Annotated in this window: 51 protein-coding genes and 1 tRNA gene (2 of these 52 cut by a window edge); 22 read left to right on the forward strand and 30 right to left on the reverse strand. The window is 65.7% G+C overall.

Annotation, left to right across the window (positions count from 1 at the left end):
* Together BR78_RS0119585 and infA are read right to left on the reverse strand one after the other, a co-directional pair.
* Window positions 1-127: the beginning of a Maf family protein gene (locus BR78_RS0119585; protein ID WP_029937461.1), read on the reverse strand. It extends 443 nt beyond the left edge of the window; only the first 127 of its 570 coding nucleotides appear in the window; its start codon is at window positions 125-127; its stop codon lies off the left edge, out of view.
* 11 nt (window positions 128-138) lie between these two features.
* Complete coding sequence (gene infA, locus BR78_RS0119590; RefSeq protein ID WP_003049127.1) at window positions 139-357, reverse strand: translation initiation factor IF-1; 219 nt, start codon at window positions 355-357, stop codon at window positions 139-141.
* A 214-nt stretch (window positions 358-571) separates the two neighbouring features.
* Here infA and BR78_RS0119595 point away from each other — a divergent pair, with 214 nt between their 5' ends.
* The 4 genes from BR78_RS0119595 to BR78_RS0119610 all read left to right on the forward strand — a co-directional run bounded on the left by BR78_RS0119595 (window position 572) and on the right by BR78_RS0119610 (window position 5,064).
* Entirely contained in the window at window positions 572-1,723 is a 1,152-nt protein-coding gene (locus BR78_RS0119595; protein ID WP_029937462.1) for an acetyl-CoA C-acetyltransferase, read from the forward strand.
* A gap of 154 nt (window positions 1,724-1,877) precedes the next feature.
* A complete protein-coding gene (locus BR78_RS0119600) occupies window positions 1,878-2,972 on the forward strand; it encodes a CaiB/BaiF CoA transferase family protein (RefSeq protein ID WP_029937463.1) in 1,095 nt (364 codons plus the stop codon).
* A gap of 10 nt (window positions 2,973-2,982) precedes the next feature.
* Window positions 2,983-3,762 carry an SDR family NAD(P)-dependent oxidoreductase gene (locus BR78_RS0119605; protein WP_029937464.1) on the forward strand — a complete coding sequence of 260 codons (780 nt, stop codon included), beginning with the start codon at window positions 2,983-2,985 and terminating at the stop codon, window positions 3,760-3,762.
* Between the two features lie 156 nt (window positions 3,763-3,918).
* Window positions 3,919-5,064, forward strand: a complete 1,146-nt coding sequence (locus tag BR78_RS0119610) for an acyl-CoA dehydrogenase family protein (protein WP_029937465.1) — start codon at window positions 3,919-3,921, stop codon at window positions 5,062-5,064.
* Window positions 5,065-5,073: 9 nt separating this feature from the next.
* On the opposite strand, the gene BR78_RS0119615 is transcribed toward BR78_RS0119610, so the two are convergent.
* The 6 genes from BR78_RS0119615 to hisG all read right to left on the reverse strand — a co-directional run bounded on the left by BR78_RS0119615 (window position 5,074) and on the right by hisG (window position 12,507).
* Window positions 5,074-6,429 carry a hypothetical protein gene (locus BR78_RS0119615; RefSeq protein ID WP_029937466.1) on the reverse strand — a complete coding sequence of 452 codons (1,356 nt, stop codon included), beginning with the start codon at window positions 6,427-6,429 and terminating at the stop codon, window positions 5,074-5,076.
* Between the two features lie 280 nt (window positions 6,430-6,709).
* Window positions 6,710-8,917 (reverse strand): sodium-translocating pyrophosphatase, encoded by a 2,208-nt coding sequence (locus BR78_RS0119620; protein WP_029937467.1) that lies wholly within the window; start codon window positions 8,915-8,917, stop codon window positions 6,710-6,712.
* Between the two features lie 103 nt (window positions 8,918-9,020).
* Window positions 9,021-9,869 carry a thiamine-phosphate kinase gene (gene thiL / locus BR78_RS0119625; RefSeq protein ID WP_029937468.1) on the reverse strand — a complete coding sequence of 283 codons (849 nt, stop codon included), beginning with the start codon at window positions 9,867-9,869 and terminating at the stop codon, window positions 9,021-9,023.
* A gap of 34 nt (window positions 9,870-9,903) precedes the next feature.
* A complete protein-coding gene (gene nusB, locus BR78_RS0119630; RefSeq protein ID WP_029937469.1) occupies window positions 9,904-10,365 on the reverse strand; it encodes a transcription antitermination factor NusB in 462 nt (153 codons plus the stop codon).
* A 56-nt stretch (window positions 10,366-10,421) separates the two neighbouring features.
* Entirely contained in the window at window positions 10,422-11,711 is a 1,290-nt protein-coding gene (hisD, locus tag BR78_RS0119635; protein ID WP_029937470.1) for a histidinol dehydrogenase, read from the reverse strand.
* A 145-nt stretch (window positions 11,712-11,856) separates the two neighbouring features.
* Window positions 11,857-12,507 carry an ATP phosphoribosyltransferase gene (hisG, locus tag BR78_RS0119640; RefSeq protein ID WP_029937471.1) on the reverse strand — a complete coding sequence of 217 codons (651 nt, stop codon included), beginning with the start codon at window positions 12,505-12,507 and terminating at the stop codon, window positions 11,857-11,859.
* 153 nt (window positions 12,508-12,660) lie between these two features.
* Between hisG and BR78_RS0119645 the strand changes: the two genes are divergently transcribed.
* Entirely contained in the window at window positions 12,661-13,758 is a 1,098-nt protein-coding gene (locus BR78_RS0119645; protein WP_443027690.1) for a DUF2332 domain-containing protein, read from the forward strand.
* A 1-nt stretch (window position 13,759) separates the two neighbouring features.
* Window positions 13,760-14,137, forward strand: a complete 378-nt coding sequence (locus tag BR78_RS0119650; protein WP_029937473.1) for a DUF6157 family protein — start codon at window positions 13,760-13,762, stop codon at window positions 14,135-14,137.
* 194 nt (window positions 14,138-14,331) lie between these two features.
* Here the strand turns inward: BR78_RS0119650 and BR78_RS0119655 are convergent, their stop codons facing one another.
* The 4 genes from BR78_RS0119655 to BR78_RS0119675 all read right to left on the reverse strand — a co-directional run bounded on the left by BR78_RS0119655 (window position 14,332) and on the right by BR78_RS0119675 (window position 17,535).
* Window positions 14,332-15,282, reverse strand: coding sequence for an alpha/beta fold hydrolase (locus tag BR78_RS0119655; protein ID WP_029937474.1), 951 nt, complete (start codon window positions 15,280-15,282; stop codon window positions 14,332-14,334).
* Window positions 15,283-15,567: 285 nt separating this feature from the next.
* Window positions 15,568-16,467 carry a pirin family protein gene (locus BR78_RS0119665; RefSeq protein WP_029937475.1) on the reverse strand — a complete coding sequence of 300 codons (900 nt, stop codon included), beginning with the start codon at window positions 16,465-16,467 and terminating at the stop codon, window positions 15,568-15,570.
* A gap of 79 nt (window positions 16,468-16,546) precedes the next feature.
* Window positions 16,547-17,254, reverse strand: a complete 708-nt coding sequence (locus tag BR78_RS0119670) for a glutathione S-transferase (RefSeq protein WP_081855870.1) — start codon at window positions 17,252-17,254, stop codon at window positions 16,547-16,549.
* Window positions 17,251-17,535: a BolA family protein gene (locus tag BR78_RS0119675; RefSeq protein ID WP_029937477.1), complete on the reverse strand. Its 285-nt coding sequence runs from the start codon at window positions 17,533-17,535 to the stop codon at window positions 17,251-17,253. The genes BR78_RS0119670 and BR78_RS0119675 overlap by 4 nt, the downstream gene beginning before the upstream one ends.
* Window positions 17,536-17,571: 36 nt before the next feature.
* Here BR78_RS0119675 and BR78_RS0119680 point away from each other — a divergent pair, with 36 nt between their 5' ends.
* Window positions 17,572-18,189 (forward strand): J domain-containing protein, encoded by a 618-nt coding sequence (locus BR78_RS0119680; RefSeq protein ID WP_037567237.1) that lies wholly within the window; start codon window positions 17,572-17,574, stop codon window positions 18,187-18,189.
* On the opposite strand, the gene BR78_RS0119685 is transcribed toward BR78_RS0119680, so the two are convergent.
* Genes BR78_RS0119685 through BR78_RS0119725 form a run of 9 tightly spaced genes read right to left on the reverse strand, consistent with a single transcriptional unit; the run spans window position 18,186 to window position 23,513 of the window.
* Window positions 18,186-18,845, reverse strand: a complete 660-nt coding sequence (locus BR78_RS0119685) for a dihydrofolate reductase family protein (protein WP_029937479.1) — start codon at window positions 18,843-18,845, stop codon at window positions 18,186-18,188. The two genes, BR78_RS0119680 and BR78_RS0119685, sit on opposite strands and share 4 nt — an antisense overlap.
* Window positions 18,838-19,314, reverse strand: coding sequence for an SRPBCC family protein (locus tag BR78_RS0119690; RefSeq protein ID WP_029937480.1), 477 nt, complete (start codon window positions 19,312-19,314; stop codon window positions 18,838-18,840). Before BR78_RS0119690 ends, BR78_RS0119685 begins: the two co-directional genes overlap by 8 nt.
* A gap of 10 nt (window positions 19,315-19,324) precedes the next feature.
* The gene (locus tag BR78_RS0119695) at window positions 19,325-19,972 is read right to left on the reverse strand and encodes a glutathione S-transferase family protein (RefSeq protein ID WP_029937481.1); all 648 of its coding nucleotides are present in this window, start codon (window positions 19,970-19,972) and stop codon (window positions 19,325-19,327) included.
* Window positions 19,972-20,745, reverse strand: coding sequence for a VOC family protein (locus BR78_RS0119700; protein ID WP_029937482.1), 774 nt, complete (start codon window positions 20,743-20,745; stop codon window positions 19,972-19,974). Before BR78_RS0119700 ends, BR78_RS0119695 begins: the two co-directional genes overlap by 1 nt.
* Window positions 20,746-20,774: 29 nt before the next feature.
* Window positions 20,775-21,137: a DUF1428 domain-containing protein gene (locus BR78_RS0119705; RefSeq protein WP_029937483.1), complete on the reverse strand. Its 363-nt coding sequence runs from the start codon at window positions 21,135-21,137 to the stop codon at window positions 20,775-20,777.
* 28 nt (window positions 21,138-21,165) lie between these two features.
* Window positions 21,166-21,828, reverse strand: a complete 663-nt coding sequence (locus tag BR78_RS0119710) for a glutathione S-transferase family protein (RefSeq protein WP_029937484.1) — start codon at window positions 21,826-21,828, stop codon at window positions 21,166-21,168.
* A gap of 10 nt (window positions 21,829-21,838) precedes the next feature.
* A complete protein-coding gene (locus BR78_RS0119715; protein WP_029937485.1) occupies window positions 21,839-22,321 on the reverse strand; it encodes a VOC family protein in 483 nt (160 codons plus the stop codon).
* Window positions 22,322-22,344: 23 nt separating this feature from the next.
* Window positions 22,345-22,785: a VOC family protein gene (locus BR78_RS0119720; RefSeq protein WP_029937486.1), complete on the reverse strand. Its 441-nt coding sequence runs from the start codon at window positions 22,783-22,785 to the stop codon at window positions 22,345-22,347.
* A gap of 14 nt (window positions 22,786-22,799) precedes the next feature.
* Window positions 22,800-23,513 carry a DUF899 family protein gene (locus BR78_RS0119725; RefSeq protein ID WP_029937487.1) on the reverse strand — a complete coding sequence of 238 codons (714 nt, stop codon included), beginning with the start codon at window positions 23,511-23,513 and terminating at the stop codon, window positions 22,800-22,802.
* Window positions 23,514-23,587: 74 nt separating this feature from the next.
* Between BR78_RS0119725 and BR78_RS0119730 the strand changes: the two genes are divergently transcribed.
* The gene (locus BR78_RS0119730) at window positions 23,588-24,283 is read left to right on the forward strand and encodes a winged helix-turn-helix transcriptional regulator (protein WP_029937488.1); all 696 of its coding nucleotides are present in this window, start codon (window positions 23,588-23,590) and stop codon (window positions 24,281-24,283) included.
* An 82-nt stretch (window positions 24,284-24,365) separates the two neighbouring features.
* Window positions 24,366-25,373 (forward strand): cobaltochelatase subunit CobS, encoded by a 1,008-nt coding sequence (gene cobS / locus BR78_RS0119735; protein WP_029937489.1) that lies wholly within the window; start codon window positions 24,366-24,368, stop codon window positions 25,371-25,373.
* On the opposite strand, the gene BR78_RS21115 is transcribed toward cobS, so the two are convergent.
* Window positions 25,370-26,152, reverse strand: coding sequence for a hypothetical protein (locus BR78_RS21115; protein ID WP_025587523.1), 783 nt, complete (start codon window positions 26,150-26,152; stop codon window positions 25,370-25,372). The genes cobS and BR78_RS21115 overlap by 4 nt on opposite strands.
* A 128-nt stretch (window positions 26,153-26,280) precedes the next feature.
* Here BR78_RS21115 and cobT point away from each other — a divergent pair, with 128 nt between their 5' ends.
* The 5 genes from cobT to BR78_RS0119765 all read left to right on the forward strand — a co-directional run bounded on the left by cobT (window position 26,281) and on the right by BR78_RS0119765 (window position 32,322).
* Window positions 26,281-28,104: a cobaltochelatase subunit CobT gene (gene cobT / locus BR78_RS0119745; protein ID WP_025587521.1), complete on the forward strand. Its 1,824-nt coding sequence runs from the start codon at window positions 26,281-26,283 to the stop codon at window positions 28,102-28,104.
* A gap of 2 nt (window positions 28,105-28,106) precedes the next feature.
* Window positions 28,107-28,367, forward strand: a complete 261-nt coding sequence (locus BR78_RS0119750; RefSeq protein WP_443027691.1) for a ribbon-helix-helix domain-containing protein — start codon at window positions 28,107-28,109, stop codon at window positions 28,365-28,367.
* A gap of 78 nt (window positions 28,368-28,445) precedes the next feature.
* Window positions 28,446-30,941, forward strand: coding sequence for a TonB-dependent receptor (locus BR78_RS0119755; protein ID WP_025587517.1), 2,496 nt, complete (start codon window positions 28,446-28,448; stop codon window positions 30,939-30,941).
* Between the two features lie 2 nt (window positions 30,942-30,943).
* Window positions 30,944-31,642, forward strand: coding sequence for a tetratricopeptide repeat protein (locus BR78_RS0119760; protein WP_029727483.1), 699 nt, complete (start codon window positions 30,944-30,946; stop codon window positions 31,640-31,642).
* Entirely contained in the window at window positions 31,639-32,322 is a 684-nt protein-coding gene (locus tag BR78_RS0119765; protein WP_029937492.1) for a Fe2+-dependent dioxygenase, read from the forward strand. The genes BR78_RS0119760 and BR78_RS0119765 overlap by 4 nt, the downstream gene beginning before the upstream one ends.
* A 141-nt stretch (window positions 32,323-32,463) precedes the next feature.
* Here BR78_RS0119765 and BR78_RS0119770 read toward each other — a convergent pair whose 3' ends face one another.
* The 6 genes from BR78_RS0119770 to BR78_RS0119795 form a co-directional block, all read right to left on the reverse strand.
* Window positions 32,464-33,339 (reverse strand): FAD:protein FMN transferase, encoded by an 876-nt coding sequence (locus BR78_RS0119770; RefSeq protein ID WP_029937493.1) that lies wholly within the window; start codon window positions 33,337-33,339, stop codon window positions 32,464-32,466.
* Window positions 33,340-33,434: 95 nt separating this feature from the next.
* Window positions 33,435-34,319, reverse strand: a complete 885-nt coding sequence (locus tag BR78_RS0119775) for a DUF4198 domain-containing protein (protein WP_029937494.1) — start codon at window positions 34,317-34,319, stop codon at window positions 33,435-33,437.
* A gap of 12 nt (window positions 34,320-34,331) precedes the next feature.
* Window positions 34,332-34,856 carry a DUF2271 domain-containing protein gene (locus tag BR78_RS0119780; RefSeq protein WP_025587507.1) on the reverse strand — a complete coding sequence of 175 codons (525 nt, stop codon included), beginning with the start codon at window positions 34,854-34,856 and terminating at the stop codon, window positions 34,332-34,334.
* Window positions 34,857-34,872: 16 nt separating this feature from the next.
* Window positions 34,873-35,517 (reverse strand): PepSY-associated TM helix domain-containing protein, encoded by a 645-nt coding sequence (locus BR78_RS0119785; protein WP_025587506.1) that lies wholly within the window; start codon window positions 35,515-35,517, stop codon window positions 34,873-34,875.
* A gap of 466 nt (window positions 35,518-35,983) precedes the next feature.
* Window positions 35,984-40,597 carry an NAD-glutamate dehydrogenase gene (locus tag BR78_RS0119790; RefSeq protein WP_443027692.1) on the reverse strand — a complete coding sequence of 1,538 codons (4,614 nt, stop codon included), beginning with the start codon at window positions 40,595-40,597 and terminating at the stop codon, window positions 35,984-35,986.
* Window positions 40,598-40,691: 94 nt separating this feature from the next.
* Complete coding sequence (locus BR78_RS0119795) at window positions 40,692-41,945, reverse strand: PAS domain-containing protein (protein WP_025587503.1); 1,254 nt, start codon at window positions 41,943-41,945, stop codon at window positions 40,692-40,694.
* A gap of 203 nt (window positions 41,946-42,148) precedes the next feature.
* Here BR78_RS0119795 and BR78_RS0119800 point away from each other — a divergent pair.
* Both BR78_RS0119800 and BR78_RS0119805 read left to right on the forward strand, forming a co-directional pair.
* Window positions 42,149-42,224: transfer RNA gene (locus BR78_RS0119800), tRNA-Thr, on the forward strand.
* 104 nt (window positions 42,225-42,328) lie between these two features.
* Complete coding sequence (locus BR78_RS0119805) at window positions 42,329-43,507, forward strand: winged helix-turn-helix domain-containing protein (RefSeq protein ID WP_037567243.1); 1,179 nt, start codon at window positions 42,329-42,331, stop codon at window positions 43,505-43,507.
* 81 nt (window positions 43,508-43,588) lie between these two features.
* On the opposite strand, the gene BR78_RS0119810 is transcribed toward BR78_RS0119805, so the two are convergent.
* Both BR78_RS0119810 and BR78_RS0119815 read right to left on the reverse strand, forming a co-directional pair.
* Entirely contained in the window at window positions 43,589-44,353 is a 765-nt protein-coding gene (locus tag BR78_RS0119810; RefSeq protein ID WP_231478350.1) for a LytR/AlgR family response regulator transcription factor, read from the reverse strand.
* Window positions 44,354-44,390: 37 nt separating this feature from the next.
* On the reverse strand, window positions 44,391-45,545 hold the full coding sequence (locus tag BR78_RS0119815; RefSeq protein WP_197021414.1) for a sensor histidine kinase: 1,155 nt from the start codon (window positions 45,543-45,545) through the stop codon (window positions 44,391-44,393).
* 625 nt (window positions 45,546-46,170) lie between these two features.
* Here BR78_RS0119815 and BR78_RS0119820 point away from each other — a divergent pair.
* The 6 genes in view from BR78_RS0119820 to BR78_RS0119845 are tightly spaced (at most 54 nt apart) and all read left to right on the forward strand, a layout consistent with a single transcriptional unit that may run on beyond the window.
* On the forward strand, window positions 46,171-49,077 hold the full coding sequence (locus tag BR78_RS0119820; RefSeq protein WP_025587501.1) for a TonB-dependent receptor: 2,907 nt from the start codon (window positions 46,171-46,173) through the stop codon (window positions 49,075-49,077).
* A 54-nt stretch (window positions 49,078-49,131) separates the two neighbouring features.
* A complete protein-coding gene (locus BR78_RS0119825; RefSeq protein WP_025587499.1) occupies window positions 49,132-50,694 on the forward strand; it encodes a tryptophan halogenase family protein in 1,563 nt (520 codons plus the stop codon).
* Window positions 50,691-52,229 carry a tryptophan halogenase family protein gene (locus BR78_RS0119830; RefSeq protein ID WP_025587497.1) on the forward strand — a complete coding sequence of 513 codons (1,539 nt, stop codon included), beginning with the start codon at window positions 50,691-50,693 and terminating at the stop codon, window positions 52,227-52,229. The genes BR78_RS0119825 and BR78_RS0119830 overlap by 4 nt, the downstream gene beginning before the upstream one ends.
* Window positions 52,226-53,821: a GH39 family glycosyl hydrolase gene (locus BR78_RS0119835; RefSeq protein WP_025587496.1), complete on the forward strand. Its 1,596-nt coding sequence runs from the start codon at window positions 52,226-52,228 to the stop codon at window positions 53,819-53,821. The genes BR78_RS0119830 and BR78_RS0119835 overlap by 4 nt, the downstream gene beginning before the upstream one ends.
* Window positions 53,818-55,449 (forward strand): family 43 glycosylhydrolase, encoded by a 1,632-nt coding sequence (locus BR78_RS0119840; RefSeq protein WP_025587494.1) that lies wholly within the window; start codon window positions 53,818-53,820, stop codon window positions 55,447-55,449. Before BR78_RS0119835 ends, BR78_RS0119840 begins: the two co-directional genes overlap by 4 nt.
* A 43-nt stretch (window positions 55,450-55,492) precedes the next feature.
* On the forward strand, window positions 55,493-57,671 hold the 5' portion of the coding sequence (locus BR78_RS0119845) for a glycoside hydrolase family 31 protein (protein ID WP_029937498.1). 146 nt of this gene lie beyond the right edge of the window; only the first 2,179 of its 2,325 coding nucleotides appear in the window; the start codon lies at window positions 55,493-55,495; its stop codon lies off the right edge, out of view.

Genomic DNA, 57,671 nt, shown 5'->3' on the forward strand with positions numbered 1-57,671 from the left:
CGCGCGGAAGCTCGCCGGGCCGGACATCCTCGTCGACGTCGGGCGCAGCGATACGCGAAGGCTCGGCGCCGATCCGCTTGAGCAGATCCAGCCGGCGGGGCGATGTGGAAGCGAGGACGAGCCGCACCGGCCCGACGCTCACTTGAAGCGGTAGGTGATACGGCCCTTGGTCAGGTCGTAGGGCGTGAGCTCGACGAGAACTTCGTCGCCGACCAGCACGCGGATGCGATTCTTGCGCATCTTGCCGGCGGTATGGCCGAGAATCTCGTGATCATTCTCGAGCCGGACGCGGAACATGGCGTTGGGCAGAAGCTCAACGACCTGACCACGCATTTCAAGGAGTTCTTCTTTGGCCAAAAACATGCCTCTCGGGTGAATGCGAGCAAAAGTGGCGGTGCCTTTACTCTGCCACGCATGAAAAGGGAAGGTGGACGGCAGATCGCCGCGTCCACCATGCGAAGATGGGGTGCCCGGACCACGAAGTCCAGCGCCGAACAAGCGCTTGCCTTGGCCGTCGCGCGCCACTTACATTGATGTAAGTGACGGCCGGCAGTGCCGCGAGGAGAGATGGATGGCGGAGGCATATATCGTCGCGGCGGCGCGGACCGCCGGCGGGCGGCGCAATGGGCGGTTGATGGGCTGGCACCCGGTCGATCTCGCCGGCGCGGTGCTGGCCGAAGTCGCGGCGCGGAGCGGTATCGACCCGGCCGCGATCGACGACGTCGTCATGGGCTGTGTCGGCCAGGCGGGCGAGCAGGCGCTCCATGTCGGCCGCAACGCAGTGCTCGCCTCGGGACTTCCGGCGAGCATCCCCGCCGTGACGATCGACCGCCAATGCGGCAGCTCGCAACAGGCGATCCAGTTCGCGGCGCAGGCGGTGATGTCGGGCACGCAGGACGTCGTGATCGCCGCCGGCGTCGAGCATATGAGCCGCGTGCCGATGGGGACCTCGGTCGCGGGCGCCAAGCCCTATAGCGATCGCGAGCTGGAACGCTTCGGCGTGCGCGGCTTCAGCCAATTCACCGGCGCCGAGATGATCGCCAGGAAATACGGCCACAGCCGGGAGATGCTCGACGCCTATTCTCTGGAGAGCCACCGCCGCGCGGCCGCCGCGGTCGAGCGCGGCGACTTCGCCGACGAGATCCTCGCGCTCGACATCGAGACCGCCGACGGCCCCGCCCGCCACGCACAGGACGAGGGCATTCGCTTCGATGCGAGCCTGGAAGGGTTGGGCAGCCTCAAGACGCTGGCCGAGGGCGGCGTGATCACCGCGGGCAATGCCAGCCAGATCTGCGACGGCGCGTCGGGCGTGATGGTGGTGAGCGAGGCCGCGCTCAAGGCGCATGGGCTGACGCCTCTGGCGCGCATCCACAACCTCACCGTCACTGCGGGCGATCCGGTGATCATGCTGGAAGAGCCGCTGTTCGCGACCGACCGGGCGCTCCGGCGCGCGGGGATGAAGATCGGCGATATCGACCTGTACGAAGTCAACGAAGCGTTCGCGCCGGTGCCGCTGGCATGGCTCGACCATGTCGGCGCCGATCCGGCCAGGCTCAACGTCAACGGCGGCGCGATCGCGCTGGGGCATCCGCTGGGCGCTTCGGGCACCAAGCTGATGACGACGCTCGTCCACGCGCTGCGCAAGCGCGGCCTGCGCTACGGGCTGCAGACGATGTGCGAGGGCGGCGGCATCGCCAATGTGACGATCGTCGAGGCGTTGTGAAAACCAGGATGGCGGCATCTCTGTATCCTCCCCCGCCAGGGGGAGGTGGCGCGCGCAGCGCGTCGGAGGGGGAGGAAGCACGCCGCCACGTTGTGGAATCCGCCTCCTCCGTCAGCCTTCGGCTGCCACCTCCCCCTGGCGGGGGAGGATATTAATGGGTGCCCTCTCCGGCATCCGCATCGTCGAGTTCGGCGGCATCGGCCCCGGCCCGTTCGCGGCGATGATGCTCGCCGATCACGGCGCCGAGGTGATCCGGATCGAGCGCCCCGGCGCCACTTTCGGACCCCATGCGCTGCCCCGAAACCGCAAGGCCATCGGCGTCGAGCTCAAGACGCCCGAGGGAGTCGAAATCGCCCGCGCGCTGTGCCGCGACGCCGACGGGATCATCGAGGGATTCCGCCCCGGCGTGATGGAGCGGCTGGGGCTGGGTCCGGAATTGCTGCTCGGCGACAATCCGAACCTCGTCTATGGCCGCATGACGGGCTGGGGCCAGGACGGACCGCTCGCGCACGCGCCCGGGCACGACATCAACTATATTGCCGTCGCCGGCCTGCTCGACGGCATCGGCACCCCCGGCCACCCGCCGGTCGCCCCGGTCAATTATATCGGCGATTTCGGCGGCGGCGGGATGCTGCTCGCTTTCGGGATGGTGAGCGCATTGCTCGGCGTGAAGCTGGGCGCGTCCGGACAAGTGGTCGATGCTGCGATGACCGAGGGTGCCGCTTTGCTCGCCAGCATGAGCTGGGGATTCAAGGCCGCCGGCCTGTGGCGCGACGGACCGGGCGCGAACCTGCTGAGCGGCGCCGCGCCTTTCTACCGGACCTATGCCTGCGCCGACGGCAAATATGTCGCAGTCGGCGCGATCGAGCCGCAATTCTATGCCGCATTGGTAGCGGGATTGGGCGAGGATGGCGCGAGCCAGATGGATGCCGCGGCATGGCCGGTGCGCTCCGAACGTTTCGCGGCGATTTTCGCGAGTCGCACACGCGACGCATGGATCGCGCATTTCGCGCCCGAGGCCTGCGTGTCGCCGGTCCTGACCTTCGACGAGGCAGCGGCGCATCCCCACAACGCCGCACGCGGCACCTTCGCGGGGGGCGCCCCTGCCCCCGCTCCACGCTTCGCCGCCACACCCGCCTCCCCGCCCCGGCCCTCGCAGCCCGGCGAGTGGACCGATCGTGTGTTGGCGGGTCTCGGATATGACGGAACCCGAATCGCGGCGCTCAGGGCCGCGGGCACGATTGGCTGAGGAGATTGCAATGAAGTTCGAGAACACGGCGGCGGTAGTGACGGGCGGCGCCTCCGGTCTCGGCGCGGCCACCGCGCGGGCGCTCGCGGCGGCGGGCGCGAAGCTCGCCTTGTTCGACCTGAACGCAGAGAAGGGCGAGGCGCTCGCCGCCGAGATCGGTGGCGTGTTCTGCAAGGTCGATGTCCGATCGGACGACGAAGTCGATGCCGGTTTCGCCAGAGCCCGCGAAGCGCACGGGCAGGAACGCATCCTCGTCAATTGCGCCGGCGTGGGCAACGCGTTCAAGACCGTCGGGCGCGACAAGGCGACCGGCGAGATCCGCCAGTTCCCCGCCGCGGCATTCGACTGGGTGATCCAGGTCAACCTCGTCGGCAGCTTCCGCTGCATCGTGAAATCGGCCGCCGGCATGCTCACGCTCGATCCCGACGAGGGCGGCGAGCGCGGCGCGATCGTCAATACCGCCAGCGTCGCCGCCGAGGACGGACAGGTCGGCCAGGCGGCCTATTCGGCGTCGAAGGGCGGGATCGTCGGCATGACGCTGCCGATCGCGCGCGACCTTTCGGGCGAGGGCATCCGGGTCAACACGATCCTCCCCGGCATCTTCGATACGCCCCTGATGAACGCCGCGCCGCCGCAAGTGAAGGAAGCGCTCGCCGCATCAGTGCCGTTCCCGAAGCGGCTGGGGCGGCCGGAGGATTATGCCAGCCTCGCGCTCGAGATGCTCCGCAACCCCTATTTCAACGGCGAGGACGTGCGGCTGGACGGCGCGATCCGGATGGCGCCGCGGTGACCGGCGGCGCTTGCCGACAAGCCATAACCGTCACCCCGGCCAAAGTGCCGGGGTCCACCGTGCGGCACCGGAAGGGTTAGAGGCTCGAGCTTCTCCGGGTGCCGCGCAGTGGACCCCGGAACAAGTCCGGGATGACGAAGTGTAAGGAGGCGAGCCATGACCAACAACTGGCGCGAAGACCCCGAACTGGTCGCCCTCGCCGACGGCGCCGCGCGCTTCTTCGAGCGGGAAGCTCCTCCCGAGCGCATCGCGAAGTGGCGCGACGCCGGGCAGGTCGAACGCGCTTTCTGGCGGCAGGCAGGCGAAGCCGGGCTGCTCGGCGTGTCAGTCCCCGCCGAATATGGCGGCGCCGGCGGCGACTTCCGTCATGACGTCGTCCTCGTCGAGCAGGTCGGCCGTCACGGCGTGGAAGGTTTCGCGCTGTCGCTGCACAACGTCATCATCCTGCCCTATGTCCTCGCCCACGGCACCGAGAAGCAGAAACGACGCTGGCTGCCGAAGCTCTGCTCGGGCGAGATGGTCGCGGCAATTGCGATGACCGAGCCCGGGGCAGGCTCCGATCTCCAGTCGATCCGCACCACCGCGATCCGCGACGGCAACGGCTATCGCATCAGCGGCGCCAAGACCTTCATTTCGAACGGCCAGATCGCAGATTTCATCATCATCGTCGCAAAGACCGATCCCGCAGCGGGCGGCAAGGGCGTCTCGCTGCTCGTCGTCGAAACCAACGAGGCCGAGGGCTTCCGCCGCGGCAACGCGCTAGACAAAATCGGGCTCGATGCGCAGGACACCTCCGAACTCTTCTTCGACGATGTCTGGGTGCCCGCCGACAATCTGCTCGGCACCAGCGAGGGCCAGGGCTTCCGCCAGCTGATGGCCGAGCTCCCCCGCGAACGCCTCGTCATCGCGGTCTCCAGCGTTGTCACGATGGAGAAAGCCGTCGAGGTGACGACCGAATACGTCAAACAGCGCCAGGCGTTCGGACAGCGCGTGTTCGATTTCCAGAACACCCAGTTCAAGCTGGCGGAATGCAAGGCCAAGGCGGAAGTGGCACGCGTCTTCGTCGACGACTGCGTCGAGCGCCAGCTGGCCGGCAGCCTCGACCTCACCACCGCCGCGATCGCCAAGCTGTGGGTCACCGACAGCGAGGGCCAGGTGGTCGACGAGTGCCTCCAGCTCCATGGCGGCTATGGCTATATCAACGACTATCCGATCGCCCGGATGTGGCGGAATGCACGAGTCCAGCGCATCTATGGCGGATCCAACGAGATCATGAAAATGCTGATCGCCCGTAGCCTCTGACCCGCAGGTTCAGCCGGCGACGATCTTGAGGATCGCGCCGACGATCGTCGCCACCGGCGTGGCGAAGGCGGCGAAGCCTTTGACCGTGTCGATCAGGTTCTTGCCCTGCGCCTTGACTACTTCCTTGGGCGGATTCTTCCGCAAAGCCGAATCCGTGAAGGTCTCGTAATCCTTCAGCAATGCCTTGGCATCCTCCTCGGGCAATTCCTTCGCGGCTTCGAGCAGCGGGTCGCGGAGGGCCTTGAGCTGGGTCTTGAGCGCGTCCGGGGCCGTCGCCTCGTCGATCGCCTTGTTGGTCATGGTGATGGTGTTGTTGCTCATCACGCCGAGGTTTACGAGATTGTTGTCGCCGGTGATGTTGACCACGATGTTTCTCCTCAGGATGGAATCGCCGACCTGTGCATTGATCCGCGCAATCAAAGTCGCTTCGAGAGAGTCGGACTCGCGGGGCTTGAGAACCGATCGGTCATAGTCCGAAAGCAGCCGCAGCGCCGCCCGCAAATCGACGCCATGGCGCCGCTCGCGGCGCAGCGATCCGGCCAGCCGCTTGCGATGCCGCTCGAGGAAGCCGGCATAAGCGGGGTCGTCACTCGCCTGCTCCTCCAGCATCGCGCACAGGAACAGTTCCTCGTAATGCGCAGTCAGGTCCTCGAGCGCCTCGGCGGGCTGGCGCCACGCATCGCCGCCGCGCGGCGCGTCGATATACCAGACCGGCAGCGCCGTATCGCCATCGGGCGCGCGCCACGGAAAGAAGTGGATGCGCCCGCCAAAGCCGGGATCGGGCGCGGGCATGTCGAGCGTCAACGGCAGATCGACCGGTTCGCGACGCGTGTTGACGAGCACGAGGAAGGGGCGTCCGGGATGGACCCAGTCAGGTTGATAACCGCCGCGCGGCTCGGGTGCGGTGCGGGCGGATTCGCGCGCGTAAAGGTCGCACAGCACTTCCGCCGCCGCGCCCAGCGTATCGTACACGCCCCGGCGATCCGGGTGGCGGACGCTGACGTCGGCGGTGGAGACCATCCCGATCAGCTCGCCCAGCTGCGCCTGCCCGCCGGCCGCGGCCCGCGCCTCCAGCGTTACTGCGAGCCGGGCATGGCCGTGCTGGTCGGCGACGATCTCGATCCCTTCCACACGCAGTGCGAACTGATCGTCGTAACTGCGCTCGATCTTGATCAGGTCGGCGGCGGAGCAGCGCGCATAGGGCTGCGGCGGAATCCATTTCGCCACCTTTCCCAACCGCCCGACATAATCGGCCGGAGGCGGCGGTTCGCCATAGAGCCAGCGCGGCGCCGGGCGAAGATCAGCCGCGGCATCCTCACGCGCGAACCGCGTATCGAAGAAGGGAAAACAGGCCCGGACAAACATGCCGCACGCTATCGCAAGAACAGCGCCGGCCAAAGCCAAATAGATGTCCGCCGGCTCGAAGCCGGCGGACTAGATCTATATGCGGCAACTGCATCCGTCTTCCGCAAAAGACAGCCGCGTTCCACATGGTCAACGATCTAGTGCACGTCCCAAAATAACGAGACTGCTGCCAAGGACCGGGCACGCAGCCCGATCAAGGCATCTGCCGCAGCCGCTTCCGTCGAAACGGTCGCGCGCTGCGGCAGACGCAGATTACGCCTGTCGGCGCCGAGGATCAACCTCAGCCCGCGACATGGCTCCCCGCCAGCGCCGCGAGCAGCAGCAATGCGACGATGTTGGTGATCTTGATCATCGGATTGACTGCCGGACCCGCCGTATCCTTGTACGGATCGCCGACGGTGTCGCCGGTCACCGCGGCCTTGTGCGCCTCGGATCCCTTGCCGCCGTGATTGCCGTCCTCGATATACTTCTTGGCATTGTCCCATGCGCCGCCGCCCGAGGTCATCGAGATGGCGACGAACAGGCCGGAGACGATCACGCCGAGCAGCATCGCGCCCAGAGCCGCGAAGCCCTGTTCCTTGCCGGCGACTGCGGCGATGATGAAATACACCGCGATCGGGCTCAGCACCGGCAGCAGCGACGGCACGATCATTTCCTTGATCGCCGCCTTGGTGACGATGTCGACGGTGCGGCCGTAATTGGGACGGCTGGTCCCTTCCATGATGCCGGGATTGTCGCGAAACTGGTCACGCACGTCCTGCACCACCGATCCCGCCGCACGGCCGACCGCAGTCATGCCGAACGCGCCGAACAGATAGGGCAGCAGCGCGCCGAGCAGCAGCCCGACGATGACGAACGGATTGCTCAGCGAGAAATCCACCATTGCCTTCTGAGTCAGCGGGTCGACGGCGAGACCGAGCTCCTTCGCATAATGCGTGAGATCGGTGGTGTAGGCACCGAACAGCACCAGTGCGGCGAGCGCCGCCGAACCGATCGCATAGCCCTTGGTAACGGCCTTGGTGGTGTTGCCCACGGCGTCGAGCGCGTCGGTCTTGTGGCGCACATCGTCGGGCAAGCCCGCCATTTCGGCGATGCCGCCGGCATTGTCGGTGACCGGACCATAGGCATCGAGCGCGACGACCATGCCCGCCAGCGCCAGCAGCGAAGTGGCGGCAAAGGCGACGCCGATGATGCCGGCGATCTGGAAGGTGGCGATCACCGCGACGACGATCACCAGCGTTGGCAGCGCAGTCGATTCGAGGCTGACCGCCAGGCCCTGGATGACGTTGGTGCCGTGGCCGGTGACCGATGCCTTGGCGATCGACTTGACCGGGCGATAGTTGGTGCCGGTGTAATATTCGGTGATCCACACCAGCAGGCCGGTGACGACCAGGCCGATCATCATGCAGTAGAACAGGCTCATGCCGGTGAATTGCGGACCGGCAAGGCCGATCGCGCTCTCCGCGGCAAGGCTTCCGTCACCGAGCAATGCCGCCGGATCGGTGAGGCCGCCGATCATGGCGTTCATGTCGCCGACGACATATTGGGTGACGAGATAGATTGCCGGGATCGAGAGGATCACGGTGGTCCAGAAGCCCTTGTACAGCGCGCCCATGATCGACTGGCCCTTGCCGAGACGGACCATGTACGTGCCGATGATCGAAGTGATGATGCACACGCCGCCGACGATCAGCGGGAGCGCCATCAGCTTGGTGAGCATCTCGGTGCTGACATTCTGCATCATCAGCGCGAGCGAAACCATGGTGAGGCCGAGCGTGACGACATAGGTCTCGAACAGATCGGCGGCCATGCCGGCGCAGTCGCCGACATTGTCGCCGACATTGTCCGCGATCACGGCGGGGTTGCGGGGATCGTCCTCGGGGATTCCGGCCTCGACCTTGCCCACCAGATCGGCGCCGACATCGGCGGCCTTGGTGAAGATGCCGCCGCCGAGACGCGCGAAGATCGAGATCAGCGAAGCGCCGAAGGCGAGCGCAGTGAGCGCGGCGATGACTTCACGACTGTTCGGCGCGAGGTGCGATTGCTCCACCAGATACCAGAAGATGCCGGCGATCGAGAGCAGGCCGAGGCCGGCGACGAGCATGCCGGTGATCGCGCCCGAGCGGAAAGCGAGCGTGAGCCCGCCCTGCAGCGAGTTGCGCGCGGCCTCCGCGGTGCGGACGTTGGCGCGCACCGAGATATTCATGCCGACATATCCGGCGACGCCCGAAAGCACCGCGCCGATCAGGAAGCTGATCGTGGAGAGCCCGCCGAGCGTGAAGAACAAAACCACCGCGACGATCGCGCCGACGATGCCGATGGTCATGTATTGCCGGCCCAGATAGGCCTTGGCGCCCTCCTGGATGGCGGCGGCGATGTCCTGCATCTTCTCGTTGCCGGGCGATGCCCTGAGCACTTGCTGACTCGTCAGAAAGCCATAAGCCACCGCCAGCAAACCGCAGGCGATGGCGAGATAAACAATCGTCATCAGGCGAAGTCCTTCCCCTAGAACTGGAACCGCCGCCGGTCTTGCCACCGGTCTTTGCGGGAAGCGGGAAGGTATCGGGCACCTGTGGCAGGCGCAACCCGCCTCAGCGGTGCTCGTATCCGAGCCGTCCGGGGGGAGATTTTCCATCGAGAAGAAGGGGTTCGCGCCCCTTTTGCAGCATCGCGCCGACCCGCGTCGCGGGGATCGGGAGCGCCGCGCCTTCGGGTGCCGCGAACAGCAGCTCGTAATCGTCGCCCCAGCGCGCGGCCGCAAGTCGGTCGCTTACGCCCTCTGCAAACGGTACCGCGCCGAGTTCGATCGCCGCGGTGCAGCCGCTCGCCTCGGCCATCCGCCGCGCATCGAGCAGTAGCCCGTCCGACACGTCCATCATCGCATGGACATGGCCGCCCAGCGCCCACCCCTCGGCCAGCCGCGGCCTGGGGCGCAGATAGGCCGCGCCTTCGCCGGCCTCGAACCCGAGCATCGCCGCGCCGATCGTGCCGGTGACGTAGAGCGCATCCCCTGCCCGAGCCCCGGTCCGCGCCGGAACCGGCCGCACCGTCGCCCGCCCGATCGCGGTGCATCCGAAGGTCGCAGGTCCGGAATGCGCGATGGTGTCGCCGCCGAGCAGCTTCACGCCATATGCTTCGAGGACTTCGCGCAGGCCGCGGACGAAGCGCTCGCTGCCCGCGATCAAAGTCGCCCCGATCAAGACCCCGATCGGCTCGGCGGCCTTGGCGGCGAGGTCGGACAAGTTCACCGCCACCAGCTTCCAGGCGATGTCGGCCGGGTCAGTGCCGGCGCGGTAATGCACGCCCTCGGCGATCGCGTCATGCGTGACGACCAGCGCCTCGCCGCCGATCTCGATCACCGCCGCGTCGTCACGCAGATCCTGCGCACCCGGATGCAGCGGGAGGCTGCGGAGCGCCGCGATGAAGTCGAATTCGTTCACGCGCAAATCCTCCCCGTGCCGGAGAGGATCAAATTCAACCCCGCACTTCCTTCGCGACGGCGTCGAGGATCCCGTTGACGAACCCCTTTTCGCGCCGGTCGTAAAACGCGTCGGTGACGTCGAGATATTCGCTGATCACTGCGCCCACCGGCACGTCGTTGCGCGCCATCAGCTCATAGGTCCCAGCGCGCAGGATCTGCCGCATCGGCTTGTCGAGCCGGTCGAGCGACCAGTCCGCGGACAGCTTCGACGCCACCACCCGGTCGATCTCCTCGCGCCGCGCATCCACGCCCTTCACGATATCGTCGAAGAACGCGACGTCGGCATCGGCATATTCGACATCCTCGATCGTCGCGCCGAGCCGGTGCTGATGGAATTCGGTGAGCAGCACGGTGAGCTTCGTGCCCTCCATCTCCTGCTGGTACAGCGCCTGCACGGCGGCGAGCCGCGCGGCGGCGCGCGCCTTGGAACGGGTCTTGGCTTTGGGACTGGGCATAATTCTCTTCACTACACCGTTCGCGGCGGGCTTGTCGAAGCGCCGGCAAAACGGGTTCAGGGTTTCAAACGGATCGCGACCGATTTCGCGTGCGCGGGCAGCCCTTCGGCGTTGGCAAGCGCAACCGCGGCCGGCCCGATAGCAGCGAGTCCCGCTTCGTCCAAGGCCAGGAAGCTGGTCCGCTTCATGAAATCCAGCACCGACAGCCCCGAAGCAAAGCGCGCGCGCCGCCCGGTCGGGAGCACATGGTTGGGTCCGGCGACATAATCGCCCACCGCTTCGGGCGTGTGCCGGCCGAGGAACACCGATCCGGCATGGTGGACCATGTCGAACAAAGCCTCGGCCTCGTCGCAAGCCAATTCGAGATGCTCGGGCGCCAGCCGGTCACAGAGTGGAATCGCCTCGACGAGGCTAGGCACCAGGATAATCGCCCCGTTCGCATCCCAACTCGCGCGCGCCGTCGCGGCAGTGGAAAGCGTCCCGATCTGCGCATCGACTGCCGCTGCCACCTGATCGCCGAACCCGGCATCGTCGGTGAACAGGATCGACTGGCTGGTGGGGTCGTGCTCGGCCTGGCTGAGCAGGTCGGCGGCGATCCATTCGGGATCGTTCTTGCCGTCGGCGACGACGACGATCTCGCTCGGCCCGGCGACCATGTCGATGCCGACCACGCCGTAAAGCTGGCGCTTCGCCTCGGCGACCCAGGCGTTGCCCGGGCCGGTCACCACGTCGACCGGCGCGATCTTCTCGGTGCCATAGGCCAGCGCCGCCACCGCCTGCGCCCCGCCGACGCGCCACAATTCGTCGACGCCCGCGATGTGCGCCGCGGCCAACACCAGCGGATTGACTTCGCCGTTCGGCGTCGGCGTCACCATTACCAGCCGCCGCACGCCCGCCGCTTTGGCGGGAATCGCGTTCATCAGCACCGAGCTGGGATAGGCCGCGCGGCCACCGGGCACATAGACTCCCGCCGAATCCACTGCCCGCCAGCGCGCGCCGAGCCGGATGCCGGCATCGTCGATCCCGTCGCTGTCCTGCGGCTTCTGCTTCGCGTGATAGATCGCGATCCGCTCGGCCGCGAGCTCGAGCGCGTCGCGCAGCGCGGGGGCCAGGCCTTCCCACGCCGCGAGGCAGTCGGCGCGGTCGATCTTCCAGCCGGTCTGGTCGAGGTCATGCTTGTCGAACAGCCGGGTCAGATCCTTGACCGCGGCATCGCCTTCGTCGCGCACGCGCTTGATGATGTGCGTGACGTTGCGCGCGACATCCTCGTCCGCCTCGCGGCGCGCATTGACGAGCGCAGTGAACTTCGCGGGGAAGTCGGGCAAACTGGCGTCCAGGCGGATCATTTCTTGCTCCCCTCCCTGCAAGGGAGGGGCTGGGGGTGGGTGCGAGCGAAGCGAGCCTCCCCCGGCTGCAGGATCGGCCGACGCAGACGCGTCGGCACCCACCCCCGACCCCTCCCTTGCAGGGAGGGGAGAAGATCGGCCACCCTCACGCCACCGCCCTCCGGAACGCATCGACCAGCGGCACCACTTCCCCCGCGCGCATCTTGAACGCCGCGCGATTGACGATCAGCCGCGAAGTCACCTGTGCGATCACTTCGACTTCGACCAGCCCGTTCTCCTTGAGCGTCTTGCCCGACGAGACGAGATCGACGATCCGCGGCGCCAGCCCGAGCACCGGCGCCAGCTCCATCGCCCCGTTCAATTTGACGCACTCGGCCTGCACGCCGCGCGCCTCGAAATGCGCGCGGGTGATGTGCGGATACTTCGTCGCGATCCGGACATGGCTCCAGCCGCGCGGATCGTCCTTCCTGGCCATGTCGGCGGGCTCGGCGACCGAGATGCGGCAATGGCCGATGCCGAGGTCGACCGGCGCATAGAGCTCCGAATAATCGAACTCGGCGAGCACGTCCGATCCGACGATCCCCAGCTGCGCGGCACCGTGCGCCACGAAGGTGGCGACATCGAACGCGCGCACCCGGATCAGGTCGATCGCGGAGCTGTTCGTCCGGAAGCGGAGCGCCCGGCTGTCCGGATCGGAAAAGGCGGGTTCGGGCACGATGCCGACGGCCGCGAGCAGCGGCAGCGCCTCGTCGAGGATCCGGCCCTTGGGCACGGCAAGGATGAGCGGTTCTTGCATGAATGCCGGGGGCTTTACTTGGGGGGTGCCCCGGGCGCAACACGCGCGCGTTCACGGCGCATATCGGTCGTCGGCTCTCTTCCCGTTCGTATCGAGCGAAGTCGAGATACGTGAACCTGGAGACCGCTTCTCGACTGCGCTCGAAGCGAACGGATGAAAGGGCAGGCAGTGGCCGACGAACAGACCAATCGCGAGAGTTTCGCCATCCAGGCGGGCTATTGCACCGCTATGGCCGCACCGATCACTGCCCGCGTCTCGACCGTGCTCGGCCACAGCCTCACCCGCGACAGCGAAACGGGGCGCCGCGTGCTCGACTGGCCGGGTGAGCCGGTGGCCGACGCACTGGTCCTCCGGCTGATCGGCGGACTCCATGCGCTCCATCGCCGCGGCGTACCCGGGATCGCACCGGTGTTCAGCGGAGCCGTGACCGACGAGGCCGAGGTCGCCGCGATTCTCCGTGACGTATTCCTGGAGCACGACGCCGAACTGCTGCCATGGCTCGACGGCCCGCCCCAGACCAACGAGGCCGGACGCTCGGCGGGGCTGATGACCGGCATCCTCCATCTCGCGGCGCGCTACGGCCCGAAGTTCGAAGTACTGGAAATCGGATCGAGCGCCGGCCTCAATCTGCTGATCGGCCGCTATCGCTTCGATCTGGGCGGCGTCCGCGCCGGCCCGGCGGATTCCCCGGTCGAGATCGCGCCCGCGTGGCGCGGCCCGCCGCCCCCGGATGCCCCAGTCGAGATCGTCTCCGCGCGCGGCGTCGACATCCAGCCGCTCGATCTCTCGGGCGAGCGCGATGCCGAGCGGCTGCAGGCCTATTGCTGGGTCGAGAATGTCGAGCGGCAGGCACGGCTGGAAAAGACCATCGCGATGGTCCGCGCCGAGGGTGTGAACCTCGAACAAGGCGACGCCGCCGACTGGGTCGAGGCCCGCCTCGCCGAGCCGCAGCCCGAGGGCGTGATGCGTGTCCTGATGCATTCGGTCGTCTGGCAGTATCTTCCCGACGCCACCCAGCAGCGCATCGCCGATGCGATGCAGGCAGCCGGCGAACGCGCCACCCCCGAACGCCCGCTCGGCTGGGTGATGATGGAGCCCAACCGCGATCTCCACCGCCACGAGGTCCGCGTCCGCGGCTGGCCCGGAGACACGCCGATGGAGCTGGTCGCCCTCACCCACGCGCACGGCGCCTGGGTCGAGGCGCTCGAGCCGCCATACGAAACCCGGCCCTATGTCATGCGGGCATATTGAGATGTACACGACCAATTACGGCGACACGCTGATCACGGTCTCCGCCGATTGTCCGGTGGCCGGCGGAACGACCCCCGAAAAGCCCGGCACGATCGCCGCGGTCCAGCATGCGCTGCTCGCCGCGCCCTATGCGATGACGAGCGACGACCTGCTGTACGAAGCGCATCGCGCGCGCGGCGGCGAGAAAAGCCGCGAGGACTTCTTCGCGACGCCCCAGGCGTGCCTGCGCGCTTCCCCGCTGGTCAAGCAGTTCGGCTGGGGCATCCACCACGACGCCGAGGGCCGCATCGCACTGGTTGATCCCCGGAGTGACAGCTATCGTCGGCTGCTTGCCGACGCCTCGGTCAAGAAGACGCCAGGAATGCGCAGCAAGCGATAACTACGAGCAGCTTGCAATGTAGGATTTCGCCTGTTTGATTGCCACGCCGGAAAATCCCCGGCCGCTCTTTGAATCGTCCAAATCCAGCGCGTAATAAAGTTGCGAGATTGCGCGTGTTTCCGTGAAGAGAGTCAATTTAGTGTCAATTTAGCGCTGCCATCGCTGGCCTCTTTGCGTAACGTTCGCAAACTTCGCTAGCCGCCCCGCTTCAGCAACCATTCCCGCATCGCCGTAGTCACCGCCTCGGGCTTTTCCCACGGCACGAAATGGCCGCCATCCTCGACGGGCACGATCGTCAGGTCGGGCACGAATTCGTCCAGCTCCAGTTGAGCCGGCAGCAATGCGAAATCTTTCATGCCCCAGATCACCAAGGTCGGCTGGGTGATCGGCGGGAACGGCGCGTCGAGCCAGGCCGGGCGTTCGGCGTCCTCGTCGGGCGCGGGCACGATGATCGCGGAGGCGCGGTACCAGTTGAGCATCGCGGTCATCGCGCCGGGCTGGCCCCATTCGTCCATATACGCGGCCTTGTCGTCCCCCGCGATCCCGCCGACGACGTGCTGCGCGAAGGTCGAGGCGAAGAAGCGTTCGAGCCCCGCGCCGATCAGTCCCTGGTCGATCCGCGTGTCGCGGAACCGCGTGATATATTGGCTCGCCTCGCGCTGCTGGGGGTCATCGAACAGCGATTTCTGAAAGACCTTGGGATGCGGCGCGTTGACGATGATCAGCCGCGCGATCCGCTGCGAGTGGTCGGTGGGCAGCGCCTCGCGCTGCCCAGGACGTGCCGGGGGCACGGCCGGCCGACCACTCTGCAACGCCGCCATCCACGCGATCGCCCCGCCCCAGTCATGCCCGACCAGAGTGAAGCGATCGACGCCGAGATGATCGGCGAGCGCGAGCAAGTCGCCTATGGGCTTGTCGGGCGTATAGTTCGCGACGCCCTCGGGCTTGGATGAGCGCGCGAATCCCCGCTGGTCGGGCGCGACGACATAATGGTCCTTCGCGAGTTCCGGGATCTGGTGCCGCCACGTCCGGTGCGATTCCGGAAAGCCGTGCAGCAGGAAGATCGGCGGATTGGCGGGATCGCCGGCGATGGCGACGTCGAGCTCGACCCCGGTGGGAAGTGCGATCCGCTGGAGTTCCGCCATATTCCCTCCCTCTTGTTCCCCTTCCGCTTGCGGGAGGGGTTAGGGGAGGGGCTGGCCTCCCACCGACGGCTTCGTGAAAGGCTCATGCCCTCCCCCGGCCCCTCCCGCAAGCGGAAGGGGAGCGCCTACGGCCGCCGCTTGCCCTTGGTGCGGCTGGTCAGATGAAACTGGGCGCACCGGTCGCAGCGATAGAGGCGAAGCTCCAGCCCCGAATGCCGGATCGCCGCGAGCGCATCGGCCCCCGAGGCATAGCGCGCCTTGCGCCGGCAGACGCTGAGCCTGGTCCTAGGGATAGCTCACCGTCTTCGGCACTTCGGGGATCGGGATCCATTCCTTGTCGTCGCCGGGGACCTTGGGGAAGTTGCCGGCCTGCCAGTCTTCTTTGGCTTGGTTGATCCGGTCGCGGCTCGACGAGACGAAGTTCCACCAGACGTGGCGCGGCGTCTTGAATGCCTCGCCACCGCACAGCATCACCCGTGCGCCCTGCGCCGAGCGCAAGGTCGCGGCGATGCCGGGGCGCAGTACATAGAGCGTCATCGGTGCCAGCTGCATGCCGTCGAGGCTCGCCTCGCCCATCGACACATAGACGGCCCGCTCGTCGGCACCGGCATCGATCGGGATGCTGCCGCCCGGCTCGAGGGCGATATCGGCATAGATCGTCCCGGCATAAGTGGTGGTCGGTGCGGCGGTGCCCCAGAGCTCGCCCATGATGATCCGGGCAGTGGCGCCGCCGGATTGCACCACCGGCAAGTCCGCCGCGGCGACATGCTCGAAGCCGGGATCGCGCTCCTCGTCGCGCTCGGGCAAAGCGAGCCAGGTCTGGATGCCCGAAAGTTCGGGGCCGATCGCGCGTTCGGCCGAGGGCGAGCGCTCCGAATGGACGATGCCGCGGCCGGCAGTCATGAGGTTCACCGCCCCGGGCTCGATTGTCGCGAAGGTGCCCAGCGAATCGCGATGATCGATCGCACCCGCATAGAGATAGGTCACCGTGGCGAGATTGATGTGCGGATGCGGGCGCACGTCGATGCCGGTGCCGACCTCGAGCTGCGCCGGGCCCATCTGGTCGAAGAAGATGAAGGGCCCGACCATCGTCCGCGGCCGCGAGGGCAAGGTGCGGTGTACCTTGAAGCCCCCCAGGTCATGGGTGGTGGGCTCGATCGTCTGGATGATGAGGTCTTCGGTCATGCTGCCCTCCGTTCGGGCCTCGAAATAGCCGGTCGGCATGGGTCGGGACAGCCACAGTTTGGAAAGGGTGACTTTCCGATCAGGCGGCATCGAGCTCGGGATAGTGGCGGAAGATGCCGTCGGTGTTGAAGCCGATCCGCCGGTCGCTGGCGCAATAATCGTGGATGCCGGGGAGTTGCGCGACGCGGTCGCGGATCGCGATGAGCTTGGGATACGCGCCTTCGATCGCCTTCATCCGCTTCGGGAACATGTAGTGCAGCCCCTCGATCAGCTGGAAGATCGAAGTGTCGCCGTAGCTCCAGCGGTTCCCGGTCAGCCATTCGCCCTCGACCGAGCGTTCGAACCAGCCGAGGAACTTGGGCATGCGCTTCTCGCGAAACTCCTCGGCAAAGCGGGCGGCCTCTGGCCTCTGGTCCTCGTAATAGAGCCCGGTACCGACCGGGTGGTGCACCTGGTGCACTTCGGCGATGAAATCGGTGATGGTGAGCTGCACTTCGTGGAGCCAGCGCCGCCCGGCCTCATCCGAAGGCGCGATGCGGTGCCGCTCGCCAAGATAGAGCAGGATGTTGGCGACCTGCGCGATCACCTGCGTGCCGGTATCGAGATAGGGCGGCGCGAAGGGCGGGCGGTGCTCCCGCGCCTCCATGTCGGCGATCAGCGCATCCGAACCCCGCTCGCGGGCCATGTCGACATAAGCGATGTCGCCCGCTTCCATCGCCAGCCTGACGAACTCGCCCCGCCCCTGGATCTCGGCCCAGTACCAGAGCTTGTACGTCGTCATGCTCATTCTCCCGGTGCGCGGGCCCTGATTGCAAGCGCGTGGATGCGGCCAGCGAGCAGATCGGCGAGCGCGTTGTTGATCAATCGCTGCCGCTGAACGCGCGAAAGCCCGGTAAAGGCCCCGCTCTCCACCACCACCGTCCAGTGCGATTCGCCGGTGCCGTCGTCGCCGAGATGGCCGGCGTGATGGTGGCTGTCGTTGATCACGTCGAGCTGCGTCGGGGCGAGCGCGGCCGTGAGACGAGATGCGATGATGTCGGCGAGTCCGCCGCTGGCAGGGTCGGTCATCGCGCCTATATAGTCCGTTTGTTCGAGGGAGGTAGCGTGGCTGACGCACAGCCGAAAAAGGATCGACCCAATGCCCGTTTCCACGGTCGCGTGGAGGCGCAGGGGCGGCTGTGCGCCGAGCCGGGCTGTGCAGAGCCGGGCGAATTCCGCGCGCCCCCGCTCGAAGGCACCGGCCGTGCGGGCGACGGCCCGCCGCCGTTCCGCTGGCTGTGCCTCGAGCATGTCCGTGCGTTCAATTCGGGCTACAACTTCTTCAAGGGGATGAGCCCCGACGAGATCCACGACGCGCAACGCCCCTTTGCCGGCTGGGAGCGCGAGACGCGTGCCTTCAACGCCACCGGCGGTGCCGATCGTCCGCCGCGCTGGGCCGATTTCTCCGATCCGCTGGACGCGATCGGCGCGCGCTTCCGCGAACGGATGAAGGACCGCGCCGAACGCAAGGACGGCAAGCCGCTATCGGGCAAGGACCGCGAGGCGATGCGCACCCTCGCGCTGGAGATCGACGCCGACCGGATGGCGCTCAGGAAACGCTATTCGGAGCTGGTGCGGCGCTTCCACCCCGATCGCAACGGGGGCGACCGCGGCCATGAGGCGCAGCTGCAGGACGTCATCGCCGCCTATCAGCACCTCAGGAGCGCGCCGGCCTTCGCCTAGCCCTCGCGCTTCATCCGTTCCTGCCGGGCCTGTTCGCGCGCGCTCGGTTCGGACATCTGGAAGCTGCCGATCGGCACCTCGCCCGCCGGCTCGTACGTCGCCATCGCCACGCCGGTGGTGCTCGTCTGGTGCTCGACCAGCTTGAGCGCGAAGGGCGGCGTGCCGTCCCCGAACAGCCGCTTGCCGCTGCCCAGCACCACCGGAAACGTCATCACGAACAGCCGGTCGACAAGGCCCGCCTCGAACAGCCCCGGATAGAGCGTGCTGCTGCCCTGGATCAGGATGTCCGGTCCTTCGCCCGCCTTGATGCCGGCAACCGAGTCGATGCTGCCGACATGATGGCTGTTCTGCCACTCGAGCGGCTCGGTGCCGCGAGTCAGGACATATTTGTTGGCCTTGTCGAACGCCGGCCCGATCGGATCGTCGGGGCCGACATAGGGCCAATGCGCGGCGAAGATCTCATAGGTCTTGCGCCCGAGCAGCAAGTCGAACGGGCCGCCGAACATTGCGCCCATCGCATTGCCCATCGCCTCGTCCCAGTAGGTCGCGGACCAGCCGCCGAGCGCGAAGCCGCCCGTCCAGTCCTCGGTCGGTCCGCCCGGCGCCTGCATCACGCCGTCGAGAGACTGGAACACGCCGCCGATCAGCTTACGCATCGACGGTCTCCGCGATCCGCTTCGCCACCACCTCGAGCTGATCGGCCACGACACCCCAGCCCTGTTCGAAGCCCATCAATTTGTGCTGCTCATAGGTCTCGTCGGACCAGTGGCGCGCACTGCCGCGGTAGCGGGTCTTGTCGCCCTCGGGGGTGAACTCCCAGGTCCCGACCATGAACGGACCGCTCGGCACCCAGCCCTGCTTGAAGGCATCGGTGGAGACGATCCTGCGGCCCGGAATGGCCTCGAGGATCACGCCCTCGATCACATTCTCCTCGCCATCGGGACCACGCATGATCATCGCGGTACGGCCGCCGGGGCGGAGGTCCTGCTCGATCAACTCGGTGGTCCAGGGCTTCGGACACCACCATTCCTCGAGATGGTCGGTCCAGGCCTTCCACACTGCGTCGATCGGCGCGTCGATGAGCTTCTCGACCGAAAGCTCGCGGGTTTCGTCGTTGGCGGGCATGTCTCTCTCCTCAGTCTCTATCGGGCGCGCCCAACGGGAAATAGGCGCGATAGGGGCGAGCCTCGTCGACCGCGCGCACGACCGAGGGCCGGGCGAGCAATCGGGCGCGATAGGCGCGCAAATTGACCAGCGCCTCGGGGATCGGATCGACCCAGTCGGCGTAGAACAGCGCCGGCGCGGCGGCGCAGTCGGCGAGCGAAAAGACGTCCGCCGCCGCCCATTCGCGGCCCTCGAGCCACGTCTCCAGCCAGGCGTAGATCTTCTGCAACGCCGCCTTTGCCTGCTCGACCTCGATCGGGTCGTGCCGCTCCGGGCCGCGCAATGCGTCCGCCACTACCCGATTCATCTGGTTCATCACGTGATTGTCGAAGATGCGATCGAGCATTCGCGCTTCGAGCGCCGCGTCGCCCTCGGGAAGGAAGGCGACCGCGCCGGGATGGAAACGCTGGAGGTGCTCGATGATAACGCTCGATTCCATCACCGGACGGCCAGCGTCGACGAGCAGCGGAAACTTGCCCGGCGGCCACAGCCGGGCAAGTTCGGCCGCGTTCGCCGGATCCTCGATCATCCGATACGCGAACGGCGTATCGTTCTCGTAGAGCGGGATCAGCACTTTCCAGCAATAAGACGAGAAGGGATGCGCGTAGAGTTCGAGCATCAGCGCGAACCCACCACGCCGAATTTCGCGCCCTGCGGATCTTTCGCGTAGATCACGAAGTCACCGCCGGGCACTTCCATCGGCTCCTGGACGATGCTGCCGCCGGCGTCCTCGATGCGCTGCTTCGCTTCGTCGATGTCGCCGACGCGGAAGAAATAGTTCCAGCCCGGCGTCTCGCCCGGAGGCGCCTTCATCACCCCGCCGATCACGCCGCCGTCATGGCTGAGGAAGCTGTAATCGCCCATCTCGCCCATTGGCATCACGCCGTCCTTCGTCCAGCCGAACTGGTCGCCGTAGAAAGCGAGCGCAGCCTGATCGTCGCTCGTCTGGAGCTCGTTCCATTCGCCGTGCCCGGGCGCCATGCGCTTGAAGGACGTGCTACCCTCGGGGCTCGAACCCCTCATCACATAAAAGACTACACCTTGCGGATCGGCGACCATCGCCATCCGGCCCACGCCCTCCAGGGTGGTGGGCGGCATGTGGATGCTGCCGCCCGCCGCAGCGACCTTTTCGGCAGCGGCATCGACATCGTCCACGCCGATATAGCTGAACCAGCGCGGCTCCGGCGGCGCGCCCGCAGGAGTCTTCATCATGCCGGCGACGCCCTGCCCGTCGGGCGCGAGATAGACGTGATAGTCACCGGTTCCCTCGGCAGTGCCGCCAGGGCAGCCGCCGTCCTGCCAGCCGATCACCTTCTGGTAGAAGGCGCCCGCGGCGTCGGGATCGCCGGTGATCAGCTCATACCAGATCGGCGTTCCATGCGGATTGCTCATGATGAATCTCCTTCGGGTGCGTCGATTGCTCAGTCCTGGCCTTCGTCGACGATCGGCTCGAATCCGCCCCAGAACATGCGCTTGCCGTCGAAGGGCATGCTCTCCATGTCCGGCTTCATCCGCTCGTCGGCCATCACCTTTTCCCAGCCGGCGTCACGCGCCTCTTTCGAAGGCCAGATGATCCACGAGAAGACGACATTCTCGCCCTCTTCGGCCTTCACGGCCATGTAGAAGTCGGTGGTCGTCCCGCGCGGCAGATCGTTGCCCCAGGCTTCCATCACGCGGGTGGCGCCGTATTCCTGAAAGACCTTCGAGGCCTTGGCCGCCATCGCACGATATGCTTCCTTCTTGCCTTCGGGTACGGGCAGGACAAATCCGTCTAGATAGGACATCGTCTCTCTCCTCTTTTGTGCGTGGCGCTCAGGCGGCCACAGGCTCCGGTTCTTCGAAATCGGCGAACTGCGCCGCCAATGCGCGCTGGAAGGCTGGGCGCGCCTCGCCGCGCGCCTGATAAGCGGCGAGCGTCGGGAATTGCTCGACCAGCCCGGTGCCGCGCAGGATACGCAGCACGGTCACCATCATCAGGTCGCCCGCAGTGAAGCGCTCCTCGAGCCATTCCCGATTCCCCAGATGATCGGCGAGCCGCTGGAGCCGGCCCTGGACCATCTTGACCACCTCGGGCCGCCGCATTTTAGCCCAGTCCTCGCCGGCGCTGAACAAGTCGATCGCGGACAGCTGCTGGACATGGGGCTCGATGCTGTTGAGCGCCGCGATCACCCAGGCGGTGGCGCGGGCACGGGCGGCCGGATCGGACGGCAGCAGCGCCTCGCTCGACTGGCCGATATGGAGCACGATCGCACCCGATTCGAACAGGCTGACATGTTCGTCGCGGTAGCTCGGCACCTGGCCGAAGGGCTGTTCGACGAAATAGTCCGCCGGACGTTCGCCCCGGGGATCGAGCTTGCGCACTGCATAGCCTTTCCCCGCTTCCTCCAGCGCCCAGCGGACGCGGAGGTCGCGGACGAGGCCGCGGGCGAAATCGGGCACCCAGCAAAAGGCGCTGATGGTTGGTTGGCCGGTCATGTTTCCCTCCTCAGGCCGCTGCCGCGGCGCGTTCGATCGTAGCGATGTCGATCTTGCGCATCTGCATCATCGCATCCATCGCGCGCTTTCCGGCGGCGGGGTCGGGATTGTCGAAGACGAGCTCGATCAGCCTTTTGGGCGTGACCTGCCAGTTGACTCCCCATTTGTCCTTGCACCAGCCACACGCGCTTTCCGCGCCGCCATTGCCGACGATCGCGTTCCAGAACTTGTCGGTCTCTTCCTGGCTGTCGGTGGGGATCACGAAGCTCACTGCCTCGGTTTGCGGAAAGTTCGAACCGCCGTTGAGGCCGATGAATTTCTGCCCGAGCAATTCGAACTCGACGACGATCACCTCGCCCTCCTTTTGCGAGGGCGTGTCGGCGGGCGTGCGCTGGACCCGGGTGATGCGGCTGTTGGGAAGCAGCGAGACATAGAAGTTCGCGGCTTCCTCGGCGGTATAATTATACCAGATGCAGGTGGTTAGCTTGTCCATTTTACCTCTCCTGTTTCGGTCGATCAGGCCGGCTCGTGGGCGGGGCCTTCGGGGAAGGCCGCCATTGCGGCTTCCATGTCCATGAACATCGGTTCGAAGATGTGGCCGTCGGGATCCTCGAAGGAGCGTCCGTACATGAAGCCCATGTCCTGCTTCTCCCGGATATCGGCCTTGCCGCCTGCGGCTGCCGCCGCCTCGACGATCGCGTCGACCGCCGCGCGGCTGTCGCGCGAGATAGCGATCAACACTTCGGTCGTCGCATGTGCGTCGGCGATCTGCTTCGGCGTGAACGTTTTGAAGAAGTCCTGCGACAGGATCATGAACACGATCTCGTCCGAAAGCTGCATCGCGCTCGCGGCTTCATTGCTGAAGCGCAAATCCTTGGTGCAGCCGATCGCCTCGTAAAAGGCAGTCGACTTGGCCACGTCCTTCACGGGCAGGTTCACGAAGATCATCTGCGGCATCGTTCTTCTCCTTTTCAGTTCGTCGGGTAGGTGAGCGACGGGTACCAGTCTGCACCGCGTCCTTCGGGGGTGGAGTCGAGAATCGTCCAAAGCGGCATCAAATCGGGTGCGCCGCGCGGGTCCTGCCCGGGGTCCGCGGTGCTGTCGTCCATCTCTCCCGCCCAGAATAACCGGATGGTGCCGTCGCGGCGAGAAAAGACGAGGAACTGCGGAATGTCGCCACCGTCGGGGGCCAACGCGCCAAAATCGCGGCTGAACGTCTGCGCCGCGTCCGAATAGAGCGGCAAATGCCGCCAGCCGCGCTCCTCGGCAAAGGCGCAGAGCTTGTCGAGCGGTGAGCGCGCCGTCACCGCGAGCGCGATGCGCTGCTGGATGTCGAGCGCCTCGCCTTCCCATGCCGAGAGCAACGACGTGCACATCGGGCACGGCCGTTCCCGCTGGGGCCCGAACATCCATGTATAGATGACGAGTGTGTCCTTGTCGCCGAACAGCTCGGCCAGGGTCACGGGGCCCTCGGGGCCTTCGAAGCTGTATTCGCGCGTGACCTCCGGGCCGGCCGGGAGCGCGCGGCGCTGCTCGGCGACCTGCTCGATATGCCGGCGCAACGCGATCTCCTCGGCCAGCAGCGCCGTGCGCGCGGCACGATATTCGTCGCTTTCGCCGGGCCAGCGCGCCTTGCAGCGCGCCGCCAATACCGCAGCCGGGGGCAGGATCGTTTCGACCGTCATGCAAACCTCCGCTTTTAGAGTGTCGCGAATCGCTTCCTTGATCTTGATGCGCGACTCAGTTATAAAAAGCAACCATGGAGTCACAAAAAATAACTAACCCTGATCTCGGCCAGATGCGGCGCTGGTATCGCGATGCCTGCGGAACGGCGCTGGCGATGGATTTGATCGGCGAGCGCTGGGCGTTGCTGATCGTGCGCGAACTGCTGCTGGGCCCAAGGCGCTTCGGCGAGATTCGCGGGGCGCTGGACGGACTGAGCGCCAACATCCTGACCCAGCGGCTCGCGGGGCTGGAAAAGGCCGGCATATTGCGCCGCCGCGCTTTGCCCTCCCCCGCCAATGCGCAGGTCTATGAGCTCACCAAATGGGGCCGCGCGCTCGAGGATCCGATCTTCGCACTCAGCCGCTGGGCGGCGGGATCGCCCGCGCACGACGTGACGCTGCCACTGAGCAACACCGCCTTCATGCTCTCGCTGCGCACGATGATGGACCACAGGGCCGATCCCGACTTCGCGCCCGATCTAGGCTTCCGTGTCGGCGGCGAACCATTCCGCGCGCAAATCGTAAACGGGATGCTCGAGATCGAGCGGCGCGCGCCCGAGGGCGCCGAAGTGATCTTCGCCGGCGAACCCACGAATCTCGCGGCGACCTTTTACGGCCGCGATCCGCTGACCGAGTCGATGCGCGAGGGCCGCGTGACCGTGACGGGCGATATTGTGCTCGGGCAACGCTTCATCGATCTGTTTGGCCTTCCCGTCTTCTCCAACGACTGATAGGCGGAGGCCCCCTGCGCTTTGACGTTGCGGTGCGGCAAACTGCCCACTAACTCGCAAGGCGTTCTTGCAGGAAGCGATGATGGCCGACATCCCCAACACCCAGCCCGACAGTCGCGAGACGACGATCCTCGATGCGCCCGACAAGATGGTGAAGGTGCGTGACCTGTTCGGAATCGATTCGGACATGGAATGCCCGGCGTTCAGCGAGGCCGACGAGCGCGTCCCCGATCTCGACCCCGCTTACGTGTTCGACGCGGACACCACGCTCGCGGTGCTCGCCGGATTCGCGCACAATCGCCGCGTGATGATCCAGGGTTATCACGGCACCGGCAAGTCGACGCATATCGAGCAGGTCGCCGCCCGCCTCAACTGGCCGTGCATCCGCATCAATCTCGACGCGCATATCAGCCGTATCGACCTGATCGGCCGCGACGCGATCGTGCTCAAGGACGGCCAGCAGGTCACCGAGTTCCGCGAGGGCCTGCTCCCCTGGGCGATCCAGACCCCGACCGCACTCGTGTTCGACGAGTATGACGCCGGCCGCCCGGACGTGATGTTCGTGATCCAACGCGTGCTCGAGACCGAGGGCAAGCTCACGCTGCTCGACCAGAATCGCGTGATTCGCCCGAACCCGTGGTTCCGCCTGTTCGCCACCGCCAACACCGTCGGTCTCGGCGACACCAGCGGGCTCTATCACGGCACCCAGCAGATCAACCAGGGCCAGATGGACCGCTGGAACGTGGTGGTGACGCTCAACTATCTCCCCGCCGCAGTCGAAGCGCAGATCGTGCTCGCCAAGTCGGGCGAATACGACAAGCCGGGCGGCAAGGAAGTCGTCGAGAACATGGTTCGCGTCGCCGATCTGACACGGAAAGGCTTCGTCAACGGCGACATCTCGACCGTGATGAGCCCGCGCACGGTGATCACCTGGGCACAGAACGCACTGATCTTCGGCGATGTCGGCTTCGCCTTTCGCCTGTCGTTCCTCAACAAATGCGATGAGGCGGAGCGCGCGCAGGTCGCCGAATATTATCAGCGCGTGTTCGGCAAGGACCTGCCCGAGAGCGTGGTGAGCAAGACCGCCTAGGCGAGCTTGCGGCCGAAGGTGCGCGGGGCCGGCGCCGCCGGTGCGCCCATCGCTTCGCCCTGCCCGCCATTGAGTTCGCGCAGCCGCGCCGCGATGCGCTGGTCGAAGGTGGCGGTATTGACGTCCGAAGCGCTCGTCTCGGGCTCCGCGGCGAGCACATCGGCGACGCGTCGGCGGAGGAACTTCCGCAGCCCGAACACGAATATCCCGCCGATCAGCAGCGCCGGCAGGAAGAAGGCGAAAGTCCAGCCGGCGCCTACCTTCGCTGCGGTGCCGGTTGCCGGATCCCCGCTCTTGCCCCGCGCATGCGCCATGCCGCGAACACGCGCCCGGAGCTGTTCGTTCGTTTCGCCGGGGAGCCGCTCGATCTCGTTGGCGCTTTTTGGCCGCACCGCGATCTTCGCAGAATAGTCGGCGCGATACGTCGCCGTGGGATCCATCCCGAGCTCGACGGTAAGCATCGTGAGCTCAGCGCCGCCCAGCTTCACATAGCGATCGCCATTGTAGAGCACGAAGCTCGGCTCGGCGGGATAGATCTCGGCGCCGTCGCGCACCTGATAGAAAGCGCCGAGGTCGTAATATTTGCCGTCGTGGAAATAGGTGCCGGTGTCGGGCAGGTCATAGACCTTGTCGATCTTCTCGGCATAGCCGCTGCTCCCGCCGAAGCCGCCAAAGCTACCGAAACGGATGCGCCGCCGCGCCTCGGCGGGTTCGGCCAGCGCGACGAACAGTGTCACGGCGCCCATCATCGCCAGTACGAACTTGCCGCATGCCTGCATCTGCCGTCCCCAAAGCCGATCCCTGCATGATGCTGAAGGTTGATTAGCATTTCGCTAAGCGGTGCTCGTGCCGCCCGGAAGAGCTGAGCGCGATTGATTTCGTGCGCCCATCCCGCCACATGACCTGCGTGGCAGCCGATTCCCCCCTTGAGCAGCTTCGCAACGTGCTGGGCGGCACTGCGCGCGCGCTTTCGGGCGAGGCGGAGGCCGAGCTCGCTTTCACTTCCGAGGCGCCGCGCCAGGACGGACGCAGCATCAAGGTGCCGATGCCGTCGCGCACGCTGCCTGCCGAGCAGGTCGCCGAGGCGCGCGGCTTCGCCGACGGCTTCGCGCTGCGGCTCAAGCACCACGATACGGGCCTGCACCAGCGCGGCGCGCCGGGCGAACCGGTGGCGCGCGCGGTGTTCGACGCGATCGAAACGGCGCGAGTCGAGGCACTCGGCTCGCGTGGCTATGCCGGCATCGCCGCCAATCTGGAGCATTCGCTCGGCGTGCGACTGCGGGCCGATCCGATCGCCCGCGCGCGCAACCGCGAGGAAGTGCCGCTGTCCACCGCGCTTGGGCTGATGGTTCGCGAGCGGCTGACCGGGCTCGAGGCGCCTGCCAGCGCGGCGATGGGCATGGCGCTGATCCGCGACTGGGTCGAGGAGCGCGCCGGCAAGGATCTCGACGCGCTCGCGCTGACGATCGACGACCAGCAGGCTTTCGCCAGCCTCGCCACCAAATTGCTCCAGGACCTCGAGCTCGTCGAAGGCGACATGATCCCGGACGAGGCCGATGACGGCGGCGGCGAGGACGAAGGCACCGACGAGCAGGACGAGCCCGGCGACGAGGACGGCGACAGCGACGCGCAGCAGGGCGAAGGCGAAGTCGAGGCGCGCGGCGAGCAACGCGAATCCGACGAGGCGGAAGGCGAGGACAGCCAGTCCGAGGCAATGGACGAGGCCGATGGCGAGCCGGGCGACGATGGCGAGGAGGGCATGATGCCCACCCGCCCCAATCGCCCGTGGAGCGACTTGCCGCCACAGTTCGAATATCGCCCCTATACGACCCAGTTCGACGAAGTGATCGCGGCGACCGAATTGTGCGATGCCGAGGAGCTCGATCGGCTGCGTTCGTATCTCGACCAGCAGCTCGTCCATCTGCAGGGCGCAGTGACCAAGCTCGCCAACCGGCTCCAGCGCCGGCTGATGGCGCAGCAGTCGCGCAGCTGGGATTTCGACCAGGACGAAGGGCTGCTCGACGCCGCGCGGCTGGCGCGCGTGGTGGTCAACCCGATGCAGTCGCTGTCGTACAAGATCGAACGCGACACCGAGTTCCGCGATACCGTCGTCACGTTGCTGATCGACAATTCGGGCTCGATGCGCGGGCGGCCTATCTCGATCGCGGCGATCAGCGCCGACATCCTGGCCCGCACGCTCGAGCGAGTCGGCGTCAAGACTGAGATTCTCGGCTTCACGACGCGGGCATGGAAAGGCGGGCAGGCGCGCGAGAAATGGCTGGCGGAAGGGCGCCCCGCCCAGCCCGGCCGGCTCAACGATATCCGCCACATCGTCTACAAGCAGGCCGACGAGCCGTGGCGCCGCGCCAAGAAGTCGCTCGGGCTGATGATGCGCGAGGGGCTGCTCAAGGAGAATATCGACGGCGAGGCGTTGCTCTGGGCGCATCACCGGATGATCGGGCGGCCCGAGGAACGCAAGATCCTGATGGTGATCTCCGACGGCGCGCCGGTCGACGATTCGACGCTGTCGGTGAATTCGGGGTCCTATCTCGAGCGCCATCTGCGCCAGGTGATCGGCTGGATCGAAGCGCGATCGCCGGTCGAGCTGGTCGCGATCGGCATCGGGCACGACGTGACGCGCTATTACAGCCGCGCAGTAACGATCATGGACGCCGAGCAGCTGGCCGGCACGATGGTCGAGCAGCTGGCGGCATTGTTCGATACGGAATGAAGGTGGATCCGCCCACCGGCGGATTCGTGGGGCCGGTGAAACGGTCCGTGACCATCGCGGGGCACCAGACCTCGATCAGCCTCGAGCCGATCTTCTGGGAGCGGCTGGAAGCCGAAGCCGTCATGCGCGCCCTGCCGCTCAACGCTCTGATCGCCGCGATCGACCATGCCCGGATCCAGGCCGAAGACCCTCCCAACCTGGCGAGCGCGTTGCGGACATGGCTGGTCGCGCAGCCTGTTCGCGACATTTTGCGACAAAGTTGATAATCGCTCGCAATATCGTTGACTCTGAGAACGCTTCGCAATAGCTCGCCGCGTAACGACACCTACAGGGGGACTTTCGTGACGCGTTCCACGCCCGCCGCATCGCCGGCATTCCTTGCACTCGCCTGCGTCGGCTTCATCGCCAGCGCGCCGGCTCATGCGGGACCCGATGGACCCGACGGTCCGGCCGCCGACAATGACGAGCAGGATCGCGGCCAGATCGTCGTCACCGGCCAGCGGCAGGAACTCGTGGGGCCCAAGGCGACTGCGAAACTCGCCAACACCCCGCGCTCGGTGGTGGTGCTCCCCGAGGAGGTGATCGAGCAGACCGGTTCGGCGAGCCTCGCCGAAGCACTGCGTACCGTTCCCGGCATCACCTTCGGCGCGGCCGAGGGCGGCAATCCGATCGGCGACCGTCCCTTCATCCGCGGCTTCGACAGCCAGGGCAGCAGCTTCGTCGACGGCGTCCGCGACGTGGCGGCGCAAACCCGCGAAGTGTTCGCCGTCGAGCAGGTCCAGATCGTCCGCGGATCGGACTCGACCCTGGGCGGGCGCGGCAGCGCGGGCGGCTCGATCAACGTCGTCACCAAGCTTCCGGTTACCGGCAGCTTCGTCAAGGGATCGGCCAGCTTCGGCACCGCCGATTACAAGCGCGCCACGCTCGACGTGAACCAGCAGCTCACCGACACGATCGGCGTGCGCGTGGCAGCGATGTGGCACGATCAGGATGTCGCCGGCCGCGACGCGATCTGGTCGCGCCGCTGGGGCGTCGCGCCCTCGCTCACCTTGGGCCTCGGCACCGATACAAGGCTGACGATCGCTTATTATTATCTCGAGAGCCACGAGCTCCCCGACAGCGGCATTTCGTTCCTCTACACGCTCGCCAACGCGCCCGGCACCGGCGAGATCTATTCGGAGCCCGCGATCGGCGACATCACAACCATCGCCGGCGTCACCGGCCATGTCGGCCGCAGCACCTATTACGGACTCAAGGCGCGCGACTTCCGTGACGCGACCACCAACCAGGCCACGCTGCGCGTCGAGCATGATTTCGGCGGCGTCACGCTGCGCAACACCGCGCGCTACAGCCGTAACGACCAGGCCTATATCTTCCTGCTGCCCGACGACAGCCAGGGCAATGTCTACGGCACCGCGACAACCAACCCGACTACGGGAGACGCCGGCGCGCGCGGCGACGTGCTGACCGGCGGCTATGTCTGGCGCCGCGGCAACACCCGGCACGGCTATACCGAGGCGCTGACCAACCAGACCGACCTGTACGGCACGTTCGATACCGGCTCGGTGAAGCACAGCTTCGCGGTCGGCGCCGAGATCAGCTGGGAAAAGGCGCGCCGCGGCACCTTCGTCTCCGCCTCCGGCTCGACGGTCAGCCCGCGCTGCAATGCCGCTACGATCGCGCGCTTTTATTGCACCAGCCTGTTCGATCCCAACCCGAATGACCCCTGGGTCAATTATGCGAGCGACACGTCGAGCGCCGTCACGCCGATCGTCAAGGGCGCCCCGATCACCGAGACGCAGAACGATGCGAGCACGGCGTCGGTCTACGGCTTCGATTCGATCACGCTCGTGCCCTCGCTGCTGCTCAATCTCGGCGTGCGCTTCGATCGGTTCAAATCGACGGTGACACCAGGGCAGGCAGCGACCGCCACCAGCACCTTCTCGCTCAGCCGGACCGACAATCTGTTCAATTGGCAGGCGGGACTGGTGTTCAAGCCGACTTCGAGCACCAGCCTCTACGCCAGCTATGCGACGGCCGCGACGCCGCCGAACAGCCTGCTCGGCGAGGGGCAGGAAGGCAACGGGCTCGGCACCACCAACACCAGCCAGGCGCTAGCATTGCTCGACAGCTTGAAGGTCGAGAAGACCAAGTCATACGAAGTGGGCGCCAAGGCCGCGTTGTTCGACGAGCAGCTCTCGCTCACTCTCGCCGCTTTCCAGACCGACACCGACAATGCCCGCGTCACCGGCCCGGACAACACGATCGAGTTCGTCGGCAAGCGCCGCATCCGCGGTGTCGAGTTCAACTTCAACGGCAACGTCGCCAAATGGCTGACGGTGTTCGGTGGCTACACGCATCTTGACCCCAAGATCGTCGATGGCGGCTATACCGTGCTCACTGCCCCCGCGGTGGGGACCCAGGCGGCGAAGCCGGTGCTCGTGCCCTCGGTCAACACCGGGAGGCAGGCGACGCAGACGGCGAAGGACAGCTTCACGCTCTGGGCCGATCTCAAGCCGACCAGCCGGCTCAGCATCGGCGGCGGCGCCTTCTACACCAGTCGCGTATTCGGCGGGTACCAGGACAATCGCAGCGCGACGCAGACCACGGGCGGCGTGGTGACCGTCGTCCCCGCGACCAAGACCGTGCTGCGCACGATCCCCGAATATTGGCGCTTCGACGCGCGACTGGGTTATAAAATCAGCGACCAGGTGGAGCTTAGCGTCAACGTGAACAACATCACCGACGAAACCTATTTCACGCAGGCCTATACCTCGCATTATGCCGCGATCGCGCCGGGCCGCTCGGCCTTTGCGACGATCGGGTTCAAGTTCTGACGTTGCGCGAAACGCTCGACTCCATCTCCCCTCAGGAGATCGCCGCCCGCCTTTCCGGCTCGCCGGAAGCGCGGGCGGCGCTGATTCGCGAAGGCGCCGAGGCGGGCGTTGCGGAAGCACAGGCGATCCATGGCCAGATGCTCCTCGACACCGGCGACGCCCGTGCCGCCTTCGCCTGGTTCAACAAGGCGGCGGCCCAGGGGCATCTGATGGCCCTCAACATGGTCGGGCGCTGCTACGATCTCGGCTGGGGCACGCCGGTGAACAAGTCACGTGCCGCCGAATGCTTCCGCATCGCCGCGACACGCGGGCTCGACTGGGGCATGTACAATTACGCCACTGCACTCGCGCTCGGCGACGGCGTGCCCGAAGACAAGCCCGCGGCTCTGGACTGGTTCGAAAAGGCGGCCGCGATGGGCAATGCCAAAGCCGTCAATTATATCGGCAGCTTCCACGAGGACGGCTGGGTCGTGCCCTGCGATAGGGTCAAGGCCGCCGACTGTTATGCTCAGGCCGCGGAAGGCGGCGATTTCCGCGGGCAGTTCAATCATGCGCGGATGCTTGCCGAAAGCGGCGACCTCAAAGGCGCACGGGATTGGCTGATACGATGCGGCGAGACCGCAACCGAAGCGTTCCTCGACAAAACTCGCCTGTGGCTTCGCAACTCCCGTTGGCCCGAGCTCGAAAGCGCGTTGCCGTGATGATCGCGATCCCCCATCTGCTTTCACCCGACGAATTGGCGCAGCTCCGCACCATCATCGACGCCGCCGAATGGGTCGACGGCAACGTCACCTCGGGACATCAATCGGCGCTCGCCAAGAAGAACGAGCAATTGCCCGAGGGCAGCGCGGCGGCGAAGGAAGCCGGGGCGATCGTCCTCGAGGCGCTCGGCAAATCGCCCTTGTTCTTCGCTGCGGCGCTGCCGCTCAAGGTCTTCCCGCCTTTGTTCAACCGCTATGGCGAGGGCCAGACTTTCGGCACGCATGTCGACAATGCGATCCGCATCCAGCGCGGCACCGAATTCCGGATCCGCAGCGATCTCTCGATGACCGTCTTCCTCGAGGATTCCGGCGCCTATGACGGCGGCGAACTGGTGGTCGAGGATCATTTCGGAGTGCAACGGGTCAAGCTGCCCGCCGGGCATGCGGTGCTCTATCCCTCGTCGAGCCTGCATCATGTCACGCCAGTGACGCGCGGCGTGCGGGTGGCGAGCTTCTTCTGGCTCCAGTCGATGATCCGCGACGACGGGGCGCGGCGGACCTTGTTCGATCTGGACCAGTCGGTCCAGCGGCTCACCGCCCAGCTCGGCGGCACCGACCGATCGGTGATCGAGCTGACGGGGGTGTACCACAATCTGCTCAGGATGTGGGCCGACGCCTAAGTTGACACTCCCGCGGGTTTTGCAAAGCAGTGCCGCGTCACCGGGCGATCTTCAAGCTTTGTTCTAGGACGGATCGGCATTCAGGCGAGCGAGGGTTTTCAATCCTCCTCCGCCAGGGGGAGGATTGAATATCGATCCGTCCTAGCCCAGCATCGCCTGCAGCGTAGGCGACAAATGTTCGCCGCCGCCGCGGACCAGCATGCGGACGGCCAAGCCCTCGCGTTCGGCGAGCATCATGCCGGCGGGGCCGAGCACGCCGAGCGCGGTCGCCCAGGCATCGGCATGCATGCAGCTGGTGTGAATGACACTGACCGAGGCGACATGGTTCTGGAGCGGCCTGCCGGTACGCGGGTCGATAGTGTGGGCGTAGCGGCGGCCATCGGCGTCGAAGCCGCGGCGATAATCGCCCGAGGTGGCGATCGACAGGCCGTGGAGCGCAATGCGCAGCGGCGCGGCGGCCACGCCGGGAACGGCTTCGCAATCGACCCACCAGGGCTGGCCGTCGGGCTTGATGCCTTCGCCGCGCAGCTCCCCCCCTATCTCGACGAGGAAGTCCGCAAGGCCGAGCCCGCGCAGACGCTCGGCGACCGCGTCGACGGCATAGCCCTTGGCGATGCCCGAGAAATCAAGGGCGGCGGGCGCGGTGCGGCGGGCGCGAGCGCCGTCCTGCTCGATATGGCGACGGCCCGAGCGGGCCAGCGCCTCGGCAATTGCGGTGTCAGCGGGGAAAGGTTGCGGGCCTGCGGGGCCGAAGCCCCAGAGATCGGCGAGCGCGCCCATCGCAGGATCGAAGGCGCCGTCACTCGCCTCGGCGATCGCGAGGCCGGTGGCGAGGACCTGCGCGAAGCCGGGCGGAAGCGGCTGCCAGCGGCCAGGCTCGGCCCGGTTGAAGCGGCTTAGGTTCGAGCCCGGCTCCCAATGACTCATCTCGGCGACGATGCGGGCGAGCACGCCATGGATCTCGGCGCGCAGTCCGAGCGGAGGATCGACCGCGCGGACCAACCAGCTCGTCCCCATCGTCTCGCCGCCCAGGGAAACGAGCGGGGCACCCGCACGGCGGCGATGGAACGCCGCCGACGAGAGCCCCACCGGAATCGCGATCCTGGCTTCGGTCAGGGGGCGAGCACCTCGACCGTGGTGACGTAACTCACGCGGCGCTGGGGCGGCCCGGCCGGACGGCCCGCACCCTGCGGTCCGCCGGTGCCGGGAGCGCCCATGCCCTGGCCACCCGGTCCGCCAGCCCCCTCCTGGCGCGGCCGCGTAGGCGTGACGTTGACCCAATAGAGGCCGGGATCGGGCCAGTTGATCGAGACCTTGCCGTCGGCGCCGGTCTTGAGATCCTGCTGCTTGAGCGTGTCGCGATAGCGGATACCGCCGGGGATCACGGTGACGAACAGATCGGGCGCCGGCTTGCCGTCGAGCAGGAACTGGAAGGTCGCGGGCTCACCGACGACGAGGTCGTTCGGGTGGGTGACCGGCACCAGCTCGATACCCTTGCCTGTCGGCTTGAACACCGTCGTGGTCGGCGCGCCTTGAGTCACATAGATCTCGTTGCGGATGACGCTCTCGGCGGTCTGGACGTCGGTGGCGCCCGCCGGGATCACGCTGGCAAGCTTGTCGACCGTGGTGCCGCGCGGGATCATCTTGCGCTCGCCGTTCAACTGGTAGCTGCCGAACACGCCCCGGTTGACCACGCCGATGCGATAGGTGCCCTGCTGCGTCAGGTGCACGTCGAAGGTCGCGCGGAACTTGCCGACGGCATGGTTCTCGACTGTGCCTTCGGTGCCGTCGGGCTGGAGCACGGTCGGCGCCACGCGGATCGGCTGGTGATCGAAGAAGAACAGATCGTTCGACACCGCGGCGTCGACAGTCACCCAATTATCGGTGCCCGAGACCGAAGTGGACGAGGCGATCATCCACATGCGATGCGCGAGCGCCGCCGGTGCGGCGAGCGCGGCGACCGCGCCGATCGCGATGAGTGGCATGCGTAGGTTCATGATGTTCCCCCTTTAGCGCTTGAGCGTGAGCGACACGCCGCCGAGCTCGGTCGAGCCCTTGCCCGCGGCGGTGGCCGAATTTCCGTTCCAGGCGAACGGCAGGCGGACGAGCTCGCGCCCGCCGACTTCACGCGCAGCCTCGACGATGAGGGTGTAATTGCCCGGGCTCAGCACCGGCATGCCGCCGCGGCCGCCGACGAGGCGGAGCTTCTGCGGCCCCGGCGCGCGGGTGGCGCCGCTGACGCCGTCGGCCGGGAAGGACATCGACCGGCCCGAGGTACGCCACCATTGGCGGACGTCGCGCAGCCATTTGGTGCCCTCGCCGCCCTTCTTGTCGACATCGTACCAGATCTGGATCGTGCGCGGGGCGACGCCCTCCTTCTCGAGCCACATCGCGACATAGGGGCGATGATATTCGGCGACGCTGAGCTTGGGGATGGTGACCGTCAGGTCGAGCGTCTGCGCCGCGGCGGGGCCGGCGGCGAGCGCGCCGGCCCCGAAGGCAGTTGCGGTGAAACCGGTCAGGCGGATCTGCATGGCTGGCGAAACCCCTTTAGTGAATGAAGAAAATGGCGAGCAGCGCCGGAACGACGAGCCCCGCCGCCACGAGCGGCCAAGTGCTCTTGCGGTGCCGCGAATGCATCCACAGCAGCACGAGGCCGGTGAGCGTGAAGACGACGCAAGCGAGCACGAAGATATCGATGAACCACTTCCACACCGGGCCGGCATTGCGGCCTTTGTGGAGATCGTTGAGCCAGGCGATCCAGCCGCGCGAGCTGACTTCGCTGGTCACTGCGCCCGTCTCCCGATCGATCGAGATCCAGCCGTCGCCGCCGGGGCGCGGGAGCGCGAGATATACTGTGTCGATCGACCATTCGGCATCGCCCGCGGTAGGCATTTCGAGCTTTTCGCCGACGAACTTCGCAACATCCGCGGGCAACGGCTTCTTGCTGTCCGAGGCGTCGTCAGGCTTCACACGGGCAAGCAGAGCAGGCGGCAATTGCGCGGCGCGCTCGACCGATTTGGGCGTGGCCTCGATCTCGGCGGCGTGATTGAGCGTGAAGCCGGTGATCGCGAACAGCAGCAGTCCGATCAGGCTCACCGCTGAGCTCATCCAATGCCACATATGGAGCTGCTTCAGCCAGAAGCTCTTCCGGCTGCGCTTCACCTTGGCCGGCGCTGCTGTGGTACCATGCATGGACAGGGACGAACTCGAACGATTGGGCTGCCGTCGATAACGCGAACCATTCGCAATTACAATCGCGAGGGGGGATTGCCTGATGACATTCTCCTTCGTCATCCCGGCCGAAGTGCCGGGGTCCACCGCGCCGCGATCGAGAAGCAGGAGGCGCGAGTGCTTCCGGTACCCACAGTGGATCCCGGCACTCCGACCGGGATGACGAGGTAGAAAGGAAATACCGCGGTGCGCCGACCAGCCCTAAGGCGCTACTTTCCCGCCGCCCGACAGAGGCGACTTGCAATGTAGGATTTCGTCTGGTGCACTTCGGCCGGCGGCGCGCGATCGCGTGCCGCTCCCGCTCTTTGACGCCGTCGATCTCCCGCCACACACACGCAACATTGATGCGCAACTGCGCAACGTTTGTTCACGATTCGCGAGAAAAGTGCGAAGTTAAGCCGGCGAAATCCTATTTTCGCGGCTCTTCCTACCGCCCCAGCAACACGCGCGCCTGCCCCGCGATCTGCGCGAGCATCGCCGCATTGGGCGACGCCACCTGCCGCGCACGCCGTACCAGATTGGCGAATTGCTCGACGCGCGGCCGGTTCGCCTCCAGCCACGCGTCGACCGCCGCCCGCGGGTCCGTCTCTTCCGAACGGCTCAGGAAGTCCAGGCGGAGCTGCTGGAAGTCGCGTGCGAGGCCGGCGATGAGCAGTCGCTCCCACGGATCGCCGGTGGTGATCCGCGCTGCGGTCGACTGTGCCCAGTCGAGCCCGAGCGCCTGCCCCAGATGGGTGAAGGCGCGGGTGAGCACGGTCTCGTCGATCCCTTTGCGGACGCCCAGTTCGGCAAGGCCGACCGCGCCGTCCATCTCGAACAGGCGGACCACCTTGGCGACCAGCTCTGGCGGCGCGCCGGCCGCTTCGAGCTTACCCGAGATGCGCCCGCTCTGCGTCTTCACTTCATCGAGCAGCAGCGCCTTGGCCTGCTTGTCGAGCGCGTCGATGCCGGGCTTGAGCCGCGCGATCACTTCGGCCGGGCTGGCACCGGGCCGGCAGACACGCAGCAAATCGGCGACCTGACCGCGCACCGCGACCGCCATCTCATCAAGCAAGGCGATGCGCGCGCCTTCGCCGATCCCGGCGTTCTCGACCGCTTCCCACACTGCGGGAAGGCAGAACAGCCGCTCGGCGACGACGAACATCGCCGCGATATCGGCCATCGAGGCGCCTTCCTCCTCGGCAAGCTCGAAGGGGTGGAGCACGCCGAGGCGATTGACGATGCGGTTGGCGAGCTTGGTCGCGACGATCTCGCCCCGCAGGCGATGCTCGTCGATCGCCGTGGCGAAGCGCTGCTGCATCGCGTGCGGGAACGCGGCGCGCAGATCGTCCTCGAGTTCGGGATCGGCACCCAGCCGGCCATGCTCGATCGCGTCCTGCAAAGCGAGCTTGGTCGAGGCGAGCAGCACGGATAGCTCGGGTCGGGTGAGCCCCCTGCCCTCCTGCGCGCGGCGGAGAAGCTCTTCGTTCGACGAGAGCCCCTCGACTGCGCGATCCAGCCGGCCGGTGCCTTCGAGGATCTCGATCACCCGGACATAGCTGGGCAGCGACACCGCACCGTCATTCTCCATGAAGGAGAGCGCGAGCGTCTGGAGACGATTGTCCTCGAGCACGAGATGCGCGACGTCGTCGGTCATCTCGGCGAGCAACGTGTTGCGATCCTCGAAGCTGAGTCGGCCCTCGATCACTTCGCGGTTGAGCGCGATCTTGATGTTGACTTCGTTGTCCGAACAATCGACGCCTGCCGAATTGTCGATGAAGTCGGTGTTGATCCGGCCGCCATGGCTGGCGAAGGCGATGCGCGCGGCTTGCGTCACGCCGAGATTGGCACCCTCGCCGATCGCTTTCGCGCGGAGCTGCTCGGCATTGACGCGGAGGCGGTCGTTGGCGGGATCGCCGACATCGACATGGCTCTCGCTCGCCGCCTTCACATAGGTGCCGATGCCGCCGAACCAGAGCAAGTCGACCTGCGCCTTGAGGATCGCCGAGATCAGGCTCGTCGGATCGATCTCGGCGACGTCGAGGCCGAGCATCGCCTGCACTTCGGCGCTCAAGGGAATCGACTTCTCGGTGCGCGGGAACACGCCGCCGCCCTGCGAGATCAGCTCCGGATTATAGTCGGCCCAGCTGGAGCGGGGCAGTGCGAACATGCGCGCGCGCTCGTCCCAGCTCTTCGCCGGATCCGGATCGGGATCGAGGAAGATGTGGCGATGGTCGAACGCCGCGACGACCTTCAGAGCTTTGGACAGCAACATGCCGTTGCCGAACACGTCGCCCGACATGTCTCCGCAGCCCGCGACGCGGATGGGCTCGGACTGCACGTCGACGCCCATTTCGAGGAAGTGGCGGCGGACCGAGATCCAGGCACCCTTGGCGGTGATCCCCATCGCCTTGTGATCATAGCCGTGGCTACCACCCGAGGCGAAGGCATCGCCCAGCCAGAAGTTGCGCTCGACCGCGAGCGCATTGGCGACGTCGGAGAAGGTGGCGGTGCCCTTGTCCGCCGCGACGACGAAATAGGGATCCTCGCCGTCGAGGATCGCGACCCGCTCGGGATGGACGACCTTGCCCGCGACGATGTTGTCGGTGACCGACAGAAGCGCGCGGATGAAGACGCGGTAGCTTTCGGTGCCCTCGGCGAACCAGGCATCGCGATCGACCGCGGGCGAGGGCAGCAGCTTGGGATAGAAGCCGCCCTTGGCGCCGGTCGGCACGATCACGGCGTTCTTGACGCGTTGCGCCTTCATCAGCCCGAGGATCTCGGTGCGGAAATCGTCGCGCCGGTCGGACCAGCGCAGCCCGCCGCGCGCGATCGGGCCGGCACGCAGGTGGATGCCCTCGACACGCGGGCTGTACACCCAGATCTCGCGCCAGGGGAGCGGGGCGGGAAGCCCGGGGACCTTGGCCGAATCCATCTTGAAGGCGAGCGCTTCGGCCGCGGCGGGCGCGAAGGCGTTGGTCCTGAGCGTCGCAAGGACGACGCCGCGCAGCGTCCGGAGAATACGATCGTCGTCGATCGCCGAGACCTGGTCGAGCCCGGCGTCGATCGCCTTTGTCGCGGCCTTGAGGGCGCTTTCGTCCTTGCCGGCGCGTGCGGGATCGTGCGCGGCCTCGAACCGCTCGATCAGCGCGGCAGCGACCTTGGGCGCGCGACGCAGCGCATCGACCACCGTGGCCATGCCATAATTCATGCCGGTCTGGCGCAGATAGCGGAACCATGCGCGGAACAGCACGACCGAAGTCGAGCGCATCCCGCCTTCGACGATCAGCCGGTTGAAGATGTCGTTCTCGGCCCGGCCTTCGAGCACCGCGGCGATCGCATCCTCCACCGGCGTCGGGTCGGCGGCGAGTGCCGGGGCGGTGCCGGTCAGCGCGACTTCGAAATCGTGGAGGAAGACGCCGTTGGCGAGCTGCGTCGGGACTTCCTCGATCACCCGGAAGCCGAAATTCTCGAATGCGGGTACCGCATCGGACAGCGCCAGCGCTCCGCCCTGGGCATAGAGCTTGATGCGATACTGGCCCTTGTTGTCGGGATGCGGGACGATCCGCACCGAGCGGTCGCCCGCGCCCTCCAGCGTGGCGATCCGGAGAATGTCGCGCGCAGCCTCTTCGGGCGTGCTGGTGGCGCGATAGACCGCTGGGAAGGCATTGGCGAAGCGCAATGCTAGCCGCGTCGACGCGGCGCCGGCCTGCTCGACCAGCGCGGCCTCGACCGCCGGCACCCAGCCACGCAGCATCCGTTCCAGCCGCGCATCGAGTTCGCGGGCATCGGGCATGACTCCACCGCCGCGCAGATCGAGCGTGTAGCGCAGCAAGGCGACGACACCGTCCTCGAGCGCGATCGACCAGTTGATCAGCTTGGCGCCGGCGGCATCGGCGAGCATGTTGCCGATCGCCTCGCGACGGCCGGTCGAGACCTCATCGCGCGGCAGCCATACGAAGGCGAAGAGATGCCGCCCGAGCAGGCTGCGGACGAGCACGAGCTTCGAGCGTGGCCGATCGGCGACCGACATCGCAGTGAGCACGAGATTCTCGAGCGAGGCGGGATCGAACGCCGTGGTCAGATCGTGCGGCAAGGCGGTCAGCGCGTGCGACATCGCCTTGCCGGTATGTCCCTTGGGATCGAAACCGAACTTCTTCTCGAGCGCGCCGAGCCGGGCGCGCAGCACCGGCACGTCTTGCGGATCAGCGAACAAGGCCGCGCTTGTCCACAGCCCCGCATGGATCGACAGACCGGTAACCTCGGCGCCGGTGAGGATCGGCAGCACGACGATGTCGAGCGGCACCCGGCGATGCACGGTCGAGATCGAATTGGATTTGAGCAGCAGGGGCGCCTCGCCGCCCTTTTGGAAATGCTCGACTGCCGCCTTGCGCGAGGCCTCGGCGAGAATCGGCGTCTCGAGCGCAAAGCGCGCGATCCCGAGCTGATCGGAGACACTACCGTCGGTGCGCCACTTCTCGTGCGCGAGCAGCGTCATCGCGCCATCGAGGAACCAGCGCAACAGGGCGGTGCCTTCGGGCATGGCAAGCGCGCCGGCATCGGCGAACATCGCCGCCTGGAGCGCACGCCAGTCCTCCACGGCGCTACGCACCTGTTCGAGCGTGCGTTCGATTTCCGCGACGAGGCCGCGGCGGGTGCGCGCGTCGCTGCGCTCCATTTCGATATAGATCATCGATTCGCGCCGCGCGGCGGAGGCATCGGGCCCGATCGAAACGAGCTTGCCCGCGCCGTCGCGCTCGACGGCGATTACCGGGTGGATGATTCGAAAGATCGCGATGTCGTGCGCGGCGATCGCGCTGGAGATCGAATCGACGAGAAACGGCATGTCGTCGTTGACCACCGCGAGCCGCATGCTGCGGCGTTCATCGTCGAGATAGGTCTCCAGCCGGATCTGCGGGGTGCCCGGCGGACGCACCGCCGCGGCTTCGGCGACGAAGCCAGCCGCTTCCGCGCGCTCCCCCTCGTCAAACCCTTCCAGCTCTCCCGGCAGCGCTCCTTCGAGCAGCCGCGCCTCGAACGCCTGCGTGAGCGACGTCATCATGCTTTTCATGGGCGCCGCTATGCTCTGCCCCGCGCCCGACCTCAAGGCTCGGTGCGCAAGAAAAGTAACTATTGCGACTAGTTTGTCGAAAAACTTAGGCCGCGGCCTTGCGGATCGCGCGCTCGGTCAGCGCCGTATCGTCCTCGAAGCTGGCGACGATATCGAGGCCCTGCTTGCCCGCGCGGGCGAGCAGCACGACAAACTCGCCCTGCCCGGCATGGATGTCGACATGGCCGAGAGGCGGGCGGCTGCGCAGCTCTTGCGCGGCCTGCGCGAAGACATCGCGCTTCGGCGCCGGCCGGCGATGATCGCGCTCGGCCTTGACCACGCCCTTGATGCCGCCCTCGGCGACTTCGAGGAACGCGTCGAGCCCGCCCTGCGGCACGTCCTGGCGCCGGGCATAAGTGAGCACCGCGGCGAATTCGGTGAGTCGAGTCTTGTCGTAATTGGCGCCGAAGACGAGCTTGACCGGCGGCGTCATCGGCGCGCGTGCCTGAGCGGCGAGGCCAGCGTCGCTGAGCAATGCCTTGTAATCGTCGGGTGCAGTTTCGGCGGCGCGCGCGAAATCATAGGCACGACTGAGGGCCCGATAGAGCGCCGAACGACTGCGTGTGTCGGACGCGCGCGCAGCCGCTGCCGATTCGCGCGCCACCATCAACAGATCGGCGAGAGTCGAATCGTAAAGCAGCGCCTCGACGACTTCGGGCGCATCGAAGCCGGCGCTGGGACCATCGGCCCACACCGCGGCAGCCACCGGTTGCTGCGGAGCAGCACGGCGCGATTCCTCGACCTCGGCATTAAGCCGCGCCTGGGTCTCGGCGTCGACGAGTTCCTTCCAGTTGATCACGCCATAGATGAAGTCGATCGTCTCTCCGTCCGACGAGAAGGGCGTCAAAATGCCGCGGTACAGCGTGTTGTGGCCACGCTGCCCGACGAACTCGGCCTCGAAGCCGATCGGCGCGCGATTGGCGATGATCTGGAGATAATGGTCGGTGAGGCGCGAGAGCAAAGAGCGGCTCGGCACTTCGCCGACGGTCTGGATCGAGGGAGTGAAGCCGCATTCCTCACGCAGCGATTCGCCGAGGAAGCGTATCGAGGGATCCGAGACGCCTCGAGTAAAGTCGAGCAAAACGCTGTGGGGGCCGAAATCGGCGATATTCTCGGGATCGAGATCCTCGATCGACGGATAGGCACGGCCCTGGAGCAGCGAGACCCAATGGTTGTACGCGCGCACATGCATGCGGCGCTCATCGGAGCCGATCTCCATCGGCCGATCCGAAACGGCGTCGTCGTTCGATCCCTCTGGAACCGAGTCGAAGGGCTCATTGATGCCGCGAGCCATGTCCATACGCGTGCTCCGTTGCGGGCAACCCGCCCGATCCTTGAGCCACTGCTTGTGCACCCCCCGTGGTAAACGACGCGTAAAGTCCGACGGGTAAGTATTGTTGCGGGTGGGCGGACAGCGGCGCGGCAAGCAAATCGCAACGCTTGTCAGCTACGAATCATGCTGGTAAGCGCGCGCTCTCTTTCGAGGCGACGCGCTTCGGACGGGCCGCTTTAGCTCAGCTGGTAGAGCATCGCATTCGTAATGCGGGGGTCACAGGTTCGAGTCCTGTAAGCGGCACCACTCCTTTTCATCCAGTTTCTTCGAAACTTGCCGTGCAAATCTCTCGCGGCTGGGGCTCCGCCTGGGGTTGACGCTTTTACCTCGCAGCGGCCAAGCAGTGGCTGGTGTCGACCACCCTCTCCATCAAAGACGCGCGGCGGATCGCGCTCGCGGCGCAGGGTTTCGGAATTCGACATCCCGAACGAACGAACGCCGCACATCTGCGGAAAACCCTCGGCCGCCTCGGGCTCTTCCAGCTCGACAGCGTCAACGTTCTCACCCGGGCGCACTATCTTCCCGCCTTCTCGCGGCTCGGCAGCTATGACCGTACGCTGCTGGAGCGCGATGCCTGGGGTCCTGTGCGACAGCGGCGCCTGTTCGAATATTGGGCCCATGAAGCTTCGCTGCTTCCGCTCGATCTCCACCCGTTGTTGCGCTGGCGCATGGCGCGCGCCGAACGCGGCGAGATCGGCTATCAAAGCCTGAAGCGCTTTGCGGTCGAGCACCGGCCTGAAGCGCAGGCGATACTCGACCGGATCGCCGCCGAGGGGCCGATGGCGGCCGCCGATTTCGAGAATGGATCGAGCAAGAGCGGCTGGTGGGAATGGAGCCATACCAAGCACGCACTCGAATGGCTGTTCTGGTCGGGCAAGATCACCACCGCCACGCGCCGCGGCAGCTTCGCCCGGCTCTATGACCTGCCCGAGCGCGTGTTGCCCAAGGCCATCCTCGATCTGCCCACTCCGGATGCCGCTAGCGCGCAACGCGCATTGATCGAACGCAGTGCACGGGTGCTCGGCGTCGCGACCGCCGCGGATCTGCGCGACTATTATCGGCTGAAGCCCGAAGAAGCAGATCATGCGATCGCCGCCCAGGCGGAGGCGGGCGCGCTGATCCCCATCCGGGTCGAAGGCTGGAGCCAGAAGGCCTGGATGCACCGCGACGCCCGCCTGCCCCGCCGCGTGCGCGGTGCTGCGCTGCTTGCCCCGTTCGATCCCCTGGTCTGGGAGCGCAGCCGCGCCGAACGGCTGTTCGGTTTCCGCTACCGCATCGAGATCTATGTGCCGCAGGACAAGCGCATCCACGGTTATTACGTGCTGCCCTTCCTGATGGACGAGGCGCTGGTCGCGCGCGTCGATCTCAAGGCCGATCGCCAGGCCGGCATCCTTCTCGCACACCGCGTCATACTTGAGCCTTACGCGCCCGCCGAAACCGTGGAGCGTCTTGCGATCGAGCTCGATCGGATGGCGGCATGGCTAGGGCTCGATGCCGTCCGGGTCGGCAAGATCATCCAGCCGTCCTGATCACCGGAAGCGCTATGGAACGTTCCGGGAAACGCCACCGACCTCGCCGGCCGAGCCAATGCACGGCCGAACGAAAAGATGTCAGAGGGTCTGCCCCAATATCGCTTCAACTTCGCCGCGATAGGTGCGGCTCATCATGAGCCTCGTCCCGGTCTTGAGCATCACTTCGAATTCGCCATGTGAGCGGCGTTCGAGGCATTCGATCGATCTGACGTTGACGATGTGCGACCGGTGAATCCGAACGAAGCGGAAGGGGTCGAGCCGGCTTGCCACCGCCGCCAGCCCGGCGCGATACAGGAACGCGTCGCCTTTCGAATGCACGGTCACATACACGCCCGCCGCTTCGACCCAATCGATATCCTCGGTCATCACCAGGCGGGTCGTGTCGCGCGACTTCACTGCGATCCAGTCCCAGATCTCGCCGGGCCTGGCGCGCTTCGCAACCAGCTTGAGGAGCTCGGGGCCGAAGGCATTGGCGCCATCCGAACCGGAAGGCCCGTCGCCCAGGCGCTCCTTGACCCGCTCCATCGTCCTGTCGAAGCGTCGGTCGCTGAACGGCTTGAGCAGATAGTCGACCGCTTCCACCTCGAAAGCCTGAATTGCGAAGCGATCATAAGCGGTGACGAACACCGTAACCGGCATGTTTTCCGGACCCACCGCGTCTATCACCCCGAAGCCGTCGACGCCGGGCATCTGCACGTCGAGGAACACGATATCGGGCCGCGCGTCCTGGATCATCGCGATCGCGGCCAATCCGTTCTCTGCGCTCAGGGTCGTCGCGATATCGGCATCCTTTGCCAGCAGATCGCAAATTCGCCTGCGTGCCGGCGCTTCGTCGTCCACCACCAGTGCACGAAGGGGTCTGGACTGCGATGCCACGCGCCTAGGCTCCGGTCCTGTGCAGCGGAATGCGGATGGCCACTTCCGTGCCTCCGCCCCTGCGCCGCGAAATGGTGAAATCGTGACCCTCAGGCTCGGCATAAAGCGCCTGGAAGCGTTCGCGCGTCACGCGTATTCCGAGACCCTCGGAGGTTTCCATCCTCCAATGAGTCGGCAAGCCGACACCGTCATCAAGCACCTTGATGTACAGCTGGCTGCCGATGTGCCGGGCCGAAACCACGATCTCCCCGCCGGACATGCGGCCTTCCAGTCCATGCCGAACTGCGTTTTCTACGAGCGGCTGCAGAAACATCGACGGCACCATGGCCGAGAGCGCCGCCGAACTGACCTTGATCTGAATGTCGATCCTCTCTCCGAAGCGGAGCTTCTGGATCGCGATATAATGATCGAGCAGCGCAAGCTCCTGCGCGAGCGTTATCTCCGTGCTGCCCTGACATTCGAGGGATCGCCGCAGCAGCGCCCCGAGATCCTCTATCATATCCCGGGCGAGCTCGGGGCTCGCCGCAAGCTCGGACGAGATGGCGTTCAGGGTATTGAACAGGAAATGGGGTTCGAGCTGGAGGCGCAGCGCATTCAGATGGGATTCGACAAGCCGCTTCTCGACCCGCGCCAATTCTATCTGACTGTTCATGAAGCGATTATAATATTTAAAAGCCTGAAGAGTGCCAATAATATAACAATATGTCCCCCAACCACCAAGATAGAAGTAAATAGCATATTCGGTATTCCTGATTGGGTTCCAGTATATATTAGGTATTGGATACAATATTAGCCCGGCTAGATAGGCATGAATAAGGCTAAACGGAACACTCAACACCAGATGTATGGCCGCTACACGAACGATACTTTGATAGGCCAACGTCAGTTTACGATCGACCAATAATATCGCGGGCGTGAGCAGTGCCCAGGTCCAGGCTTCGACAAATTTGCTGATGGTCTCGCTCCATCGAAAGCCGTCCACCATGTCCGGCACTGCGATGAAAACGCCCACCACCGTCCACAGGAGAAAGATCAGGATCGCCGGCATCAGCTTCGCTCGCCAGGTTTTGATCCGGGACGCGCCCTCGGGCGCGGAGAGAATCCCTAGCTGGCTTGAGAAGTCCGGGCCGGACGCAAACTTGTGAAGGGCGCGATTCATATGCATCATTATCGATCAATCCGGCGATGGGTTGAAGTGCCTGTCGCGTGCAGCCCGTGGCACGCGACAAAATGCTTCGAAGCGCACTCTCCAGTCTTTCGAAAGGACCGTCTCTCGAAAGGACCGCGGCACCTGCGCGCCCGGATTGGGATGCCCCGGGCGGGCATGGATCGTATCCCTGCGATTTCGCCAGTGGCCTTTGAGCGAACCAGCCCACGTGCTGACCATCCATTGGGGAGCGGCCGGTCGCGAGCCTGCACTGTCCCTTCAACGCCTACATTAAACAAGATGTCCGAACTGTTTCTGGCGAAAATGTTACGAAGCGGACTGGTATTTTGTCGAGTGGACTCAGAATTCGCAGACCGGCTCAAGCCCGCGGTTTTCCGCCCTTAAATCAGTATTTTATCCTACAAATCGTGCTTCCCCTGAATGGACTCAACGAAGAGTTTGTGGCCTTTGTGAGGGCGTTAGAGCTGGCCCATTCGCCCCGCCTTTGTGCTGGCAAATGAGAACCCGGCGACCGCTGAGCACGAGCGGCACACGAGGAGAGGGAATTACGATGCGGTTCAAGGCCAGAAGCAAGTCCGGACGTTGGCTGGGATCTTCGACTTTCGTTTTAGCAACAATGTTAGCGCTACCAGCGCTCGCCCAGACCACCGGCAGCGGCGAGGTGGAAGCCCCCGGCCCTGCTCCGACGCAGGATCAGGCCGCGGATCCGGCGGATGCGCAGAACGATACTATCGTCGTGACGGGTCGCCGCGCTGCGCTTCAGGCCGCCGACGAGCGCAAGAAGGCGTCGGAAAGCATCATCAATTCGGTCGTCGCCGACGAAGCGGGCAAGCTGCCCGACAATTCGATCACCGAAGTCCTCCAGCGCGTCTCGGGCGTGAGCATCGTGCGCTTCGGCTCGCTGGGCGATCCGGACCATTTCTCGGTCGAAGGATCGGGCATTCAGGTGCGCGGCCTCAGCGGCGTCGCCTCGCGCCTCAACGGCCGCGAGATTTTCAGCGCCAATGGCGGACGCGGACTCGTCTGGGGTGACGTAACACCCGAACTGATGTCTGCAGTCGACGTCTACAAATCGGCGACGGCCGATCTGATCGAAGGCGGGACTGGCGGCCAGATCGATCTGCGCACCAAGCTGCCGTTCGATTTCTCGCCCGGCTGGCATGCCGCCGGCAGCGCGGAAGTCAGCTACGGCGATTTGACGCAAAAGACGGATTATTCCGGATCGGCGCTTCTCTCGAATCGCTGGCACACCGGCATCGGCGATATCGGCATCCTCGTCGATCTGGCGACCAGCCAGCTCACCTCGCGGTCAAACTTCTTCCGCACCGAACCCTATTTTCGCCGGCGGTTGCTGGGCGAAACCCAGGACGTGTTCATCCCCGGCGGCTATGACTATGGCGACGAGGAATTCAAGCGCAACCGGAGCGGCATCTATGCCGCGGCACAATGGGCGCCGAGCGACGATCTGACGCTGACCGGCATCTACTTCCAGTCACGCTACAAGAACCACAACCAGTCGCACTTCGCGATGCAGACCTCGCAAGATCTGGCCGTCAACCGAAACGGGAGCACGTTCGACGATAACGGCGCGCTGTTGTCGACAAGCTCGATGTTCCTGCGCGATGCGAACACCTTCCTGCCCACCGGCGGCACCATCAATGGCGGCGGCGGCACCGAGGGCACGCGCTCGAACTCGATGACCCGGGATATCTCGGCCCAATTCAGCTGGCAGCCGGGCCAGGGCCCGCTCAAAATTTCGGGCGCCTATCAGAATACCCTGTCGACATCCCGGCTCGATCGTCTCGCGATCTTCCGCGACGTCCCCTTCCCCTCGACATTCGGCTTCGATCTGACCGGTGACTTCCCCAAGGTTACTGTACCAGCGTCGATCGCGACCACGCTCGCCAATCCGGCCAATTATAGCTGGTCGGCGGCGATGCCGCATAATGAGCGCAATCGCGGGACGATGGATTCGTTCAACCTCGATGCGGAATATACGTTCGAGGACAGCTTCTTCCGTGCCGTGAAGGTCGGCGGGCGCGTGTCGGAGCGCAGGGAGCGCGATCTCAACAACGGCTTCACCTGGACGGCGCTGGGCCGTGGGTGGAACGGCGATCCGCAATTGACCTTTGCCGACGCCCGGCCGGGGGATGTGGAATATTACGCCTTCGACAATTTCTTCCACGGCGATATCGGTGTCCCGGCGAATACGCTGTGGCCATCGATCGCGCTCCTCGAAGGCGTGACCGCCGACGAGCTGCACCGCCCTGCACCCCTGGGATATGGCGGTGCGCGGTCGCGGCCGGCTTCGTTCCTGCCGCAGGACCTGGGCCTGTGGAAGACCGAAACTTCCGCCGCTTATGCGCAGGTCCGCTTCGGGCGGGACTATGAAGCCGGCAAGCTCGGATTCTCGGGCAACATCGGCGGACGCGTAGTGCACGTGAAGAACGAGTCGCAGGGCTTCATCGTCCAGGACGCCTTCAGCTATATCCGCAATGGCCAGACGGTAAGCTTGGCGCAGCGGGTCGATCCGCGCGGAGGCACCGCGAGCTTCACGCGATTCCTGCCTTCGGTGAACCTGCAGTTGCAGCCGGCCGAGGACGTCAAGCTGCGCGCCGCCTACAACATCACGATGGACCTGCCGAACTTCAACGCGACGCGCGGCGGCGGCAACATCGGTGTCGCGACGACCTCAAATCCGATTGCGGGCCAGCCGGGCATTTTCACCAACTTCACGGCCTCGACCGGCAATCCTTTCCTGAAGCCAGCCATGTCCAACAACATCGACGTGTCGCTGGAATGGTATGCCAAGCCGGGAACGATGTTCTACCTCAATGGCTTCTACAAGCATATCAAGGACCTTCCGATCTTCTCGCTGACCCAGCGTGACGTGACCATCCGTTATCAAAACGGAACCACGGAACTCGCCAGCGCAGCGGCCTCGGACGTGATCACTGCCACGGAAGCCGCGACGGTGAAGGGCGTGGAAGTGGGCGGCCGCGCCTTCCTCGACATGCTGCCGGGTGCCCTCGCCGGCTTCGGCATCGAAGCCAACTATACCTTTATCGACAGCAAGAACCCGGGCGACCTCTATCGCGACATCTTCGGCGCGATCCGCAACGATGCGCCGCTTCAGGGTCTCTCGAAGCACAATTACAACCTCACCCTGCTCTACGAACGGAGCCAGCTCTCGGCACGCGTGGCCTATTCGTGGCGGTCGAAATATCTTCAGTCGACCAACGCGAACGGCACCACTCCGACCTATACCTATGTATCGGCGCCGGGGGCGGCCGGGCAGAGTGTGCAGATCGCGCTGCCGGTCTATGGCGATGCCTATGGCCAGGTGGACGTTGGCCTGACCTACAAGGTGACCGACAATTTGTCGTTCACCATCAGGGGCACGAACGTGCTCAACGCGACGCAGCGCACGCTGATGGGCGGATACAAGAACGACGCCATCTATACGCGGAGCTGGTTCCAGAGCGACCGGCGCATCAGTCTCGGCGCAAACCTGGCATTCTGATACCCTCCTGGTGGCGGGCCGGGCCCGCCACCATTTTTTGCTCGGAGTGGATCGATGGTTTCCGATGGCCGGCGCATCCTGATCGTGGGGGGCGGAACCGCAGGCTGGATTACGGCCGGATATCTCGCACGAATACTTGGCGCCGACCGTCCCGGCGGCGTTGCGATCACCTTGGTGGAATCGCACGATATCGGCATTCTCGGCGTTGGCGAGGGCACGTTCCCGACGATCCGCAGGACGCTGGCGCGGATCGGAATCGACGAAGCCGAATTGGTCCGCCGTTGCGGCGCCACCTTCAAGCAAGGCGCCAAGTTCGTCCATTGGCGGCACACGCCCGGCACGCCGGGGCACGATCACTATCTTCATGCCTTTCAGGAAACCGACGACCGCGATGGTCTGGAGCTCCTCCCTTATTGGCTGCTCGGTCTCGCCGGCGATGCCAATTGGGACGAAGTCAACACACCGCAGAAGCGCGCGGCCGATGCGTACCGCGCTCCCAAATTGCCGAGCCATCCCGATTTCGTCGGACCACTGAACTATGCCTTTCATTTCGATGCGGTGTCGCTCGCCGTGCTGTTGCGCGAGCAGGGCATAGCCAATGGCGTGACGCATCTGGTCGATACCGTGCAGGAAGTGCTGCTGGGCGAAGACGGGGCAATCGCCGGAGTGCGTGGCGCCGAGAGCGGCGTCCTTACGGCGGACCTCTATATCGACTGCACCGGCTTCCGCGCGGAGCTGATCGGCAAGGCGCTCGGCCAGCCATGGAAATCCTGCCGCGACGTGCTCTTCTGCGACGGCGCGGTGGCGATCCAGGTGCCTTATGCCCAGCCGGACGACCCGATCGCTTCCTATACCGTCTCGACTGCCCAGCAGGCGGGATGGATCTGGGACATCGGGCTCGAAGCCCGGCGCGGCATCGGCCATGTCTATTCGTCCGCGCATAGCGATGCGGACGAGGCGGAACGCGTTCTGCGCGCCTATGTCGGCCCCGCCGGTGCGGCACTGGAGACCCGCAGATTCCGCTTCGACGCCGGGTATCGCGAAGTGAACTGGTACAAGAACTGCGTGGCCGTCGGCCTTTCCAGCGGATTTTTCGAACCACTCGAAGCGACCGGGATCGTCTTCTCCGAAGTCGCCGCGGGCATGATCGCCAATCTCTTCCCCTGGGCCGGCGATTTCGAGACTTCGGCGCGCCAGTTCAATGCGAACCTGCGTCGCCGCTACGAGCGCACGCTCGATTTCATCAAGCTGCATTATTGCATCAGCGAACGACGCGACAGCCAGTTCTGGCGCGACAATGTCGATCCGGCCTCGGTTCCCGACAGCTTGAAGGAACTGCTCGATCGCTGGCGGTTCCGGCCGCCCAACGAGATGGACGTCGACCGGAACGTGGACATCTTCACGGAGGCCAGCTGGCAATATGTGCTGTACGGGATGGGTTGGAAAACCGATCTCTCGGCCAAGGCCGGCGTTTTCCGGTTCCGGGAGGAGGCCAAGGCGGCCTTTTCCAAGATCCGGCAGCAGGGCGAATTCGCACTCCGCCAGCTGCCGTCGAACCGCGAACTGGTCCGCTTCGCGCAACGCTCCGGCTTCGGTCAGGGCGCGAACGCAGCATGACGCCGCCGCCGACGGAAGCACCGATCACCAGGCTGGTGATCGTCGGCGGCGGCTCGGCCGGGTGGATGACCGCGGCCGCGGTATCGCGCATGGTCGATGCGGGCGTCGCGGTGACTTTGGTCGAATCGGACGAGATCGGCACCGTCGGGGTGGGCGAAGCGACGATCCCGCCCTTGCTGGATTTCAATGCCGCAATCGGCATCGACGAGAACGAATTCGTCGCCGCGACCTGCGGCACCTTCAAACTCGGGATCGAGTTCGTCGACTGGGGCAAACCGGGGGACAGGTACATCCATCCCTTCGGCAAATATGGCCGTTCGACGCTGGGCATCAATTTCCACCAGATCTGGCTGCGCCAGCATCTGCTGGGCGGCGATGCGGATCCAGGCCCGGTGGACGATTATGCCATCTCGATCGCGGCAGCCCGGCGGCGGCGCTTCGCCAAGCCCGCCAGCAATCCCGAGGCGGTACTGTCCGGCCTCGCTTACGCCTATCATTTCGATGCCGGCCTCTATGCCCGGTTCCTGCGTGGGCATGCGGAAGCGCGTGGTGTGACGCGCGTCGAGGGCAAGATCGCGAACGTCGAGCAGTCGCCGCTCGAGGGGCATATCACGGCGGTCGTCCTCGAAGACGGCCGGCGGATCGAAGGCGACTTCTTCGTCGATTGCAGCGGATTCCGCGCGCTGTTGCTGGGGCAGACATTGGGCGTTCCCTATCGCAGCTGGCAGCATTGGCTGCCCTGCGACAGCGCCCTCGCGGTGCCCAGCGCGGCGATCGCGCCGCCCGTCCCCTATACGCGATCGAGCGCCGAGAAGGGCGGATGGCGCTGGCGCATTCCTCTGCAGCACCGCGTGGGCAACGGCCACGTCTTCTCGAGCGCGCATACCGATGAGGAGGCCGCGTTGCAGCGGCTGCTCGACGGGCTCGACGCGCCGACGATCGGCGAACCGCGCCTGCTTCGCTTCACTGCGGGCCGACGGGAGAAGCTTTGGGAGAAGAATTGCGTGGCGATCGGCCTCGCCGGCGGGTTCATCGAGCCGCTCGAATCGACGAGCATCCATCTGATCCAGTCCGGCATCTTTCGCCTGATGTCGCTGTTTCCGGACCGCGGTTTCAGCAGAATCGAGATCGACGAATATAATCGCTGGCTGATCGAGGAATACGAGCACATCCGCGATTTCATCATCCTGCATTATCACGCGACCGAGCGCGCCGATTCCGACTTCTGGAACCATTGCCGCACGATGGATATCCCGGACAGCCTCGCCGCGCGGATCGCGCTGTGGCGCGAAAAGGGACGAATCTTCAGGGCGCACAATTCGCTCTTTACCGAAGAGAGCTGGATCGCCGTCCTTCTCGGCCAGAACATCGTTCCGCGAGCTGCCGATCCGCTGATGGCGGCGCTGCCCGTCGGAGAGACCATCCGGTTCATGAACCATATGCGCGAGATCGTCGCCCGGACGGCCGAGGCGATGCCCAGACATGAGGACTATATCGCAATGAACTGCACCATGGCGCGCCAGGTGGCGCAATGAACTTCAATGGACTCGGCATGGCGTTCGCGGCAGCGGCCGCATGCGCGATGGCGCCGGCTTCGTCTGCCCAGCCGGAGGGTACCGCCCAGGCACAATCGAGGCACATCGCGGTGGACGTGCGCAAGGCCGCTGGACCGCTGGACCGATCGTTCAACTTTTCGGTGGGATCCGATTATCCGGGAACGCTGATGCGCCCGGAGAGCCTCGCACAGCTCAAGACCGCCGTCGACGAGCTCGGCTTTCGTTATATCCGCTTCCACGCCATCTTCCATGACGTGCTCGGCACCGTACGGATCGAGAACCAGCGGACCGTCTATGACTGGACGAAGATCGACCAGCTTTACGACGCCTTGCTCGGCATGGGGATCAAGCCGTTCGTCGAACTCGGCTTCACGCCTGAGGCGATGGCGAGCTCGCCGCAGACGATCTTCTACTGGAAGGGCAACACCTCGCATCCCGAGCCGAAGGCGTGGAGCGCGCTTGTCGACGCGTTCGTGCGCCATCTGCGCAGCCGCTATGGCGCCGACGAAGTGCGCAGCTGGTATTTCGAGGTGTGGAACGAGCCGAATCTCGGCGGCTTCTGGGAACGCGCCGACCAGAAGGTCTATTTCGAACTCTACGAAGCGAGCGCCCGCGCGATCAAGGCCATCGATCCGGCCCTGCGCGTCGGGGGGCCGGCGACGGCGGGCGCCGCCTGGGTGCCGGAGTTCCTCGATTACGCCCATCGTCGCGAACTTCCGGTCGATTTCGTCGCGACGCACACCTACGGCGTGGACGGCGGTTTTCTCGACGAGATGGGCCATGACGACAATCGGCTGTCGACCAACCCCGATGCAGTCGTCGGCGATGTCCGCCGCGTGCGCGAGCAGATCGCCGCGTCGAAATATCCGCGCCTGCCGCTATTCTTCACCGAATGGAGCGCAAGCTATAATCCCCGCGACCCGGTCCACGATTCCTATATCAGCGCCGCCTATATCCTGACCAAGCTCAGGGCCACGCGCGCGTTCGCACAAGGGATGAGCTACTGGACCTATAGCGACCTGTTCGAGGAAGCTGGCCCTCCTCCCACGCCTTTCCACGGCGGGTTCGGCCTCATCAATCGCGAAGGCATCCGCAAGCCGGCCTTCTTCGCGTACAAATATCTCAACCTGCTGCGCGGGCGCGAGGTGCCCTCGAACGACGCGCAGAGCTGGATCGCCACCGAGGGCAACCGCACCGCAGTGCTGCTTTGGGACTGGCAGCAGCCGAAACAGACGCTGAGCAACCGGCCGTTCTTCACCAAGGTGTTGCCCGCACGGAGCGCCGCGCCGGCCGAACTGCGTTTCGCGGGCCTCGCGCCCGGCACTTACCGGCTGTCGATCCGCCGCACCGGCTTCAAGGCTAACGACGCACACACACGTTATCTCGAAATGGGCTCGCCGGCCACGCTCTCGGCGGCGCAACTGGCCGAGTTGCAGCAGCTCTCGCGGGACGTACCCGAGACGACGCGCACGGTACGCGTCGCAAGGTCCGGCACCTATGCGCTGCGCGTGCCGATGCGAAGCAACGATGTGGTGCTCGCGCTGCTGGAGCCGGTCGGAACCCGAAAATGAGAACCACACGTCGCGAGACCCTCCATCTGGCGCTCGGCGCCGCGGGCACCCTCGGGGTCGCCGCGCCAGTCGCAGCTGCCGGTTCGGCGTCGCAGGGGCGCGCCGTTGGCCGGCCAGGCTGGAGGACGGGCGCCGAGGGGCAGCGCATCGCCGATCTCGGGGATGGCCGGTACCGCAATCCCGTCCTCGCCGGTGACAGGCCCGATCCCAATGTGCTGAAAGATGGCGAGGACTATTTCGCCACCTTCTCCTCGTTCGAATATTATCCCGGGATCCCGATCTGGCATTCGCGGGACCTTGTCCACTGGACGCCGATTGCCGCCGCGCTGCGCAAATATATCGGGACGGTATGGGCGCTCGATATCTCCAGGCATGGAGGGCGCTACTTCATCTATATTCCCGCCCTCGACCCCCACGACTCCGCTCGGCCGCTCAAAACCTGGGTGATCCACGCCGACGATATGCGGGGCCCGTGGAGCGACCCGGTCGACATGCGGCTCGACGGCTATATCGATCCGGGTCACGCGGTCGGCGAGGACGGCAAGCGCTATCTGTTCTTCAATGGCGGGCGCCGGGTGCGCATCAGCGACGATGGCCTGTCGGCCGCTGGCGAGGTCGAGCACGTCTATGATGGCTGGCCCATCCCCGACGACTGGATCATCGAGGGCTTCGCGCTCGAGGGACCCAAGCTGCTGCGCAAGGACGGCTGGTTCTACATGTTCTCGGGCCAGGGCGGCACCGCCGGGCCACCGACGAGCCACATGGTCGTCGTCGCCCGGTCGCGGTCGATCCATGGCCCGTGGGAAAATTGCCCGCACAATCCCATTGTCCGCACCGCACACCGGGACGAGCCCTGGTGGTCGCGCGGGCACGCGACTCCCGTCCAGGGACCCGCAGGCGATTGGTGGCTCATCTATCACGGCTATGAGAACGGCTTCCGCACGCTCGGGCGCCAGATGCTGCTCGAGCCCATGGCGTGGAGCTCGGACGGCTGGCCGAAAGCGACCGGCGGCGACCTTTCGCGCCCGCTCGCCAAGCCACGTCCCGCATCCACGGGTTCTCACGGGATCGCGCTCTCCGGTTTCAGCGATGACAGCTTCGACAAGAAGCTCGCCTTCCATGCGTCGCAGGGCGACTATTCCCGGCGCGTGAAGCTCAAGGACGGCGTGCTGCAACTCGCGGGCGAGGGAACGGGCCCGGCCGATGCGTCGCCCTTGCTGTTCGTCGCGGGCGACAGATCCTACGACGTATCGGTCGAGATCGAGATCGACGGCGCCGCGCAGGGCGGGCTGCTCCTCTTCTACAACGAGAAGCTGTTCTGCGGGCTGGGGCTCTCCGAGGGCAAGCTGCACGCCTATCGCATCGGTCAGGAGGAACGCTGGCCACCCGGCGGCCCTGCCACGACTCGACGTCTGCATCTGCGCGCCGTCAACGACGAGAACGTCGTCACCTTCTTTCATAGCCTGGACGGGAAAAGCTGGACCAAGGAGCGCTCTTTCGAAGTCGCCGGCTACAACCACAATGTCGCGGACGGTTTTCTGAGCCTGCGGCCCGGCATCTACGCGTCGGGTAAGGGCGCCGCCACCTTCCGCAATCTGACTTATCGCGCGCGTCCGGCACCGCAATGACGCGAGGCCTCCATCCGCGCCGCACATCATCAAGGGAAGAGTTATGAACCTGCGTATTCTTTTGCTCGCTGCTTCCGCCTTGTGCGCGAGTCCTGCAGCCGCACAGTCGCTTGCCACGGTCGACCGCAACGGCAGCATGGTATCGATCGAGGCCTATGGCCCGAACATCGTGCATGTGACGATCGCGCTCGACAGGAAGGAACTCGATCAGGGACCGGGCTACGGGATCAGCGCCAAGGCGAGTTCGGCCGGCTGGGCGCATCGCAGCGACCCATCCGGCGACGTCTTCACTTCGTCCGCGCTTCGCGTGACGGTCAACGCCGAGCCCTGGCCAAAGCCTCCGACCCAGATGCAACGCTATTTCGCGCCTTCGCTCCCGCCGGTGTCGATCTCGATCTCGGGTGCCGACGGGCGCGAGATCACCCGGATGAACGGGTGGGAACTGGCGCCGCAGATGGTGAACGGGGAAAAGACCTTCCGCGCAGGCGCGAGCTTCGCCGACACCGCTGACACGCATTATTACGGCCTCGGGCAGAACCAGGAGGGCATCCTCGATCTGCGCGGACGCACGATCGACTGCCGCCACAATTACGATGCGCCTGCCGGCGAGACCGTATGCGTCCCGTTCCTCGTGACCAACAAGGGCTATGGCATCGTCTGGGACAATCCGTCGGCGACCGCCGTCTCGCCCGGCCTTCACGGATCGACGCGCTTCCAGTCGGAGGTCGGCGAGCGGGTCTCGTTCTTCGTCATCACCGGGAAAAGCACCGACGAGATATACGCGGGCTATGCGAAGCTGACCGGAGAGACGCCTCTGCCGCCAAAGGCCGCATTCGGGCTCATCCAGAGCAAGGCACGCTATGAAAATCGCGACGAACTGATGCGCGTCGCGGAAGGTTATCGCAGCCGGAAATACCCGCTCGACATCATGGTCCTCGACTGGTTCCACTGGACACGGATGGGGCAGCTCGACATCGATCGGAACGCCTTCCCCGATCCTGCCGGCATGAACCGGGAGCTCCACGAGCGAGGCCTGCATTCGATCATCAGCGTCTGGCCGCGCTTCGAACGCGAATCGCGCTATTACGACATGCTCTCGGCGAAGGGGTGGCTGCTCAAGGATCCCGATGGCCACACCGCGGATGGCCTCGCGGTACGCTCAGATCGCGCCGGCGCGCTGCTCGACAGCACCAATCCGGAGGCGCGGCAGTGGTTCTGGACGAAGATCCGCGACAATATCGCTAGCGAGGGCTTCGACTGGTTCTGGCTCGACGAAACCGAGCCGGACCTCGTCCCGAGCGGTCATTTCTATTCGATCGGATCGGGCGATCGCTATTACAATCTCTATCCCCTGGTTCATCCGAGCAGCGTCGCGGAAGGGTCGGCTCGCGACTTCCCCGACAAGCGTAACCTGATACTAGCGCGCGCCGCGTATCTGGGGGCGCAGCGCCATGGCTCCCTGTTCTGGTCGTCGGACATCCATTCGACATGGGAAGCCCTGCGCCGTCAGGTACCGACCGGTCTCAACTTCACTGCGAGCGGACTGGCTTATTGGGGCAGCGACACTGGCGGCTGGATGTGGCCGAGCGGACCAAAGGCGGAGCGTCCAGTGCTCGTCGATCCGACGGGCGCCACTGCCATGGGGCAGGATTATACCGACTATCCCGAGCTGTTCGTGCGCTGGTTCCAGTACAACACCTTTACGCCGACGCTGCGCATTCACGGTCAGCGACCGGCAACCGCCATCTGGGAATATGGCAAAGCCGCCGAGCCGATCCTCGCCGACTATCTGCGGCTTCGCTATGCGCTCATCCCCTATCTCTATTCGCTCGGCCGGCAGACCTATGAAACGGGCGCACCGTTCATGCGCGCGCTGTTCATGGACTTCCCCGATGATCCGGCGGTCGTGAATATCGGCGACGAGTACATGCTCGGGTCGGCTTTCCTCGTGGCGCCGGTCACCGAACAGGGACGCACGAGCCGCCGCGTCTATCTGCCCAAAGGGAGCGACTGGTACGATTACTGGACCAACCAGCGATACACCGGCGGCCAGACCATCGACGCTGCGGCACCGATCGAGCGGATCCCGGTCTATGTCCGCGCCGGATCGATCCTGCCCATCGGCGCACCGGTCTCGAGCACGGCGGAGAAGCAAAAGCTGCAGGCGATCCGCGTCTATCCGGGACGGGACGCACGGTTCACTCTGTATGACGACGACGGCA

This window comes from Sphingomonas sp. UNC305MFCol5.2 (assembly GCF_000712135.1).
Lineage (GTDB): Bacteria > Pseudomonadota > Alphaproteobacteria > Sphingomonadales > Sphingomonadaceae > Sphingomonas.

Bases quoted from the DNA above. Each gene is read 5' to 3' on its own strand.
- BR78_RS0119700 (WP_029937482.1), bottom strand. From the start codon at position 20,745: ATGAGCAATCCGCATGGAACGCCGATCTGGTATGAGCTGATCACCGGC.
- BR78_RS0119715 (WP_029937485.1), bottom strand. From the start codon at position 22,321: ATGGACAAGCTAACCACCTGCATCTGGTATAATTATACCGCCGAGGAA.
- BR78_RS0119615 (WP_029937466.1), bottom strand. From the start codon at position 6,429: ATGTTTGTCCGGGCCTGTTTTCCCTTCTTCGATACGCGGTTCGCGCGT.
- BR78_RS0119820 (WP_025587501.1), top strand. From the start codon at position 46,171: ATGTTAGCGCTACCAGCGCTCGCCCAGACCACCGGCAGCGGCGAGGTG.
- BR78_RS0119770 (WP_029937493.1), bottom strand. From the start codon at position 33,339: ATGGGGACGAGCTGGTTGGTCCGCGCGGTCGATCCTCCGCTCGGACTG.
- BR78_RS0119815 (WP_197021414.1), bottom strand. From the start codon at position 45,545: ATGAATCGCGCCCTTCACAAGTTTGCGTCCGGCCCGGACTTCTCAAGC.
- BR78_RS0119710 (WP_029937484.1), bottom strand. From the start codon at position 21,828: ATGACCGGCCAACCAACCATCAGCGCCTTTTGCTGGGTGCCCGATTTC.
- BR78_RS0119650 (WP_029937473.1), top strand. From the start codon at position 13,760: ATGTACACGACCAATTACGGCGACACGCTGATCACGGTCTCCGCCGAT.
- BR78_RS0119600 (WP_029937463.1), top strand. From the start codon at position 1,878: ATGGGTGCCCTCTCCGGCATCCGCATCGTCGAGTTCGGCGGCATCGGC.
- BR78_RS0119705 (WP_029937483.1), bottom strand. From the start codon at position 21,137: ATGTCCTATCTAGACGGATTTGTCCTGCCCGTACCCGAAGGCAAGAAG.
- BR78_RS0119665 (WP_029937475.1), bottom strand. From the start codon at position 16,467: ATGACCGAAGACCTCATCATCCAGACGATCGAGCCCACCACCCATGAC.
- BR78_RS0119685 (WP_029937479.1), bottom strand. From the start codon at position 18,845: ATGCGTAAGCTGATCGGCGGCGTGTTCCAGTCTCTCGACGGCGTGATG.
- BR78_RS0119675 (WP_029937477.1), bottom strand. From the start codon at position 17,535: ATGACCGACCCTGCCAGCGGCGGACTCGCCGACATCATCGCATCTCGT.
- BR78_RS0119725 (WP_029937487.1), bottom strand. From the start codon at position 23,513: ATGACGGTCGAAACGATCCTGCCCCCGGCTGCGGTATTGGCGGCGCGC.
- BR78_RS0119790 (WP_443027692.1), bottom strand. From the start codon at position 40,597: ATGATGACGTCGCTCACGCAGGCGTTCGAGGCGCGGCTGCTCGAAGGA.
- BR78_RS0119720 (WP_029937486.1), bottom strand. From the start codon at position 22,785: ATGCCGCAGATGATCTTCGTGAACCTGCCCGTGAAGGACGTGGCCAAG.
- BR78_RS0119670 (WP_081855870.1), bottom strand. From the start codon at position 17,254: ATGAGCATGACGACGTACAAGCTCTGGTACTGGGCCGAGATCCAGGGG.
- cobS (WP_029937489.1), top strand. From the start codon at position 24,366: ATGGCCGACATCCCCAACACCCAGCCCGACAGTCGCGAGACGACGATC.
- BR78_RS21115 (WP_025587523.1), bottom strand. From the start codon at position 26,152: ATGCAGGCATGCGGCAAGTTCGTACTGGCGATGATGGGCGCCGTGACA.
- BR78_RS0119830 (WP_025587497.1), top strand. From the start codon at position 50,691: ATGACGCCGCCGCCGACGGAAGCACCGATCACCAGGCTGGTGATCGTC.
- BR78_RS0119780 (WP_025587507.1), bottom strand. From the start codon at position 34,856: ATGCAGATCCGCCTGACCGGTTTCACCGCAACTGCCTTCGGGGCCGGC.
- nusB (WP_029937469.1), bottom strand. From the start codon at position 10,365: ATGCCCAGTCCCAAAGCCAAGACCCGTTCCAAGGCGCGCGCCGCCGCG.
- BR78_RS0119655 (WP_029937474.1), bottom strand. From the start codon at position 15,282: ATGGCGGAACTCCAGCGGATCGCACTTCCCACCGGGGTCGAGCTCGAC.
- BR78_RS0119730 (WP_029937488.1), top strand. From the start codon at position 23,588: ATGGAGTCACAAAAAATAACTAACCCTGATCTCGGCCAGATGCGGCGC.
- hisD (WP_029937470.1), bottom strand. From the start codon at position 11,711: ATGATCCGCCTGGACGCCAGTTTGCCCGACTTCCCCGCGAAGTTCACT.
- BR78_RS0119835 (WP_025587496.1), top strand. From the start codon at position 52,226: ATGAACTTCAATGGACTCGGCATGGCGTTCGCGGCAGCGGCCGCATGC.
- BR78_RS0119840 (WP_025587494.1), top strand. From the start codon at position 53,818: ATGAGAACCACACGTCGCGAGACCCTCCATCTGGCGCTCGGCGCCGCG.
- BR78_RS0119695 (WP_029937481.1), bottom strand. From the start codon at position 19,972: ATGCTCGAACTCTACGCGCATCCCTTCTCGTCTTATTGCTGGAAAGTG.
- BR78_RS0119795 (WP_025587503.1), bottom strand. From the start codon at position 41,945: ATGGACATGGCTCGCGGCATCAATGAGCCCTTCGACTCGGTTCCAGAG.
- BR78_RS0119775 (WP_029937494.1), bottom strand. From the start codon at position 34,319: ATGAACCTACGCATGCCACTCATCGCGATCGGCGCGGTCGCCGCGCTC.
- BR78_RS0119610 (WP_029937465.1), top strand. From the start codon at position 3,919: ATGACCAACAACTGGCGCGAAGACCCCGAACTGGTCGCCCTCGCCGAC.
- BR78_RS0119825 (WP_025587499.1), top strand. From the start codon at position 49,132: ATGGTTTCCGATGGCCGGCGCATCCTGATCGTGGGGGGCGGAACCGCA.
- BR78_RS0119645 (WP_443027690.1), top strand. From the start codon at position 12,661: ATGAAAGGGCAGGCAGTGGCCGACGAACAGACCAATCGCGAGAGTTTC.
- BR78_RS0119605 (WP_029937464.1), top strand. From the start codon at position 2,983: ATGAAGTTCGAGAACACGGCGGCGGTAGTGACGGGCGGCGCCTCCGGT.
- hisG (WP_029937471.1), bottom strand. From the start codon at position 12,507: ATGCAAGAACCGCTCATCCTTGCCGTGCCCAAGGGCCGGATCCTCGAC.
- BR78_RS0119690 (WP_029937480.1), bottom strand. From the start codon at position 19,314: ATGCCCGCCAACGACGAAACCCGCGAGCTTTCGGTCGAGAAGCTCATC.
- BR78_RS0119595 (WP_029937462.1), top strand. From the start codon at position 572: ATGGCGGAGGCATATATCGTCGCGGCGGCGCGGACCGCCGGCGGGCGG.
- BR78_RS0119785 (WP_025587506.1), bottom strand. From the start codon at position 35,517: ATGCATGGTACCACAGCAGCGCCGGCCAAGGTGAAGCGCAGCCGGAAG.
- BR78_RS0119620 (WP_029937467.1), bottom strand. From the start codon at position 8,917: ATGACGATTGTTTATCTCGCCATCGCCTGCGGTTTGCTGGCGGTGGCT.